The organism is Rhizobium sp. 11_C7_N12_5 (assembly GCF_051811145.1).
Taxonomy (GTDB): Bacteria; Pseudomonadota; Alphaproteobacteria; order Rhizobiales; family Rhizobiaceae; genus Rhizobium; species Rhizobium lusitanum.
In genome coordinates this window covers 1-56,853 of sequence record NZ_JBPWPY010000002.1, presented here as the reverse complement: position 1 = coordinate 56,853, position 56,853 = coordinate 1, and the positions used below count along the sequence as shown (strand labels likewise).

The 56,853-nt window shown below is 60.2% G+C and carries 54 protein-coding genes and 2 pseudogenes; 25 read left to right on the top strand and 31 right to left on the bottom strand.

Features of this window, described 5'->3' with window-relative positions; all coding sequences use genetic code 11:
- Window positions 1-9 precede the first annotated feature (9 nt).
- Window positions 10-1,344: an aspartate aminotransferase family protein gene (locus tag AB8B29_RS19450; protein WP_092573634.1), complete on the bottom strand. Its 1,335-nt coding sequence runs from the start codon at window positions 1,342-1,344 to the stop codon at window positions 10-12.
- A gap of 141 nt (window positions 1,345-1,485) precedes the next feature.
- On the opposite strand from AB8B29_RS19450, the gene AB8B29_RS19445 reads away from it, so the two are divergent.
- The gene (locus AB8B29_RS19445) at window positions 1,486-2,034 is read left to right on the top strand and encodes a cupin domain-containing protein (RefSeq protein WP_092573596.1); all 549 of its coding nucleotides are present in this window, start codon (window positions 1,486-1,488) and stop codon (window positions 2,032-2,034) included.
- Window positions 2,035-2,114: 80 nt separating this feature from the next.
- On the top strand, window positions 2,115-2,744 hold the full coding sequence (locus tag AB8B29_RS19440; RefSeq protein ID WP_092573597.1) for a ParB-like protein: 630 nt from the start codon (window positions 2,115-2,117) through the stop codon (window positions 2,742-2,744).
- A gap of 73 nt (window positions 2,745-2,817) precedes the next feature.
- Here the strand turns inward: AB8B29_RS19440 and AB8B29_RS19435 are convergent, their stop codons facing one another.
- The 3 genes from AB8B29_RS19435 to AB8B29_RS19425 form a co-directional block, all read right to left on the bottom strand.
- Complete coding sequence (locus tag AB8B29_RS19435; RefSeq protein WP_092573598.1) at window positions 2,818-3,858, bottom strand: fatty acid desaturase; 1,041 nt, start codon at window positions 3,856-3,858, stop codon at window positions 2,818-2,820.
- Window positions 3,859-4,415: 557 nt separating this feature from the next.
- A complete protein-coding gene (groL, locus tag AB8B29_RS19430; RefSeq protein ID WP_113102379.1) occupies window positions 4,416-6,050 on the bottom strand; it encodes a chaperonin GroEL in 1,635 nt (544 codons plus the stop codon).
- Between the two features lie 48 nt (window positions 6,051-6,098).
- Window positions 6,099-6,407: a co-chaperone GroES gene (locus tag AB8B29_RS19425; protein WP_047558842.1), complete on the bottom strand. Its 309-nt coding sequence runs from the start codon at window positions 6,405-6,407 to the stop codon at window positions 6,099-6,101.
- A 528-nt stretch (window positions 6,408-6,935) separates the two neighbouring features.
- Between AB8B29_RS19425 and AB8B29_RS19420 the strand changes: the two genes are divergently transcribed.
- Entirely contained in the window at window positions 6,936-7,640 is a 705-nt protein-coding gene (locus AB8B29_RS19420; RefSeq protein ID WP_047558678.1) for an SDR family oxidoreductase, read from the top strand.
- Window positions 7,641-7,697: 57 nt separating this feature from the next.
- On the opposite strand, the gene AB8B29_RS19415 is transcribed toward AB8B29_RS19420, so the two are convergent.
- From AB8B29_RS19415 to hppD, 8 genes are all read right to left on the bottom strand, one after another.
- A complete protein-coding gene (locus AB8B29_RS19415) occupies window positions 7,698-8,972 on the bottom strand; it encodes a CynX/NimT family MFS transporter (RefSeq protein ID WP_092573600.1) in 1,275 nt (424 codons plus the stop codon).
- The gene (locus AB8B29_RS19410; protein ID WP_092573601.1) at window positions 8,969-9,646 is read right to left on the bottom strand and encodes a FadR/GntR family transcriptional regulator; all 678 of its coding nucleotides are present in this window, start codon (window positions 9,644-9,646) and stop codon (window positions 8,969-8,971) included. Before AB8B29_RS19410 ends, AB8B29_RS19415 begins: the two co-directional genes overlap by 4 nt.
- 113 nt (window positions 9,647-9,759) lie before the next feature.
- Window positions 9,760-10,962 (bottom strand): MFS transporter, encoded by a 1,203-nt coding sequence (locus AB8B29_RS19405; protein ID WP_037193019.1) that lies wholly within the window; start codon window positions 10,960-10,962, stop codon window positions 9,760-9,762.
- 217 nt (window positions 10,963-11,179) lie between these two features.
- The gene (locus AB8B29_RS19400) at window positions 11,180-11,695 is read right to left on the bottom strand and encodes a DUF3455 domain-containing protein (RefSeq protein ID WP_037193367.1); all 516 of its coding nucleotides are present in this window, start codon (window positions 11,693-11,695) and stop codon (window positions 11,180-11,182) included.
- Window positions 11,696-12,173: 478 nt separating this feature from the next.
- A complete protein-coding gene (gene maiA / locus AB8B29_RS19395; RefSeq protein ID WP_092573602.1) occupies window positions 12,174-12,806 on the bottom strand; it encodes a maleylacetoacetate isomerase in 633 nt (210 codons plus the stop codon).
- Complete coding sequence (locus tag AB8B29_RS19390; RefSeq protein ID WP_047640370.1) at window positions 12,803-13,828, bottom strand: fumarylacetoacetate hydrolase family protein; 1,026 nt, start codon at window positions 13,826-13,828, stop codon at window positions 12,803-12,805. The genes maiA and AB8B29_RS19390 overlap by 4 nt, the downstream gene beginning before the upstream one ends.
- A 37-nt stretch (window positions 13,829-13,865) precedes the next feature.
- Window positions 13,866-15,227, bottom strand: coding sequence for a homogentisate 1,2-dioxygenase (gene hmgA, locus AB8B29_RS19385; RefSeq protein ID WP_047640369.1), 1,362 nt, complete (start codon window positions 15,225-15,227; stop codon window positions 13,866-13,868).
- 59 nt (window positions 15,228-15,286) lie between these two features.
- Window positions 15,287-16,396: a 4-hydroxyphenylpyruvate dioxygenase gene (hppD, locus tag AB8B29_RS19380; protein WP_047558659.1), complete on the bottom strand. Its 1,110-nt coding sequence runs from the start codon at window positions 16,394-16,396 to the stop codon at window positions 15,287-15,289.
- Window positions 16,397-16,526: 130 nt separating this feature from the next.
- On the opposite strand from hppD, the gene AB8B29_RS19375 reads away from it, so the two are divergent.
- Window positions 16,527-17,006 carry an Lrp/AsnC family transcriptional regulator gene (locus tag AB8B29_RS19375; protein ID WP_037193029.1) on the top strand — a complete coding sequence of 160 codons (480 nt, stop codon included), beginning with the start codon at window positions 16,527-16,529 and terminating at the stop codon, window positions 17,004-17,006.
- Between the two features lie 30 nt (window positions 17,007-17,036).
- On the opposite strand, the gene AB8B29_RS19370 is transcribed toward AB8B29_RS19375, so the two are convergent.
- The gene (locus AB8B29_RS19370) at window positions 17,037-17,498 is read right to left on the bottom strand and encodes an Lrp/AsnC family transcriptional regulator (protein ID WP_092573603.1); all 462 of its coding nucleotides are present in this window, start codon (window positions 17,496-17,498) and stop codon (window positions 17,037-17,039) included.
- Window positions 17,499-17,621: 123 nt separating this feature from the next.
- Between AB8B29_RS19370 and AB8B29_RS19365 the strand changes: the two genes are divergently transcribed.
- Window positions 17,622-18,413 (top strand): phenylalanine 4-monooxygenase, encoded by a 792-nt coding sequence (locus AB8B29_RS19365; protein ID WP_047558656.1) that lies wholly within the window; start codon window positions 17,622-17,624, stop codon window positions 18,411-18,413.
- Window positions 18,414-18,493: 80 nt separating this feature from the next.
- On the opposite strand, the gene AB8B29_RS19360 is transcribed toward AB8B29_RS19365, so the two are convergent.
- The 9 genes from AB8B29_RS19360 to AB8B29_RS19320 all read right to left on the bottom strand — a co-directional run bounded on the left by AB8B29_RS19360 (window position 18,494) and on the right by AB8B29_RS19320 (window position 27,889).
- Window positions 18,494-19,381, bottom strand: coding sequence for an intradiol ring-cleavage dioxygenase (locus tag AB8B29_RS19360; RefSeq protein WP_092573604.1), 888 nt, complete (start codon window positions 19,379-19,381; stop codon window positions 18,494-18,496).
- A 6-nt stretch (window positions 19,382-19,387) separates the two neighbouring features.
- Window positions 19,388-21,142: an FAD-dependent oxidoreductase gene (locus AB8B29_RS19355; RefSeq protein WP_092573605.1), complete on the bottom strand. Its 1,755-nt coding sequence runs from the start codon at window positions 21,140-21,142 to the stop codon at window positions 19,388-19,390.
- Window positions 21,135-22,250, bottom strand: a complete 1,116-nt coding sequence (locus AB8B29_RS19350; RefSeq protein WP_092573606.1) for a branched-chain amino acid ABC transporter permease — start codon at window positions 22,248-22,250, stop codon at window positions 21,135-21,137. Before AB8B29_RS19350 ends, AB8B29_RS19355 begins: the two co-directional genes overlap by 8 nt.
- Before the next feature lie 7 nt (window positions 22,251-22,257).
- Window positions 22,258-23,121 (bottom strand): branched-chain amino acid ABC transporter permease, encoded by an 864-nt coding sequence (locus tag AB8B29_RS19345; RefSeq protein ID WP_092573607.1) that lies wholly within the window; start codon window positions 23,119-23,121, stop codon window positions 22,258-22,260.
- Entirely contained in the window at window positions 23,108-23,830 is a 723-nt protein-coding gene (locus AB8B29_RS19340; protein WP_037193039.1) for an ABC transporter ATP-binding protein, read from the bottom strand. The genes AB8B29_RS19345 and AB8B29_RS19340 overlap by 14 nt, the downstream gene beginning before the upstream one ends.
- A complete protein-coding gene (locus AB8B29_RS19335) occupies window positions 23,830-24,549 on the bottom strand; it encodes an ABC transporter ATP-binding protein (RefSeq protein ID WP_092573608.1) in 720 nt (239 codons plus the stop codon). The genes AB8B29_RS19340 and AB8B29_RS19335 overlap by 1 nt, the downstream gene beginning before the upstream one ends.
- Before the next feature lie 70 nt (window positions 24,550-24,619).
- A complete protein-coding gene (locus AB8B29_RS19330) occupies window positions 24,620-25,900 on the bottom strand; it encodes an ABC transporter substrate-binding protein (RefSeq protein WP_047558638.1) in 1,281 nt (426 codons plus the stop codon).
- Window positions 25,901-25,958: 58 nt separating this feature from the next.
- Window positions 25,959-27,017, bottom strand: a complete 1,059-nt coding sequence (locus AB8B29_RS19325) for a maleylacetate reductase (RefSeq protein ID WP_037193047.1) — start codon at window positions 27,015-27,017, stop codon at window positions 25,959-25,961.
- Window positions 27,014-27,889 (bottom strand): dioxygenase family protein, encoded by an 876-nt coding sequence (locus AB8B29_RS19320; protein ID WP_092573609.1) that lies wholly within the window; start codon window positions 27,887-27,889, stop codon window positions 27,014-27,016. The genes AB8B29_RS19325 and AB8B29_RS19320 overlap by 4 nt, the downstream gene beginning before the upstream one ends.
- 98 nt (window positions 27,890-27,987) lie before the next feature.
- Between AB8B29_RS19320 and AB8B29_RS19315 the strand changes: the two genes are divergently transcribed.
- The 11 genes from AB8B29_RS19315 to AB8B29_RS19265 are packed head-to-tail and all read left to right on the top strand — an operon-like array spanning window position 27,988 to window position 36,999.
- Window positions 27,988-28,938, top strand: coding sequence for a LysR family transcriptional regulator (locus tag AB8B29_RS19315; RefSeq protein ID WP_037193051.1), 951 nt, complete (start codon window positions 27,988-27,990; stop codon window positions 28,936-28,938).
- 56 nt (window positions 28,939-28,994) lie between these two features.
- A complete protein-coding gene (locus AB8B29_RS19310; protein WP_141694061.1) occupies window positions 28,995-29,309 on the top strand; it encodes a hypothetical protein in 315 nt (104 codons plus the stop codon).
- Window positions 29,278-29,760 carry an MSMEG_0572/Sll0783 family nitrogen starvation response protein gene (locus tag AB8B29_RS19305; RefSeq protein WP_037193052.1) on the top strand — a complete coding sequence of 161 codons (483 nt, stop codon included), beginning with the start codon at window positions 29,278-29,280 and terminating at the stop codon, window positions 29,758-29,760. The genes AB8B29_RS19310 and AB8B29_RS19305 overlap by 32 nt, the downstream gene beginning before the upstream one ends.
- A gap of 56 nt (window positions 29,761-29,816) precedes the next feature.
- Window positions 29,817-30,860 carry a Nit6803 family nitrilase gene (locus AB8B29_RS19300; RefSeq protein WP_092573635.1) on the top strand — a complete coding sequence of 348 codons (1,044 nt, stop codon included), beginning with the start codon at window positions 29,817-29,819 and terminating at the stop codon, window positions 30,858-30,860.
- Entirely contained in the window at window positions 30,787-31,905 is a 1,119-nt protein-coding gene (locus AB8B29_RS19295) for an MSMEG_0568 family radical SAM protein (RefSeq protein ID WP_092573610.1), read from the top strand. The genes AB8B29_RS19300 and AB8B29_RS19295 overlap by 74 nt, the downstream gene beginning before the upstream one ends.
- The gene (locus AB8B29_RS19290) at window positions 31,902-32,444 is read left to right on the top strand and encodes an MSMEG_0567/Sll0786 family nitrogen starvation N-acetyltransferase (protein WP_113102377.1); all 543 of its coding nucleotides are present in this window, start codon (window positions 31,902-31,904) and stop codon (window positions 32,442-32,444) included. Before AB8B29_RS19295 ends, AB8B29_RS19290 begins: the two co-directional genes overlap by 4 nt.
- A 2-nt stretch (window positions 32,445-32,446) precedes the next feature.
- Window positions 32,447-33,421, top strand: coding sequence for a sll0787 family AIR synthase-like protein (locus AB8B29_RS19285; protein WP_047640392.1), 975 nt, complete (start codon window positions 32,447-32,449; stop codon window positions 33,419-33,421).
- Complete coding sequence (locus AB8B29_RS19280) at window positions 33,418-34,572, top strand: MSMEG_0565 family glycosyltransferase (protein WP_092573612.1); 1,155 nt, start codon at window positions 33,418-33,420, stop codon at window positions 34,570-34,572. The genes AB8B29_RS19285 and AB8B29_RS19280 overlap by 4 nt, the downstream gene beginning before the upstream one ends.
- Window positions 34,565-34,852, top strand: a complete 288-nt coding sequence (locus tag AB8B29_RS19275) for an MSMEG_0570 family nitrogen starvation response protein (protein ID WP_037193061.1) — start codon at window positions 34,565-34,567, stop codon at window positions 34,850-34,852. The genes AB8B29_RS19280 and AB8B29_RS19275 overlap by 8 nt, the downstream gene beginning before the upstream one ends.
- A 12-nt stretch (window positions 34,853-34,864) precedes the next feature.
- Complete coding sequence (locus AB8B29_RS19270) at window positions 34,865-36,136, top strand: MSMEG_0569 family flavin-dependent oxidoreductase (protein WP_092573613.1); 1,272 nt, start codon at window positions 34,865-34,867, stop codon at window positions 36,134-36,136.
- 2 nt (window positions 36,137-36,138) lie between these two features.
- Window positions 36,139-36,999 (top strand): Pnap_2097 family protein, encoded by an 861-nt coding sequence (locus AB8B29_RS19265; RefSeq protein ID WP_092573614.1) that lies wholly within the window; start codon window positions 36,139-36,141, stop codon window positions 36,997-36,999.
- A gap of 6 nt (window positions 37,000-37,005) precedes the next feature.
- Here the strand turns inward: AB8B29_RS19265 and AB8B29_RS19260 are convergent, their stop codons facing one another.
- The 5 genes from AB8B29_RS19260 to AB8B29_RS19240 form a co-directional block, all read right to left on the bottom strand.
- Entirely contained in the window at window positions 37,006-37,785 is a 780-nt protein-coding gene (locus AB8B29_RS19260; RefSeq protein WP_037193072.1) for a class I SAM-dependent methyltransferase, read from the bottom strand.
- Window positions 37,786-38,151: 366 nt separating this feature from the next.
- Window positions 38,152-39,144, bottom strand: coding sequence for an alpha/beta hydrolase family protein (locus tag AB8B29_RS19255; RefSeq protein ID WP_092573615.1), 993 nt, complete (start codon window positions 39,142-39,144; stop codon window positions 38,152-38,154).
- 41 nt (window positions 39,145-39,185) lie between these two features.
- Window positions 39,186-39,893, bottom strand: a complete 708-nt coding sequence (locus tag AB8B29_RS19250; RefSeq protein WP_092573616.1) for a GIN domain-containing protein — start codon at window positions 39,891-39,893, stop codon at window positions 39,186-39,188.
- A gap of 32 nt (window positions 39,894-39,925) precedes the next feature.
- Window positions 39,926-40,498 carry a DUF1700 domain-containing protein gene (locus AB8B29_RS19245; RefSeq protein ID WP_092573617.1) on the bottom strand — a complete coding sequence of 191 codons (573 nt, stop codon included), beginning with the start codon at window positions 40,496-40,498 and terminating at the stop codon, window positions 39,926-39,928.
- Window positions 40,495-40,821: a PadR family transcriptional regulator gene (locus AB8B29_RS19240; protein ID WP_034479266.1), complete on the bottom strand. Its 327-nt coding sequence runs from the start codon at window positions 40,819-40,821 to the stop codon at window positions 40,495-40,497. Before AB8B29_RS19240 ends, AB8B29_RS19245 begins: the two co-directional genes overlap by 4 nt.
- Before the next feature lie 175 nt (window positions 40,822-40,996).
- Between AB8B29_RS19240 and AB8B29_RS19235 the strand changes: the two genes are divergently transcribed.
- From AB8B29_RS19235 to AB8B29_RS19205, 7 genes are all read left to right on the top strand, one after another.
- Entirely contained in the window at window positions 40,997-41,362 is a 366-nt protein-coding gene (locus tag AB8B29_RS19235) for a hypothetical protein (RefSeq protein WP_092573618.1), read from the top strand.
- A gap of 648 nt (window positions 41,363-42,010) precedes the next feature.
- Entirely contained in the window at window positions 42,011-43,492 is a 1,482-nt protein-coding gene (locus AB8B29_RS19230) for a M81 family metallopeptidase (protein WP_092573619.1), read from the top strand.
- An 80-nt stretch (window positions 43,493-43,572) separates the two neighbouring features.
- Complete coding sequence (locus AB8B29_RS19225; RefSeq protein ID WP_092573620.1) at window positions 43,573-45,093, top strand: ABC transporter substrate-binding protein; 1,521 nt, start codon at window positions 43,573-43,575, stop codon at window positions 45,091-45,093.
- 21 nt (window positions 45,094-45,114) lie between these two features.
- Window positions 45,115-46,056, top strand: coding sequence for an ABC transporter permease (locus AB8B29_RS19220; protein WP_092573636.1), 942 nt, complete (start codon window positions 45,115-45,117; stop codon window positions 46,054-46,056).
- Window positions 46,053-46,913, top strand: a complete 861-nt coding sequence (locus AB8B29_RS19215; protein ID WP_092573621.1) for an ABC transporter permease — start codon at window positions 46,053-46,055, stop codon at window positions 46,911-46,913. Before AB8B29_RS19220 ends, AB8B29_RS19215 begins: the two co-directional genes overlap by 4 nt.
- A gap of 2 nt (window positions 46,914-46,915) precedes the next feature.
- The gene (locus tag AB8B29_RS19210) at window positions 46,916-48,727 is read left to right on the top strand and encodes an ABC transporter ATP-binding protein (protein ID WP_092573622.1); all 1,812 of its coding nucleotides are present in this window, start codon (window positions 46,916-46,918) and stop codon (window positions 48,725-48,727) included.
- Between the two features lie 205 nt (window positions 48,728-48,932).
- The gene (locus AB8B29_RS19205; RefSeq protein WP_092573637.1) at window positions 48,933-50,210 is read left to right on the top strand and encodes a glycoside hydrolase family 5 protein; all 1,278 of its coding nucleotides are present in this window, start codon (window positions 48,933-48,935) and stop codon (window positions 50,208-50,210) included.
- A 59-nt stretch (window positions 50,211-50,269) separates the two neighbouring features.
- Here AB8B29_RS19205 and AB8B29_RS19200 read toward each other — a convergent pair.
- A pseudogene (locus tag AB8B29_RS19200) lies at window positions 50,270-50,427 on the bottom strand (FCD domain-containing protein); the annotation flags it as partial.
- Window positions 50,428-50,582: 155 nt separating this feature from the next.
- Here AB8B29_RS19200 and AB8B29_RS19195 point away from each other — a divergent pair.
- Window positions 50,583-51,333: pseudogene (locus tag AB8B29_RS19195) on the top strand (IS5 family transposase).
- A gap of 358 nt (window positions 51,334-51,691) precedes the next feature.
- A complete protein-coding gene (locus tag AB8B29_RS19190; RefSeq protein ID WP_092575427.1) occupies window positions 51,692-52,687 on the top strand; it encodes a hypothetical protein in 996 nt (331 codons plus the stop codon).
- 509 nt (window positions 52,688-53,196) lie between these two features.
- On the opposite strand, the gene repC is transcribed toward AB8B29_RS19190, so the two are convergent.
- The 3 genes from repC to repA all read right to left on the bottom strand — a co-directional run.
- The gene (repC, locus tag AB8B29_RS19185; protein WP_092575430.1) at window positions 53,197-54,498 is read right to left on the bottom strand and encodes a plasmid replication protein RepC; all 1,302 of its coding nucleotides are present in this window, start codon (window positions 54,496-54,498) and stop codon (window positions 53,197-53,199) included.
- 155 nt (window positions 54,499-54,653) lie between these two features.
- Window positions 54,654-55,655 (bottom strand): plasmid partitioning protein RepB, encoded by a 1,002-nt coding sequence (repB, locus tag AB8B29_RS19180; protein WP_092575432.1) that lies wholly within the window; start codon window positions 55,653-55,655, stop codon window positions 54,654-54,656.
- A 4-nt stretch (window positions 55,656-55,659) separates the two neighbouring features.
- On the bottom strand, window positions 55,660-56,853 hold a 1,194-nt coding region (gene repA / locus AB8B29_RS19175), incomplete at its 5' end, for a plasmid partitioning protein RepA (protein ID WP_037193099.1).

The following is a 56,853-nucleotide window of genomic DNA, read 5'->3' as shown; positions in this document are numbered from 1 at the left end:
CATTGAACGTCAGGCGGCTCGCTTCAGCGCGTCGCCGAGCATCGAGACAATGGTGCCGATCTCACCGCGTTCGATGATCAGCGGCGGAGACAATGCGATGATGTCGCCGGTCACTCGAATCAAAAGCCCCTTCTGGAAGCAGTCGACAAAGACATCATAGGCACGGGCGCCCGGCGCACCTTCACGCGATGCGAGTTCCACTGCGCCGACGAGGCCGAGATTGCGGATATCCACGACATGCGGCAGGCCCTTCAGCGAATGCAGCGCATTCTGCCAGTCGTCCGCCAATTCGCTGGCGCGGGTGAGCAGCCCCTCTTCCTCATAGATTTCCATGGTTGCGAGACCGGCCGCGCAGGCGACTGGATGCCCCGAATAGGTGTAGCCGTGGAAGAGTTCGATCTGATCGTCCGGACCGATCATCAGACCATCATGGACCTTGCGGCTCGCAAAGACCGCGCCCATCGGTATCGTGCCGTTGGTGATGCCCTTGGCTGTCGTGATGAGATCGGGAACGACGCCGAAATAGTCGGTCGCAAAGGGCGTGCCCAGGCGACCGAAGCCGGTGATCACCTCGTCGAAGATCAGCAGGATGCCATGCTTGTCGGCGATCGCCCGGAGTCGCTCCAGATAGCCCTTCGGCGGCAGAATGACACCCGCCGAGCCGGACATCGGCTCGACGATGACGGCGGCGATAGTCTCAGCGCCATGCAGCGCGACCAGCCGCTCCAGATCCTCGGCCAGTTCGATGCCATGGGCCGGCAGACCCTTGCTGAAGGCGTTGCGCTCGGTATCGAGCGTGTGGCGCATGTGATCGGCGGGGATCTGAGGAAAGACGCGGCGGTTGTTGACCAGGCCGCCGACCGAGATGCCGCCGAAGCCGACGCCGTGATAGCCTTTTTCGCGACCGATAATGCGCGTACGCGTCCCCTGACCGATGGCGCGTTGATAGGCGATGGCGATCTTGAGCGCGGTATCGACGGATTCTGAACCGGAACCGGTAAAGAAGATGCGGTCAAGTTTCGCGGCCGGGCCGCCCGGCGCATGCTGGGCCAGTTTGGCGGCAAAGTCGAAGGCGATCGGGTGCCCCATCTGGAAGGTCGGTGCGAAGTCCATGGTGGCAAGCTGGCGTTCCACCGCATGGGCAATCTTCTTGCGGCCGTGACCCGCATTCACGCACCAGAGGCCGGCGGTGCCGTCAAGCACCTTGTTGCCGTCGACATCGGTGTAATACATGCCGTCTGCCGCGGCCAACAGCCGAGGTGCCGCCTTGAACTGGCGGTTCGCCGTGAACGGCATCCAGAAATTGTCAAGAACCGGAGTATTGGGGTGAGTGATCTTATCCATCGTCGCCTCCATTGCGCTGACATTGACATCAGCGATTTCCCTGTTTCGAACAAGCCCTTTTCTTTATGACTACAACGCATTGATTTTATTGGAGCGGATAGTAAAGTTTGCGATATTTCGAACATCTGAAAAGGTGAAACTATGTCCGTCGACATCGGCAACCGCCTTCGCCATCTGCGTCTCGCACGCAATCTTTCCCAGCGCGAGCTCGCCAAGCGCGCCGGCGTGACCAATTCGACCATTTCGCTTATCGAGTCCAACTCGGCCAACCCTTCGGTCGGCGCCCTCAAGCGCATCCTGGATGGCATCCCGATCGGCCTTGCCGAGTTCTTTGCCTTCGAGCCGGATAGGCCGAAGCAGGCTTTCTATGCCGCCGAGGAACTGGTCGAGATCGGCAAAGGCCCGATCTCCTATCGCCAGATCGGCGAAAACCTGTTCGGACGTAGTCTCCAAATCCTGAAAGAATGCTACCAGCCGGGAGCTGACACCGGCAAAGTGCCGCTGATCCATGACGGAGAAGAAGGCGGCATCGTGCTATCAGGCCGCCTGGAGGTGACCGTCGATGACGAGCGGCGCGTTCTTGGACCGGGCGACGCCTATTATTTCGAAAGCCGCCGGCCGCATCGCTTCCGCTGCGTCGGCCCGGTTCCCTGCGACGTCATCAGCGCGTGCACGCCCCCAAGCTTCTGATCGCTATTATCAGGACCAATTTGTCCAACTCGCAGCTCATGCTACGCTCCGCTGATGCCACCTTCGCGGAGAACTTCCAAATGGTTATGCTGCGTGAACCGATCCTGCATCCAGTTCCGATCGAGGAGCTGCGGCCTACCCAGATCACCGTCGGCATGCGCGAGGTGAAAGCCAAGCGAAAGGCTTGGCGCGCGAAAGCAGAGGCTGAAGATGAAAAGGCCGGAGAGTTCCTGGGAAACCACATGGTGCCGGCAATCCGTGGGCCACGCGGGCGATATTATGTCATTGACCATCATCACCTGTCGCTTGCGCTTCATGAGGAGGGCGTGAGGGACATTCTGGTCACGACGGTGGCCGATCTCTCACGGCTTGATCAGGATTCCTTCTGGTTCGTGATGGATTGCCATGACTGGATGCATCCGTTCGACGAAGACGGCAAACGACGCGGCTACGAAGCCATCCCGAAAAGCATCAAGGATCTGGTCGATGACCCTTATCGTTCGCTGGCGGGCGAACTGCGCCGGCATGGCGGCTACGCCAAGGACACGACCCCTTTCAGCGAATTTCTCTGGGCGGATTTCCTGCGCCGCCGCCTGAAGCGGAAGGACGTCGACCGAGATTTCGACGCCGCACTGGAAAGGTCGCTCGCGCTCGCCAAAGGCAGGGAGGCGGATTACCTGCCGGGCTGGTGTGGATCGATTGCCGAATGACTGAAGCTGAAATCAAGGCGTAACGCTGGCCAGTTTGAGACTGCGTCAAGCTTCGTGTGGACCTGCCCCGCGCCTATCTGGAGCGTCGCAGCTTTGTCGCATCGCGAAACGAAATGAGGCGCTGGTTCTGTTCATCCCAGAGAACCAGTTTTACGCAGCGCAGGCTCTCCATCATGGTGATCCGGCCTATATCACCCAGTTCCGGATGGTCTTTGAGCACTTCGGGAAGCCTGTAGTAGGGTATCCTGCTCGACAGATGATGAATGTGATGAATGCCGATGTTGCCGGTGATCCAGCGCAGGATCAGCGGCAGATCATAGTACGACGCGCCATGAAGCGCCGCGTGTTGAAACCGCCATTCAGGCTCTTTCGACCAATGGGTTTCTTCGAACTGATGCTGCACATAGAAGAGCCATATGCCGGCGGCTCCCGCCAGCAGGACGATCGGCAGATGCACCAAGAGGAAGGGCAGGATGCCGATTGCCCAGATGAGCAAAGCGGAGGCGATTGCAATGGCCAGGTTTGTCGCCATGGTGGATACCCAGGGCAAAAGGCCGGATCGCATCATGCCGAAAGGCAACCGTTGCTTGAACAGGAACAGCCATGCCGGGCCTATGCCGAACATGATCGCCGGGTGCCTGTAAAGTCGGTAGGCAAGCCGCCCGCGCCATGACCGGCTACTGTATTCCTCAACGGTCAGCGTGGTTATGTCGCCGACGCCGCGTTCGTCGAGGTTCCCCGCCGAGGCATGATGCTCCGCATGCGCCCTGCGCCAATAGTCATAGGGTGTAAACGTCAGGACGCCGATAGCGCGGCCGGTCCAGTCATCGATGCGCCGGCGCGCAAAGAAAGAACCGTGGCCACAATCATGCTGGATCATGAACAGACGCAGAAGAAACGCAGACGCGGGAATGATGAGGATAAGGCCCAACCAGAAGCCAAAGTAAACGGCTGCCCATGTCCCGGCCCACAACAGCGCAAATGGGATGGCCGTCACCGCGAGTTCGATAAGGCTGCGTCTGGCACGTGGCTGGCGATACCGGGCGAGGATTTTGAGCCATGCCTTTTCGTCGAAAAGAGGCGCAGATGGGTCGTGGTCGATGGCCTCACTCAAAAGACAACTCCCTGAGCCGCAATGAATGCCAACAAGGCAAGAGCTATCACAGCAGCTGAACCGATTGGGAGCAGCAAATAATCGAAGCGATAGATCGCCTGAAGAACATTCATCGTTGTCGTGTCTCCTGAGTTTCTCGACCACGTCCTCGCATGGCCATTCACGTGGTGCCTGGCTGCCGGCACCTGACAATAATTCCCGATCGAGCTCAGCTCTTGCCTTTACCGCTCGGCGGATTGTTCTTTGTCGCGACCTTGATCTGACTTGCGAACGTACTCTCTACCTTTGCGGCAGGCTTTTCCTGTTTCGGTTTGCGAACCTCGCGGTTGCCTCTCACTTGTCCCTTGGCCATCGATGCGATCCTTCTTGAGGTTGATATCAGCTAGTGGAACGGCAGCCGCTCGAATGTGATGTCCTCGAACGACTACCCCAGAGTATTTGGAGGCCCGCATTGCGAGCAACCACATAATGCCTGTTCGCTCAACGGAGTGATATTACCACTCAAAATGGCGAAAATACCGCCCGGCCAAACTGGCCGAGCGCTTCAGGCACTGCTCTCAATATCCCATATTGCCCATGGCGCCATTTCCGGTGTTTTGGGCAAGTTCTTTGGCGGGAATATCGGCGATCATGGCTTCGGCGGTGATCAGAAGCGCCGCAATCGAGCCGGCGTCCTGCAACGCGGTCCGCACGACCTTGGCCGGATCGATGATGCCGGCTTCGATCATATCGACATAGGTTTCCGTCTGCGCGTCGAAGCCCTCATTAGGATCCTCGCTGTCGTCAAGTTTTCCGATGACGATCGAACCTTCGACACCGGCATTGTCGGCGATCTGCCGGATCGGCGCTTCCAGTGCTCTGCGCACGATCGCGATGCCCGCCGTCACGTCGGCGTTTTCGCCGGTGAGCCCAATGAGGACCGCTTTCGCACGCAAGAGCGCGACGCCGCCGCCGGCCACGATGCCTTCCTCGACCGCCGCACGGGTGGCATTCAGGGCATCGTCGATGCGGTCCTTCTTTTCCTTGACTTCGATCTCGGTCGAGCCACCGACGCGGATCACCGCAACGCCGCCGGTGAGCTTTGCCAGCCGCTCCTGCAGCTTTTCCTTGTCGTAGTCTGAGGTCGTCTCCGCGATCTGCGCCTTGATCTGCTTGATACGTGCCTCGATGGCGGCTTTATCGCCAGAGCCATCGATGATCGTCGTGGTATCCTTCTCGATCAGCACGCGCCTGGCACGGCCGAGCATATCGAGTGTGACGTTCTCCAGTTTGATGCCGAGATCCTCGGAGATCATCTGTCCGGCCGTCAGGACGGCGATGTCTTCCAGCATGGCCTTGCGGCGGTCGCCGAAACCCGGCGCCTTGACGGCAGCGACCTTGAGGCCGCCCCGCAACTTGTTGACGACCAATGTCGCCAGCGCTTCGCCTTCAACATCTTCCGAGATGATCAGCAACGGTGTGCCGCTCTGCACCACACCCTCGAGGATCGGAAGCATCGCCTGCAGATTGCCGAGCTTCTTTTCGTGAATGAGAATATAGGGGTTCTCCAGTTCCACGCGCATCTTTTCGGCATTGGTGACGAAATAGGGCGAGAGATAGCCGCGGTCGAACTGCATGCCCTCGACGACATCGAGTTCGTTCTCAGCCGTCTTGGCCTCCTCGACGGTGATGACACCTTCGTTGCCGACCTTTTCCATGGCCTTGGCGATCATCTCGCCAACGCTGGCATCGCCATTGGCGGCGATCGTGCCGACCTGCGCGATCTCGCTTGAGGACTTGACCTTGGTGGCGCGCGCCTTGATTTCCGCAAGCACGGCGGTGACACCGAGATCGATGCCGCGCTTGAGGTCCATGGGGTTCATCCCGGCGGCAACCAGCTTGGCACCCTCGCGAAAGATGGACGCGGCGAGCACGGTCGCCGTCGTGGTACCGTCGCCGGCAAGGTCGTTGGTTTTTGAAGCCACCTCGCGCACCAGCTGCGCGCCCATGTTCTCGAACTTGTCTTCAAGCTCGATTTCCTTGGCGACCGATACGCCATCCTTGGTGATGCGCGGAGCGCCATAGGGTCTGTCGATGACGACGTTGCGGCCCTTGGGACCGAGCGTCACCTTGACGGCATTGTTCAGCAATTCCACGCCACGAAGCAATCGGTCGCGGACGTCGGTAGAAAAAATGATTTGCTTGGCAGACATTGTCTTTGCCCTGTTCAGTCTTGAGATAAAGGAGCTAAATTCGGTGGATCAGGCAGCCTTGTCGACGGCGTTCTCGATGATGCCCATAATGTCGGCCTCCTTCATGATCAGAAGGTCTTCACCATTGATCTTGACCTCGGTTCCCGACCATTTGCCGAACAGGATCGTATCGCCAGTCTTGACGTCGAGCGGGATCAGCCTTCCATTTTCGTCGCGGGAACCGGGACCGACGGCGATCACTTCACCTTCCTGCGGCTTTTCCTTGGCGGTATCGGGAATGATGATCCCGCCCTTGGATTTGATATCACCTTCGGCGCGTCGGATGACGACGCGGTCGTGCAGCGGGCGAAATAGCATAAAGATCTTTCTGCGGCCGGCGCATAGGGCGGCTGCAACCATAAAATAACATTCTTGGCACTCGATTGATAGGAGTGCCAACGAATATTATTTGGAGAATAAAATCATACGAGAATGGCGTCTATGATTCCATAGAATTGTATGGGCAATTCTGATGAAAATTACCGGCTCCATTGTAATGACGAATGAGTTTTTATTTCAACTAACCGGATTTTTTCTGAGATAAATATCGATCGGTGCTTCGCATATCAGTTTGCTGCGGACGCGGCCGGGTATGGGAAGATGCTTCGGCAGCGCTTTCGACAGCCGCCCGTTCGTCCATGAGCAATTGTAACGGACGATCGTCACGGCCGCCCTTTTGGTGGTTGGGCGGAACCTTGACCGCGGTCAGGATGAGCACCCGCAAAACGGATCTTCATCTCAAATAAAAACGCAACTGGTTGGTGCCAGCGCGCCTGAAATGCTATTTGACTCATAAAAGTCAGGCAATCTTCCTTGCCCGCAAACGAACAGAGAGAGGCTCACGGCATGTCGATAGAAAAAGTAGCAATCATCACGGCGGGCGGCAGCGGCATGGGTGCGGAAGCCGCCAAGCGCCTTGCCGCCGATGGATTCAGGGTTGCGATCCTTTCATCCTCCGGCAAGGGAGAGGCCCTTGCGGCGTCGCTCGGCGGCATCGGCATCACCGGTTCGAATCAGTCGAACGACGATCTCAAACGCCTGACCGACGCGACGATGGAGAAGTGGGGTCGTATCGACGTGCTGGTCAATAGTGCCGGCCACGGACCCAGGGCACAGATCATCGAGATCACCGACGAACAATGGCACACAGGCCTTGACGTCTATCTGATGAACGTGATCCGCGCCGTTCGTCTGGTCACCCCGATCATGCAGGCGCAAAAGTCGGGCGCGATCATCAACATCTCCACGGCCTGGGCCTTCGAACCATCGGCGATGTTTCCGACATCAGCCGTTTTCCGTGCCGGCCTTGCCGCCTATACCAAGATTTTCGCGGATACCTATGCGGCGGATAATGTCCGCATGAACAATGTACTGCCGGGCTGGATCGACAGCTTGCCGGCAACCGAAGAGCGCCGCGACGGCGTGCCGATGAAGCGCTACGGCACGAGTTCGGAGATTGCCGCCACGATCGCGTTCCTCGCATCCGATGGCGCAGGCTACATCACCGGCCAGAACCTCAAGGTCGATGGCGGACTAACCCGCTCCATATGAGGCCTGCCGGCCGTCGAAACCGCCCCTCGTTCCAGTCGGGTCAGCACGTAGTCCGAACTACGTGCCGGTTTCTATCATCGTGGCATTGACGTTGATGGCGCGGCCGGCAAACCAGCCATTGATGGCGGCGCCGAGACCAAGCAGGACGAACAGAACCGAACACCAGGCGAAACTTCCCGTCCAACCGTGGATCATGCCGACGACGAGCGGCCCGATTGCGGCAAGCAGGTAGCCTATGAACTGCGCCATGCCGGACAGATGCGCGGCGACGTGCGGGTCGGGCGAGCGCAGCACGATCACGGTCAGCGCCACCGCGATCAGCCCTCCCTGCCCGACACCCTGGAGCACGGCCCAGAACCATACCGTCCAGAGCGGCGCGAAGAGCAGGCCCAGCAGCGCCGTGACCGCGACCGCGCAAAGAATGGCGTTGATGGCCCGCTGGTCCTTGCCCCTGACGGCGATGTGAGGTGCCACAAGACACGAAGCCGCCTGCACCATGACTGAAACCGACACGATTGCGCCGGCCGTCACGCCATCGAGGCCACGCTCGCGCAGAATTGGGACCAGCCAGCCGAAGACGCAATAGGCAAGCGCCGATTGTAGCCCCATGAAGAGCGTTACCTGCCAGGCGACGGCATCAGTCCATAGGCCCATGACGCGGAAGCCGGTGCGCCGCGCTTGGGTGCCCGATCCAATCACCTGCGGCAGCCACAGAAGCCCGACCACGAGGGCCGGCAAGGCCCAGGCCGCAAGCGCGCCGCCGAGCGACCCGCCAAGAATATGCTCGATCGGAAGCGTGAGTCCGGCTGCACTCGCCGCGCCCGCGCACAGAGCCATTGTGTAGCAGCCCGTCATCAGGGCCGCCTTGTCCGGAAAATCACGCTTGACCACGCCCGGCAAGAGAACATTGCCGATCGCTATGCAGGCGCCGGTCAAGGCCGTCCCGAAGAACAGCAGGGAGATAGAGGAAATGCCGCGTAACGCCGTGCCGAGCGCAAGGAGGAGAATCACGCCGAGCAGCACGCGCTCTGTCCCCAATCGCTGCGCCAGTCTTGGCGCGAGCGGTGAAAACAGGCCCATGCAAACGACAGGCAATGTGGTGAGGATGCTCGTGCCGAATGCGGTAAGGCCAAGCCCGCTTCGGATTTCGGGCAATAGCGCCGAGGCGCTCGAGAAGACCGGCCGGAGATTGAACGCAATCAGCACAAGGCTTGTGCCGAGAAGAAATCTGCCGATTGGCGATTTGCCCCGATGCGCCTGCGGTGGCGGGATTTCATCGGCCTCGGCATCGATCAGTTCAAGAGAAGCGGCATTCTGCGAAGGCGCGGTCATGACATCAGCAACCGATCGAGGGTGGCGACAACCGGAGCCATGAAGCGGCGCACGGCAGAACCTGCCGCTTCCGGATCACCTGCTTCAATGGCATCGATGATTGCGACATGCGCTTGCATATCCGGCTCAGGAAGATCCTCGCCGAGCGTCGCCTCGATGGTCTCGGCGATCGACACGGAAAAGAATTCGTAGATCTCGATCATCGCCCTGTTCTGCGACGCCGCGATCACCGCCTTGTGGAAGGCGAGGTCTCGCTCGATAAATGCGGTCTTGTCTCCGCCATCATAGTTTCCTCGCGCCTTCAGCAGCGCACGCAATTGCAAAATCACCTCCGGCGTCTGTCGCAGAGCGGCCAGGCGTGCAGCCTCGACGTCGAGCGCCAAACGCGCTTCGAACTGGTCCCGGAGCCCGGCCCGGCGCGCCATGTCGAAAGGGCGGCCGAGGTTGATCGTCGAGCGCACGTAGGTGCCGGATCCCTGTCGTGTCTCGATATAGCCTTGAGACGCCAGCACCCGGACTGCCTCGCGGATGGTGCCGCGGCTGACGGAAAGCATGGATGAGAGAGAAGCCTCATTGGGCAATTTCTCGCCGACACGCCATCGCCTTGCAATGATTTCGCCGCGGATTGCTTCGACCGCTGTTTCCGCGAGCGTGGTTTTGGTCAGGGCGCGCATGATCACATCTCATCAAGTCATCAGATGACTTAATGACTAATCGAATGACGAGGTGTCGTCAACAAATGTCCTGGCTGCTGCCAGGTCGTCGAACAAGGGAAGCGCGCCTGCGCCTATCCGCGCCGCCTGGCGCCATCAAAGAAGAGCAGCATGGCAAGTCCGACCACGCCGGCAACCGCTCCGATGACTGCCGTTCCCGAATAGCTGCTCGTAGCGGTTCCGAGCGCAAACAGGAGGGCGCTCAGGCCGGCGCTGAGGAAAATATTGACCGATATGAGGGCGCTGCCGAGCCCCGGACGCTCGGCGATCAGATCCTGCAGATAGGTGATGGGAATGCTGATGAGGGCAGCCGCTCCGATGCCGCTGATAAGGGTCAGCGCATAGACGTGCCAGGGCGCCGATGCCAACCCGAGCAACAGCAGGTAAACGACATAGATGACCGTGCCGAGGGCCAGCGCTGTCACATGGCTCATGATCCGTTGGGCGCGTCCCCACACGACGATGAATATGACTTCCAGAAGCGCAACGATCCCGACGAGCACGCCGATATCGGCGACGGAGCCGTGGGCGGCACCGGTGACGATGAGAGGCAGAATGGCACCATTGACATGAAGCGTGCTGCTGATCAAAGCCACCGCGATCACCCGCACAAAAACCGGCGGCGAGATGACCTCGCCGAGTGCCGCGAGATAGGAGAGATGGCGCGTTGCCGCCTTGTCGGTGCCGCTCTGGCGGGGAAGGAAAACCGCAATCAATCCGAAACAAACCGCACAGGCCAAACCGGCGAAAAGATAGGCGGGTAACATGCTTGCGGAGTTTGCGAGCAGCGCCCCGGTGATACCAGGCACGAGAACCCAGGATAGCGAAATCATCGCCCTGACGCCCGAATTTACGGTCGCCACGTTGTTGCGCTCCATCCCATTGGTCGCGACCCTGACATTGGCAAACAGCAGTGAATTGAGGGAACCGTAGATCGGAAGGAGAAACAATGCGGCGAGAATGAAGGTCGCCTGCGTGGGAACGACGTAGACCGCGCCATAACCCAGGATGCCGAAGAGCGCGACCGTCAGCATCATCGTGCGATATTCACCGATCCTGTCCGCCAGGTTTCCCAGCAGAATGCTGACGATGACGTTGACCGCAGCCGCACAAAAGATCAGTGCCGAATATAGCCCATTGCTCAGGCCGAGTTCGCGAATACCCACGACGGACTGATAAGGCGATGTCGCGGCTCCGGCAAAGCCGAAGGCAAAGATGGCAAGCATGCTCACCCGGATCGTCGGGTCGCGGAATACTTCGGGAATGAGGCGGGTCATCGGTTGTGTCGAAGGTCTGTCAAATCACCCGTCTTGCGGGTGAGCGGCTTTTAGCAGGTTTGAGCCCGACGGAAACGTGCAAAAATAAATATTGGCTGCACTGGCGATGCTGCATATCGGGAGCTGGATGGAAGGACGCCTCGCCAGAAACCCGATGGCAATTGGCGGCTCTTGTGCACCTGGCTCCCATACCGGGGCCGCAGCCTGACGGACGCGATCAGTTCGCAAGGAAAACGTAGCGGGCTGTATAGGGTTCAAGATGCATCGCGCCCGGTTGGTCGCATGCGCCGGAGAATACGCCGCCCTTCGTGTCCAGACGCTGCACCGCCGTCACCTTCGACAACACTCCATCACCCCGATGTTCGACGACATCGAGCCTCAGAATGGCGATGTCGTTCTTTGTGGCACCTGGAGCCTGGCTCGCGACCTTGCCTTTGATGGAGCTGCCATCGGCAAACTCCCAACCGGGGCCTGCAAAATGGCGCCCGACGGTCGTGCCGTCCTGCAGCAACGTTGCCAGCGGCTCGCGGAACTGCCAGCTCATCTTATTGTCCGAGCCGGTTTTGCACTCGTAGATCTGAACGCCTTCGGCATGCACGGTTGCAACTGACGTTGCGTCCTTGACCTCTATATTCGCGGGGAGGTCGGCAGCGTTGGCTCGCTGAGAGTTGGCCGAAATAGATGCTGCGACTGCCAGACAAGACACGAATAGGCCGACGGAAAGAAGCTTCATCCTTCGAAGTCGCTTGCCAAGCCGGATTGTGGCGACGCCAGATCTGCGAAAATATAGAATCTGCATGATATGCTCATACTCCTCGTTCATCCCAGGCAAGTCCGGTTCGCCTGCGGCGAAGGATTCCTGCGCCCCATTTCAAGTCCTGAATTCGAGCAGGATCAAGCTGGTGGTCCCACACCATAAAGTGACCCCGAAGTGAAACTGCCGGTGCCGGATCCAGCATATAGCGCCTGCACGCATTATGCGGCTGCACCGGCTCGCAGGTTCAGCCGAAACCGAAAATAGTTTCGCTTTGAGCAATGCCCTGGGGGTGGAAAAGAAGATTATTGTCATTGACGGTCGGGAAGCTCATCCTCCCCGGCTCTTTTTCTCGCGCCGGCGGTCGGTGTCTGCCTTGGCTGCGGACACCACCATCGATTTGATTTCGAGACCTACGCAAAAGCCTGGGCGAATTCTCGCCGTTACAGCTCTGACGTTATGGTTTCACGCGGTCCGGATGCGCTGCCTGGAAGGCAGGCAGTGCGGCGCACCGGCCATCGATTTCAACGATGCGCTTGAGGTCGGTCATATCGACTCCCCAGCGGCGGGCATTGTAGACTTGCGGGACAAGGCAAAGGTCCGCCATCGTCGGCCGATCTCCAAAGCTGAAATCCCCGTTGAATTCGCCAAGCATCGCTTCCAGCTTGCGAAGTCCATCCGCAATGAAATGCTTCATCCATTCTCCGCGGGCTTCGGCCTTGTCCGTTATGGTCATGACATAGGCTGCGACATGCGTGTTGCATATCGGATGGATGTCCATGGCGATCGCGTAGGCAAGTGCCCGCACGTGCTGGCGGCCTGCACTATCCGCCGGCATCAAACCGCACTCCGGCTGAAGCTCCGCCAGATATTCGATGATGGACAGCGACTGCGTCAACGTTCTCCCATCGATCACCAGCGCCGGTACGAGCCCCTGCGGGTTGAGCGCCAAATAGTCCGGGCCTCTCTGTTCACCTTCCAGCAAATTGATCGACACGGTCTTATGGTCGATCTCGAGCATATTGAGCGCGATGCGGACGCGATAGCTCGCCGACGATCGCCAATAGTCGTAGAGAACGACCTCATTCATTGCAGCTCCGATCCCCCATGTCTTTCGACGCTCTGCTCGATTGCCCCGAAGATCGAATGCCCTGCCCGGTCGTGCATCTCGATGCGGACCTGGTCACCGAACCGCAGGAAGGGAGTCTTCGGCGCTCCGCTTTCGATGGTCTCGATCATCCGGATCTCGGCGATGCAGGAGTAGCCGGCACCGCCGCTCTCGACCGGCTTGCCCGGACCGCCGTCGAGCTTGTTGGACACCGTTCCCGAGCCGATGATCGTTCCGGCCACAAGGTCACGGGTCTTGGCGGCATGGGCGATCAGCTGGCCAAAATCGAACGTCATGTCGACACCGGCATTCGCCTTGCCGAATGGCTTGCCGTTCAAGGTCACGAGCAAGGGGAGATGCAGTTTGCCGCCATCCCACGCCTCCCCCAGTTCGTCGGGCGTGACCGCGACCGGAGAAAATGCCGATGCAGGCTTGGACTGAAAGAAGCCGAACCCTTTTGCCAGCTCTTGCGGAATGAGGCCGCGCAGCGACACGTCGTTGACGAGCATCACCAGGCGGATGGCGCTCCGGGCAATCTCCGGACCCGAACCCATGGCGACGTCGCCGACGATGACGGCGACCTCGCCCTCCATGTCGATCCCATAGGCCTCGTCAGCCGCCACGATCGGATCGCGCGGTGCGAGGAAACTATCCGAGCCGCCCTGGTACATCAGCGGATCGGTCCAGAAGCTTGTCGGCAACTCGGCACCGCGCGCCTTGCGCACCAGCTCGACATGATTGACATAGGCAGAGCCGTCAGCCCACTGATAGGCCCGTGGCAAAGGCGATGTGGCGTCATGCTCGTGGAACCTCAGCGTCGGCTGGGCACCCGTCTCGATACCCTCGGCAACCTGCGCGAGTCTGGGCGCCACATGCTCCCAATCGTCGAGGGCAGCCTGCAAGGTGCGGGCGATATGACCGACCTCGGAGCAGCGGGTCAGGTCGCGGGAGACGACGACAAGCCGCCCGTCCCTCGTGGAGTCTTTCAAAGTCGCGAGCTTCATGTGCTGGTTCCACCGTAAGAGGATGCGTGGCCGATCTTCACTTGATTCCGGGCGTGCCGTCGAACCTGCGCTCCAGGCCATCCCAGCACTCCAGGTAATTGTCCTGCAACGTTTCCAGTTCCGCCGCATATTTCGTCACCTGCTGCGGGTACCGGGTCTCGAACATGAAGGCCATGGTATTGTCGAGCTTCACGGGCTTGAGTTCCGCATTGGATGCCTTTTCGAAGCCCGACGCATCCGGTCCGTGGGGAAGCATCATGTTGTGCAGGCTTATACCACCAGGCACGAATCCCTCTTCCTTCGCGTCGTATTGACCGTGGATCAGCCCCATGAATTCGCTCATGATGTTGCGGTGGTACCAGGGCGGACGGAAGGTGTGTTCGGCGACCAGCCAGCGCGGCGGAAAGATCACGAAATCGACATTCGCCGTGCCCGCTGCTTCGGTCGGCGCGGTCAGTACCGTGAAAATCGACGGATCGGGGTGATCGAACAGGATCGCGCCGACCGGGGAGAATGTCCGCAGGTCGTATTTGTAAGGCGCATAATTGCCGTGCCAGGCCACCACATCGAGGGGCGAGTGGCCAATGTCCGTGACGTAGAATTTCCCGCACCATTTGACATGCACGCGGCAAGGCGTTTCCTTGTCCTCGAACGCCGCGACCGGTGTCTTGAAGTCTCGCGGATTTGCCAGGCAGTTCGCGCCGATCGGCCCGCGATCCGGCAGCGTGAATTTCGCGCCGTAGTTCTCGCAGATATATCCGCGCCAGACCTTCTGGTCGCCGATGCGCAGCACCTTGAACATCATGCCGCGCGGGATGATGCATATTTCCAAGGGCTCGACATCGATGACGCCCATTTCAGTGAATATTCGAATGGCGCCGATCTGCGGGACGACGAGCAATTCGCCATCGGCATTGAAGACGTAATCGTCCACCATGTCCTCGTTGAAGACATAGGCATGAGCGGCCATCCCTGTCTGGGTCAGGACATCGCCAGCCGTCGTGATCGTCCGCACTCCCTCGAGGAAGCTCAGCTTCTCGTCGGGCACCGGCACGGGACCCCAGCGGAGCTGGCCGAGCGGAAGCGAATGGTCGTCCAGACAGGGCGCGGATTTCCAGAGCGGATAGGAGGTGTTCGAAAAGCGCCGGGTATGGCGCACGCTCGGACGGATGCGATAGAGCCAGGACCGTTCGTTCGTCCCGCGCGGTGCCGTGAAAGGCGAGCCGGAAAGCTGCTCGGCATAAAGACCGTAGTTGCATTTCTGGGGGCTGTTCTGGCCTTGCGGCAAAGCGCCGGGAAGCGACTCGCTTTCGAAATCGTTGCCGAATCCGGGCATGTATTTGAGGTTACTTGCCGCCAGAGCCTCATGGTCGGAAGTCTTAGATATCGTCTGGTCCATCGCTCAATTCCTCCCGAAAACTGAGGGCGACCCCATGCAATCGCCGGGTCGCCTAGAGATCATTCGGCCGCCGTGCCGATGACGCCGCGCTTGATCTGATCTGCTTCGATCGACTCGAAGAGAGCCCGGAAATTGCCTTCGCCGAAGCCCTCGTCGCCTTTGCGCTGAATGAATTCGAAGAAGATCGGGCCGATGACCGTCTTGGAGAAGATCTGCAGCAGGATCTTCGTCAGGCCGCCATTCACCACGCCTTCGCCGTCGATGAGGATACCATGCTTCTTCATGCGGTCGATGGGCTCGTCGTGGCCGTTCACACGCTTATAGGACATATCGTAGTAGGTCTCCGGCGGACCTGGCATGAAGCGCAGTCCATTATCGGCAAGCCTGTCGGTGCCTTCGTAGATGTCTTCCGTTCCGACGGCGATGTGCTGGATGCCCTCGCCCTTGTACTTCTTCAGGAACTCCTCGATCTGGCTTGTGTCGTCCTTCGATTCATTCAGCGGAATGCGGATCTTGCCGCAGGGAGACGTGATCGCGCGGCTCACCAGACCGGTGATGCGCCCGTCGATATCGAAGAAGTGAATCTGCTTGAAATTGAACAATTCGCGATAAAATGCCCACCACTTGTCCATGTTGCCGCGAAAGACGTTGTGCGTCAGATGGTCGAGATAATAGAAGCCGACACCTTCGGGATGCGGGTCGCGCTCGCCCAGCCAATCGAACTCGGCATCGTAAGCCGATCCCTTTTTGCCATAGGTTTCGACGAAATAGAGCAGCGAACCGCCGATGCCGACAATTGCCGGGACATCGAGCGCCTTGTCATTCCCTTCATAGGGAACAGCACCTTTTGACACGGCATGGTCGAAGGCGTGCTTGGCATCAACGACCCGCCAGGCCATCGACGGAGCAGCGGGGCCGTGTTCTGCCGCGAAACGGGCGGCATGGCTGCCCGGCTCGGCATTCAGCACATAATTGATATCGCCTTGACGCCAGACGGTGATGTCCTTCGTCTTGTGCTTGGCAACAGGAGTATAGCCCATGCGCGTGAAGAGCTCACGCAGCTTCTCGGGCTCGGGATGAGCGAATTCAACGAATTCGAAGCCGTCGGTGCCGGCCGGATTGTCGGCGGTAATTTCCGACGGCGGCGCGTCATGCGGAAAAGGACCCATTTTCTCCTCCTCGGAAGATTGGACTCTGTCTATGCAAAGTGTGGCCCAAAACGCATGCAAAGTTCTTGCATTCTTCATGCGAAGCGAAAATATTATACACGATCTGTGAGGATTTTGGAAGTTTTGCGCAATGGATGAACAACTCGACAAATTGGATCTGCGCCTGCTGCAGGAACTCCAGAAAGACGGCCGGCTGACGAACAACGAACTGGGCGAGCGGATCGCGCTTTCACCCTCGCAATGCTCGCGCCGGCGAACGAGGCTGGAAGCCGAAGGATATATTCGCAGCTACCAGGCAAACCTCGATCGGCAGAAGCTCGGTCTGGATATGCTGGTGGTTATCTCGGTGACGCTTGCGACCCATAACAGGGACAATGCTCGCCGATTTTCCCAGCTGATCAACGGGCTGCCGGAAGTTCTCGAAGCCTATGCGCTGACGGGTGAGATGGACTACCACCTGAAGGTCGCGACACGGGGGCTCGCTGACCTCTCGAGATTCGTCAACGACATCCTGTTGCCGCACGAGTCGGTGCAACACGTAAAGACTTCCATTGTGCTCGATACGCTGAAGACATTCGAAGGGTTCCCGGTGCTCATGCCGCACAGCTGACATGGTGGCGCGCATCCGGCCTGACAGGCGCTAGATCGGCAATTCGGTCGAGAATTTCAGCTCGCGCAGCACAAAGCTCGAAACGACAGTGCGAACACGCCGGTTGCGCAGCAGGTAATGGGTCATGAACGCCTCGTAGCTTTCCACGTCCTTCGCCCTGATCTTCAGCATGTAGTCGAAGGCGCCGGACAGGGCATAGCATTCCATGATCTCCGGCCGCTCCGATACCACCGATGCGAAAGACGCCACTGTCTCCTCGTGATGGTCCTCCAGTGTTACATGCGCGATCACACAAAGCTTGAGATCGAGTTTGCCGGGATCGAGCAGCGTCACTCGCTTGCGGATGACACCCTCCGATTCCAGTTCATGGATCTTCCGCCAGGTCGAACTCTGCGACATACCGGCCTTTTCCGACAGGTCTGCCAGCGAAAGACTGCCATCGGCCTGGATCGATTGCAGAAGCTTGCGGTGAGGATTCCCAGATTCTTTCATCTTCTGCACCGTTTTTGAGAAGATTTACCAATACCACGTCCATTTTTACCGGAAAAGGAAAGAATTTCCCGCGAACTCGGTTCATAATTGGAAAGATACCGCAGCATCTGGGAGGATCGAGCTATGGTCAAGGAAAGCAGCTACACCGCCAAATTGCCAGGCCCGGATGGCTTATACGCCTATACCGCCGAAGAAGATGCGATATGGGGCGAACTCTATCGGCGTCAGTTGAAGCTGCTCGCCAATATGGCCTGCCGCGAATATCTGGACGGCGTCAAAACCCTGGGGCTGAAGCCGGACAAGGTGCCCCAGCTGCGCGACGTCAACCGCCGCCTGAACGAAACGACGGGCTTCGGGGTGGAAGGCGTGCCGGCACTCATTCCGCCTTCCCGCTTCTACGAGCTCCTGTCGCAAGGCAAGTTTCCGCTCGCCACCTTCCTTCGCCGTCGCGAGCATATCGACTATATCGAGGAACCGGACCTGTTCCACGAAGTCTTCGGCCATTGCCCGCTGCTGACCAATCAGAGTTATGCCAATTTCGTACGGCATTTCGGCGAAACTGCCGTACGCCTCGGCAAGGGCTATTCCTGGCACCTGTTCCGCATCTTCTGGTTCACTGTCGAGTTCGGCCTGATCAATACGCCGGAGGGCCGCCGCTGCTTCGGCGCGGGCATCGTCTCCTCGCCAAGCGAAGCGAAGGCGGCGATGGAAGGCAAGGCGTGCGAGTTTCGGCCGTTCGATCTGCTGAGCGTGCTCAGGACGCCCTACCGGATCGATATCGTCCAGCCGATCTACTATGTTATCGACAGCTTCAGCGACCTTGAAGCGATCGTCGATGAGGATATCGAAGGCCTGATCCTCAAGGCAAAGTCGCTGGGCGATTTCCCGCCCGCCTTCGAAGCCAAGGCCTCGTGAGCCGCGGACGATCCGGCGACGACAAAGATCGGCAGCGTCCTCCCGCTGCCGATTATCCAATACGCATCGTCAACCATGTCCTAGACTTGTCGCTTATAGGCGAGAACGAAGTCGTGGTTAACCTCCCAGAACTTGCCTGAAAACTCGAGCTGCCTTGCCCTCGCCTGATCTTCAGTCAGCCTGAACTTGGCAAGCAGGCTCTCCTTCACGCCGAAGACAGCATCCGAATGGATGTAGGGATCGTCCGGATCGAAGATGTGGGTCGTCAGCGTTTCAAAACCATCGGCCGAGATGATGTAGTGCAGGTGCGCGGGCCGGTACGGGTGGCGGCCGAGCTGGGCCAGCAACTGGCCGACAGGTCCATCATCCGGGATCGGATAGTATTTCGGCTTGACCGCCCGGAACCAGTAGCTTCCGTCTCCCCCGGTGCGGAATATCCCGCGCAGATTAAAATCAGGCTGAAGACCTTTTTGCTGGACGTCGTAGAAGCCCTCGTCATTGGCCTGCCAGACATCGATGACCGCATTCTTGATAGGGTTGCCCTCGATATCCAGGATGCGGCCGGAGATCACCATATCCTCGCCCTTGCTGTCGAGGCAGATGTTGGCGCCCATCGGCAATTCCGGCGCGTCGGCGACATGGAACGGACCCAACACCGTGCTCTCGGATGCGCCTGAAGGCTTGCGGTTGTTGATGGCGTCGACCAGCATCGATACGCCAAGCACATCCGAAAGCAGGATGAATTCCTGACGCCATTCGTTGCACATCCCGCCTGTCCGGGTGAGGAAGAGGATCGCCTCCATCCACTCCTCCTGGGTCGGCTCGATCTGCTTCACCGCCTCATGTAGTTTGAGCGTAATGACCGACATGACCTCCTTCAGCCGTTCGCTCTTGGCGTTGGCGTTGCGGCCGGTCACGACCTCGACCGAGTTTTCCTCTGTGAAATATCCTTTTTCATGCGCTTCCATGATCAGTCACCGATCCAAAATGGTGTTCAATACGCGGCGCAGTTCGCCGACGGGATCGGCGATAGTACCGTCACAGCGCCAGGCGACATGATGGTCCGGACGAACGAGGATCGCGCCGGAATCCCGGATTTCACGCGCCCGCGCCCAATCGCCGGTGTAGTCCTGCCATTGCTGCCGCGGACCGATCTTGTGCGCAATGAGCTCGATGCAGAATTCCTTAGCAAGCGCCCTTGCCGCCGCAAGCCAGGCATCGCCGCCGATGCCGGTCAGCACGGTAAACCGTCCATGGCCGGTAATGTCGAGCGTCGACACCTTTTCCCCGTCGGGGCCGAAGAGCCAGGTATGCGGCAGGCGTGCGCCGGGCCATGTCGTCGGCTGATAATGCAACTCCGCATCCGTCTCGAAACCGGGCTCCGGTTGCCCGTCGGTGACGATGGCATCCGACCGGTAACGCTGATTCATTTCAACGCCATGCGCATCGAACTCATAGACCTTGGCCGCAATCGCCTCGCGGATCTCCTTGCGCTGCCGTTCGGCGTCGGGCGTGTCATCACAGCGGGCATCCATGTTCTGCTGCATCTTCACCGGATCGACGGAGTCCAGAAGGCCGCACGCACTGAAGATCGGCCCGAACTCCTCGATCGACTTGTTGGCGCGGGTAACGATCTGCTTGGCGACCGGCGCCCGCTCCGCCTGATAGCTGTCGAGAAGACCGCGGCCCGCCTGCCCCCTGATCACCATCGCCAGCTTCCAGGCGAGATTGAAACCGTCCTGAATGGACGTGTTGGAGCCAAGGCCGTTCGAGGGGGGATGGCGATGGGCGGCATCGCCCATGCAGAACACCCGGCCGTTGGACATGGTGGTGGCATACATGTTGTTGACGGTCCAGGTCGACACCGATTTTATCTTCGGCTGCAGGTCGGCAACGCCGGTGAGGTCCCGCACCACCCTGATCGCAAATGCTTCGTCGACGGCCGGAGGCGGCTCGTTGATGTCATAGCCCCAGACGATCAGCCACTCATGCCAGGGCCGCACCATGCGCACGAGGCCCATGCCGATGCCGCCGACATCGGCTCCCGGCTGCAGCACCCAGTAAAGCACAGAGGGACGGCGCGAAACATAGGGCGAGAGATCCGCCTCGAAAAGGATGTTCATCGAGCCCGCGACCCCCATCTTTCCCTCGAAGCTGAGACCGGCATGCTCGGCAACTTTGGAATTGCCGCCATCGGCGCCGATCAGAAATTTCGAGCGCACGGTGACTTCCTTGCCCGTCAGCCGATCGAGGCATGTCGTGGTCACGCCGTCCTCGTCCTGCACGTGGCTCAGATATTCCGTCGACATGCGCGCCTGCGCGCCACGCGAACAGGCGGTTTTGAAGAGCAGCGGCTCCATGAAGGTCTGGGGCAGATCGTTCATATGGCTCGGCGATGACAGCTGGTGTTCCGCCTGCGAGAGCGGATGCGTGCCCCAGCTCTTCATGCGGCCGATCTCTTCGCCGTTGATCGCCGTGCAGAAGACGTTTTCGCCCATGAGCTCCTGCTCGGTCGCGAACATATAGGCTTCGTCCTCCACATCGCGGCCGAGATCGCGCAGAACCTCCATCGTACGCTGGTTGGTGATGTGCGCCCGCGGTGTGGTGGCCAGCCAGCGATAGCGGTTGATCACCAGAGGCTCCAACCCGTAGCTGGCCAGCAATGCGGCCGTCGCCGAGCCGGCAGGCCCTGTGCCAATGATGAGAACGTCGGTCGTGATGTCAGCCATTTGGCCCTCCCTTTGCTGTTTGTGCGAGCGGTCTGCCCTTCAAGACACGGCGGACCGGAAAGAGTTCGATGCCGGTGCGCTCGCTGACCAAACCCCAAAGGCCGCGCGGCGCGAAAAGCATGGTAGCGATCGCCAGCGCACCGAGCAGCAGCAGGTACCAGGACCCATAGCTTGCGAGCGCATTCTGCAGGAAAAAGAACAGGATCACACCGACGATCGGCCCCTCGATCGTTCCGATGCCGCCGATGACAACGATGAAAAGCACATAGGCTGTCCAGTCCGTGAGCGAGAAGGCGGCATCCGGGGAGATCCGGCCCTTCTGCAGATAGATCAGGGCACCGACGATGCCTGTCAGAAAGGCCGTGGCGAGATAGACCGTCACCTTCATGCGCCTGGCATCCACACCCAGCGCGCGGGCGGCGGTTTCATTGTCGCGCACAGCCGCCAGGCCGAGGCCCTGCTTGCTTTTGAGCAGGCGATAGACAAAGCCGATGGTAATCGCGACCATGATCAGCGCCAGCCAGAAGGTGAGAGCATCGGCGGCAAGCGCTGCCTTCATGCCAAACCAATCCTTGAGCAGCGCGATGCCGGCCATGTCCCTGGCCGCCTCACGCGGCAGGGAGGTTCCCGTGCCGCCGCCGAGCATCTTCCACTGGGCAAGCACCAGCCGGCCGACTTCCGCGATCACCCAGGTGCCGATGGCGAAATAGGGTCCGTGCAAGCGAAACACGAAGAAGGCGGTGGGGACCGCGAGAAGTGCCGCAACCACGCCGGCCAGCAGCACCGCGAGGGTCGGGTCCATGCCGAGAAGGGTGACCAGTCCGAAGAGAGCATAGGCGCCGCAGCCGACGAAAAGCTGCTGCCCGACGGAGATCAGCCCGGCATAGCCGGCAAGAAGGTTCCAGCTTTGTGCGAGCGCCAGCATGGTCAGAATGAAGAACAGGTCCTGCAGCACACCGCGCGAGACCACGAAAGGCGCGAAAGCCAAGCCCGCCAGCACGAGGAGAGCCACGCCTGCAAAGCCTGTCGAAAGCCGCGTTCCTATTTCGGTGCGCCAAGGGGTTTGCGACCCGTCTTCTGCCATCATTGTTTCGAAACCTGACGTCATGGGACCCTCAATCGATCGCTCGCGGGAAAAGACCACGCGGCTTGCAGACGAGTACGAGGAGGAAGGCGATGTGACCCGCCAGGATCTGCCACTCCGGATTGATGGCGGCGCCGAAGGTCTGCGCAACGCCAAGGATAATACCGCCCGCCAGCGTGCCCCAAAGCGAGCCGAGACCGCCGATGATCACGGCCTCGAAAGCATAGATCAATCGCGACGGTCCGGCGCTCGGATCGAAATTCGCGCGGGTTCCAAGATAAAGGGCGGCGATCGTGACGACGACCATGGCGATCCCGGTCGCCATGGCAAAAATTCGCTCGGGGCGGACGCCCATCAACCCTGCCGTCACGGGATCATCGGAAGTGGCTCGGAACGCGCGGCCGATCGAGGTGCTGTAGATCAGCCTGTTCAGCACGAGGATGACAAGAATTGCCGAGGCGAACGTCAACAGAGGCATGAGGCCGATATTGAGGCCGGCAAGCGGGATGGAGGCCGTCTCCAGTGCGCCGGCCGACACACGGCGGCTGTCGGCACTGAAGCCTTCCATGAGCCCGTTTTGAATGACGATCGAGAGGCCGAAGGTGACGAGCAGCGGCGGCAGGATATCCTTGCCGAGAGTGCGATTGAGAAGAATGAATTGCACCAGCCAGCCGATCGCGAACATCAGCGGTGCGGCAATCGCGGCGGCAAGGAACGGATTGACGCCAAGCGTCGACACCAACACCAGGATGAGAAAGGCCGCAAAGACGATAAGGTCGCCATGCGCCAGATTGACCAGCCGCATGATGCCGAACACGAGGCTGAGGCCGGCGGCGAACAGGGCATAGAGCCCGCCGAGCAGAACGCCTTGGAGGATCGTATCAACCCAGTTCATGTTGATCAGCTCCGAAATAGGCGGCGTGGATCTGCGCGCGGTCGAGCTCTCCGGGGCGGCCGGTCAAGGTGATCCGGCCTTCCATCATGCAATAGACACGGTCGGACACGGCAAGCGCCTGGCCGATATCCTGCTCGACGATGATTATGGCGGCGCCCGTGGCGCGGATGCGGGGGAAGGCCGCATAAATATCCTTGATGACGACGGGCGCCAGACCGAGGCTCAGCTCATCGCACAGCAGAACCTGCGGATTGGACATCAGCGCCCGACCGATCGCCACCATCTGCTGCTGGCCGCCGGAAAGTGCCGTGGAAGGATTGTGCCGGCGCTCCTGGAGAATGGGAAAAAGCTCGTAGACGCCGCGCAGCGTCCACGGTCCGTCGACCTTGCGGCCGTATGTTCCGATCAGCAGGTTCTCCTCCACGGTCATGGAGGCAAACAGCTTGCGCCCTTCCGGAACGAGAGCGATGCCGCGAGCCATGACGTCAGGCGCCGAAAGCGCCCCAATCGGCTCGCCTTTGTAGACCACCATCTCAGGCTGGTTGCTGAGAACACCGGCGACCGATCGCATCAACGTCGATTTGCCGGCGCCGTTGGCGCCGATGACCGCGACCGTTTCACCGGCATCGAGGTACAGATCGACGCCGAAGAGAGCCTGGAAATCGCGGTAAAAAGCCTTGAGGCCGGCTATCTGCAGAAGGTTTGCCATCAGACCTCCATGCCGAGATAGATTTCGCGGACGTCGCGCGAGTTCATGATGGCGTCGGGCTTGCCGATGCCGATCACCCGCCCGAAGTTGAGCACGAGCAGGCGCTCGGCCACCGCCGTCAGCGCATGCAGCACATGCTCGATCCAGATGATCGTCACACCCCGCCGATGAACGCGTTTGATCGTGGCGATCAGTTGCCGGCATTCGCCGTCGGTCAGGCCGCCGGCGATTTCATCGAGCAGGAGAAGCTTGGGCTTGGTCGCCAGGGCACGCGCCAGCTCCAGTCTCTTTCGTTCCAGCAGCGACAGAGAGCCGGCAAGATTATTGGCCCTGCCGATGAGGCCCGTTTCGACGAGGACATCGGCGCAATAGGCTTCCACCTCCCGCTCGGACGTTCGCGAGCCGAAGGCGCCGGCGACCAGCAGGTTTTCATAGACCGTCAGCCGCTCGAAGGGCTGCGGGATCTGAAACGTGCGCCCCATGCCGGCAAAGCATCGCTGCATGGGAGGATCGCGCGTCACATCGCGACCATTAAATTCGATCGATCCGCGATCGACCGCAAGATTGCCGGTGATCAGATTGAAGAGTGTCGACTTGCCCGCGCCGTTCGGTCCGATGACGCCCAATGCCTCGCCTGCCTCGACCGAAAAGCCGATATTCTCGGCGACCACGAGCGCACCGAAAGACTTGGATACCTCGTTCAGTTCAAGCAGGGGCATGGCGCTCCTCCCGATTGCTGTTGCTCCACCACGTCGAGCGCGGGGCAACGGATTTGATGGCGGCGCGAGATCACGTCAGGGCTTCCAGCTTGCCGCCAAGCGGCACGTTGGGCGCCAGGCGGTTTTCGACCACGACGAGGTCATAGCCGCCATCGGTCTTCAGCCGCCATTGACCGCCGACCAGGGGTGTCTTGGCGACATTCTTCTGAGCGAACGGCGGCAGCTTGTCGCTCCCCCAGGCGATCGGCCCGACGAGCGTGTCCAGCTTAGTCTGGCCGATGGCTTTGGCAACGGCGTCGCCCTCACCCACATCCTCGGCGCGCTTCATCACATCGACAGCAAGTTCGAAGAGCGCATGGGCAAAGCCGATCGGCTGCGTCCAGGGACGGCCGGTCGCCTGCGTGAAGGCTGCAGCCACGTCGGCGGCCGTTTGCCCCGTCAGCGACGATTTGAACGGGTGGCTCGGCGTCCACCAGACCTCGGTCGACAGGTTATGGCCGGCATTGCCCAGCGCCGCCACCGTTTGCGGGAACAGGAGCGCCTTGCCGATCGACGCGATCTTTGGCTTGAGACCCTGCTGCTTGGCCTGGTTCCAGAAGGTGGTCAGGTCGGGCGGAATGAGCACGCCGGTCAGAATATCGGTCTGGCCCTGCTTGAAGGCATTGATCTGCGCGGAAAAATCATCCGTCAGGTTCTGGAAGCGGCCGGTATCGGTGAGACTGTAGCCGAGCTTCTCCAGCACGGGCGGGAAGCCCACGACCTTGTCGCCCCAGGCGTTGCCGTCGCCATCATTGGGGAAGAGGCCGCCGACCTTCTTGTTGGTCTCGATCTGGCTCCACATGCCGGTAAAGACGGCAATGATGTCCTCAAGCCCCCAGAAGAAGTGATAGGCATAGTTGAACGGCTTCCAGCTCGACGGGTCGCCGGGATTGCCCTGCTGGCCGATGAACCAGGGCTGCCAGGGCGCCACCGTGGAAATGCAGGGCATCTCCTCCGCCTCGCAAGTGGTGGACACCGGATTGGTGGTCTCCGGAGTCGACGAGACCAGCACCAGGTTGACCTCGTCGGTGACGATCAGTTCCTTCGCAACGGCAGCCGCCCGGTTGGGATTGGACTGGCTGTCCTTGACCACGACCTCGTAGCTGAGGCCGAGCTTCTTGGTCGTCGCGATAAAGTTGTCGATGACGAACTTGTCGGCCTCGCCGAAGCCGGCAAGCGGCCCGGTTTGCGGGCTGACATAGCCGAGCTTGATCGGTTTCTTCTGGGCAATCGCCGGTGCTGCGAAAGCGGATACCGCAATCGCGGTGCCGCCGGCGGCCGTGGTTTTCAGAAAATCGCGTCTGGTAAACATGTTTCCTCCCATAATCCCCTCTCCTCCCAAAGAGCGCGCCTGCGGCGCGGGTCGTTTCCTACCCCGGGCGTTTGCCTTCCCAGGCTTCCTGCAGCATCTGACGGATCGAGGCACGATCGACCGGCCTCGGATTCCAGTAGGGATTTTCCATTGCGACTGCCGTGGCCCTGTCGAGATCTTCCTCGCTGAGACCGACAGTCTGCAGGCTCAAGGGCGCGCCGATCGATTTGGCGAAGTCCCAGAGGCCGCCGCCGATGGAACCGCCGAAGAGCTCCGCCGCCGGAGCAAGCTCGCTGCGTGCGGCATGCGCATTGAAGGCTGCCGTATGCGGCAGCATGACAGCATGCGTCTCGGCATGCGGCGTATCGAACAGGCCGCCCAGCGTGTGGCAGATCTTATGGTGCAGGGCCATGCCGACAGCCCCGAGAACCGAACCGCACAGCCATGCGGCATAGAGCGCTTCGCTACGCGCAGAAGCATTCCTCGGATCATCAACGATAGCAGGCAGGCTGGATTTGAAAGCCCTCAGCCCCTCGATCGCCATCAGGCTCGAAATCGGATTGCGATCCTGCGCATAGAGTCCCTCGACGGCATGCGCCATGGCGTTCAGCCCGCTCGTCACGCTCATGGTGACCGGCAATCCATGGGTCAGCAGCGGATCGTAAATGACGATCTCCGGCAATATCCTCTCATGCCGTACCGTCGTCTTCACCCCTCGCTCGGTCTGGCCGAGGATGGGGGTGACCTCGGAGCCGGCATAGGTCGTCGGCACCACGATCTGGAGCAGATCCGTGCGATAGGCGATGGCCTTTCCGAGACCGGTCGTCGAGCCGCCGCCGAGCGAGACCACGCAATCCGCCTTGGCTTCGGCAACGGCTTCCATCGCCCTCTCCGTCACATCGATCGGTGTATGCATGACTGCGCCGGCAAACACCCCGGCCGAAAGCTGCCCCAAGCTCTTCGCAAGAGCCTCCGCGTCGGCGCGCTGATGCGGCGTGGACAGGACCAGTGCACGCTGACGGCCGGATTTCTCCACCCATTCGGCCACGCTATTGCTCTTTCCTTCGCCGAAAACGATCCTGGCTGCACTTCCGGCATAGGAAAATTCGCTGATCATCGCGGCCTCCCTGGTTTTGCCCTGACCATGACGAAGGTGAAGTCGAGCGTCTTCGTCGACGCGTTATCCGTACCGGTGACCCGGAAGTCCCGCAGCAATTCGGGCTTCACGCCGAACAGGGCATCCTCGCCCAGATGCGGATCGTTGCGATCGTAGACATGCGTTGTGATCGTATCGAACCCCTCGGCGCGAACGACGAAATGCAGGTGCGCGGGCCGGCGCAAGGGATAGCCGGCATTGGCGAGCAATCTGCCCACCGGCCCGTCATCCGGCACGCCATATCCCTTCGGCACGATGGTTCGATAGCGGATGCGGCCATCAGGATCGGTGCGAAACAGGCCACGCAGATTATACTCAGGCTGCAGGTCGGGCTGCTGGTTCTCGTAGAACCCTTGAGCATTCGCCTGCCAGGTGATGACTTCGGCGCCGGCGACAGGCTGGCCGTCAAGATCCTGCACACGTGCGGACACGGAAAGAGGCTCACCCACACCATCGAGCGAGATCGATGCGCCAAGCGCGCGCTCCGGTGCATCATCGCGGAAGAACGGCCCCCGCACCGTATTCGGGGTCGCGCCCTTCGGCCGCTTCGAGTTGATTTCCTCAACCAGCGCCGAAGCACCCAGGAGATCTGACAGCAGCACCCATTCCTGTCGGCGCTCGTCGCTTGCGTGGCCGACCTCGGTCAGGAAGGCGATCACCTTGCGCCACTCGTCCTGTGTCGGCCGGAATTCCCTGATGAGATCGTGGACATGCTCCACGACAGCCACCATCAGCTGCGCCAGCTGATTGCCTTTTTGTTGAGGAAGGCGCCCGGCGAAGACCTCCGATGAGGTCGCCTCGCTAAAAATCGGCATATCGACACCTGGCGACATGCATCTCCTCCCACATACGCAAGCCTGATCGACAACAAGGTAGCAGCAAGAGGTGGGAGCGTTGATGATTTCTTTCCGCCATAATATAACGGATTGTTATGAAGATCGACGAACGCCATCTTATTCAGCTTGCGGCTGTGGTTAAAACCGGCGGTGTCACCGAAGGTGCGGCCCTTCTGGGCCTTGCCCAACCGGCGGTGTCGCGCACGCTTTCGATGCTGGAGCAACGATTGGGCGAGCCGCTCTTCATCAAGGGCAGGCGGCCGCTGCAGCCGACGGCGCTTGGATCGTCGCTCGCCGAATATGGCCTGGTGATGCTGGCGGCCTCCCGCAAGGCAACGGATCTGGTGGAGAGCTTCCGCGTCGGCAAGAGCGGCGTCGTCCGTGTCGGAGGAACCCCTTTCTTCATGGATGGGCTGATCGCCGGGCTATGCGCCGAATTCCAGGCGACGCATCCGGATGTGCGCATCGAGCAGTCCTACGGCTATTTTTCCGATCTCAGAGCCGCCCTCAAGGCCGACCAGATAGACCTCGCCATCTGCCCCATCGATATTCTTGACGAGGGCTCGGGGCTGGAATTCCAACAGATCTTGCCCGGCCGCAACGTCATCGCCTGCAGGGTGACCCACCCTCTGCTGCTGAAAAGAAAGCTGCAGCCGGCCCAGCTTCTGGACTATCCCTGGGTCGCGCCGCCGCCGGGCAGCCCGCTGCTGGCCGACCTGCGCGCGCTGCTCCTGTCGTTCGGCGCGACCGAGATCAAGATCCGCTATTCCGGTGGGTCGCTGATGGGCGTGATCAACTATCTGAAAGCTGCGGACGCTCTGACCGTCATGCCGCACAGCGTGGTATTCGCCCAACGCAAGGATAAGAGCATCACTGCGCTGCCGATCAACATTCCCCATCCCGAGCGCGCGCTTTCCATCCTGAAACGCATCGATGCGCCACGCTCTCCCGCAGTCGACCAGTTCGCGGACTTTGTCCGCTCTGGTTTCGAGACACTGAGGCATCTTATCAAGCGCCATGAGGAATCCGTCGTCTGGGGGGTGTAGCGCGCAGGCCTTGGCCTGCCTCATGCCGGCCGATCGCTACCCGGGGAGCCAGCATCGTGTCGAAGTTTCTCCCGAACGGGGATGCGTTTGGCGCATCCAATGAATGTATATTGAATGCATTAATTGGATGCATGATGGCTTTCATTTTTGGCATGATTTTGCCCCATATTTTGTCAAATTCCGTCCAACAGCAGATATATCAAATTATTGATAGCATAATTGACTGCATAATTCATTCCTTTGATTGTAATTTAGGCAAAATCGATATTGGCACGGTGCTTGCAGTTGAATGGCTGTACTCCCCGCGACGGGGCCTGACTTCAAACACAGGAGCCATTCATGCCCACAATTACCGCACCCGCCCATGCTGACGGAGACTTTCTCGTCGACTACGAAGAGAAGGTCTTCGAGGACGTTCAGGCCAAAGAGGGTGAGAAAGCCCTTATCACCTTCCACACCGTTGCCTTCGAAGGTTCGATCGGCCTTGTGAACCTGCTCCAGGCAAAGCGCCTGAAGCGAAAGGGCTTCGAAACATCCGTTCTTCTCTACGGCCCGGGCGTTACGCTTGGCGTGCAGCGCGGCTTTCCCAGGCTCGGAGCCGAGGCCTTCCCGGGTCATCTCAACTTCAACAACCAGATCAAGGGCTTCATGGAGGAAGGCGGCAAGGTCTATGCATGCCGGTTCGCTCTCCAGGCGCTCTACGGCCACGGCGAATCCTCGCTTATTCCAGGAATCAGGCCGATCAGCCCGCTCGATGTTCTCGACCTCATCCTGATCCATCGTCGCGACGGCGCCTTCATCCTCGACACCTGGACGCTCTGACCCGCCGGAGGCGGAGCGCCGCTTCGCCTCCCTCGTCCCAACCGATGGAGCCCGCCATGGAGAAGAAACCGATCGTCCGCGCCGCCGCTGCGCAAATCGCCCCGGACCTGACCTCGTGTGAGAAAACGCTCGCGCGGGTCCTGGAAGCGATCCGGGAGGCTGCATCGAAGGGTGCGGATCTCATCGTCTTTCCGGAGACGTTCGTCCCCTGGTACCCCTATTTCTCATTCGTGCTGCCGCCGGTTCTCTCCGGCAAGGAGCACCTGCGCCTCTATGAAGAGGCGGTCACCGTGCCCAGTGCCGCCACGGATGCGGTCGCCGCTGCGGCCCGCGAGCACGGTATCGTCGTCGCGCTCGGCATCAACGAGCGGGATCATGGCTCGCTCTATAACGGCCAGCTCCTCTTCGATGCCGACGGCACGCTCATCCTGAAGCGCCGCAAGATCACGCCGACCTTCCACGAGCGGATGATCTGGGGCCAGGGCGACGGCTCGGGCCTTGCGGTCGTCGACAGCCGCATCGGGCGGCTCGGCGCGCTTGCCTGCTGGGAGCATTACAATCCGCTCGCCCGCTACGCGCTGATGGCCCAGCACGAGGAAATCCACATCGCCCAGTTTCCGGGCTCGATGGTCGGGCCGATCTTTGCCGAGCAGATGGAAGTGACGATCCGCCATCATGCGCTGGAAAGCGGATGCTTCGTGGTCAATGCGACGGGTTGGCTGACCGACGAGCAGATCGTTTCGATCACACCCGACCAGACCCTGCAAAAGGCGCTGCGCGGCGGCTGCATGACGGCGATCATCTCGCCCGAAGGCAGGCACCTCGCCCCGCCGCTCACCGAGGGCGAAGGCATATTGATCGCCGATCTCGACATGAGCCTGATCGTCAAGCGCAAGCGGATGATGGATTCCGTCGGTCATTACGCACGCCCCGAACTTCTGCATCTCGCCATCGACGGCCGCGCCACGGCGCCGATGATCGCCTCCCCCAATTCTTTCGAAATCGCACCCGCAAGGAACAACACCGATGGACACGACGACGCGTCTTCCGACCGAAATCCTGATCAACGAATTGCAGTCGTTCGGAGCCAGGCTGGTTGATCCGAAAGCGGGCCATGAGAGCCGCCGTGGCGGCGCCGGCCCGTCCGACCACAAGCCGATAACGATCGACGGCATGACGGTCATGGTGCCGGTGCATACGGCGCCGGCCTTCGAAAGCCCCTATCTCGTCGAGAGGCCGGACGAGAGCGGCAGGAGCCGCATCAGCCGGGACGGCCGCGTGCTGGGTGAGGTCTCCTTTCCGCTGCGCCCGCGCTTCTACGAGCGAACGACGGCCGACGGCGTTCCCTATTCGCAGATAGCCGTCCTGCATGGCCGCGACGTGCTGGCGACCACGGTGTTGCAGACCTGCATCCGCTACCAAAGCCGCACGAAGACCTGTCAGTTCTGCGCCATCGGCCAGTCGCTGGCCGCCGGCCGCACGATTGCCCACAAGACCCCGGAACAGCTCGCGGAAGTGGCCAAGGCGGCCGTCGAGCTGGACGGCGTCAAGCACATGGTCATGACGACGGGCACGCCAAAAGGGCCGGATCGCGGCGCGGCAATCCTTGCCGACAGCGCCCGCGCCATCAAGGCCGCCGTCGACCTGCCGATCCAGGCGCAATGCGAACCACCCGAAGACGACGCCTGGTTTGCCCGTATGAAGGAGGCCGGCGTCGATGCGCTCGGCATGCATCTGGAAGTAGTGACGCCCGAAATCCGCGCCCGCATCATGCCGGGCAAGGCGCAGGTGCCGATCAGCAAATACATGACCTCCTTCAAGGCGGCGGTAGAGGTCTTCGGGCGTGGGCAGGTCTCGACCTACATCCTCGCCGGCCTCGGGGATACAAGCCAGGCCATTCTCGATATCTGCGAAAGACTGGTCGCAATCGGCGTCTATCCCTTCGTGGTTCCGTTCGTGCCGATTTCGGGAACGCCGCTCGAAAGCCATCCGGCCCCGAAGCCGGATTTCATGCATTCGATCCTCGGTCCTCTCTCGAAAATGCTGGTCGAAAGCGGGTTGAAGGCGACCGACATCAAGGCCGGCTGCGGCAAATGCGGCGCCTGCTCGGCCCTTTCCACCTATGAAAGGATGCTGACCAGATGATCTTCGAGCCCTTCGCACCCTATCAGGCCGGCGAATTCCAGGTGAAGTTCGCAACATCCGCATGGGAGCGGCGGGAAGCGCATGCGCTGCGCCGCTCCGTCTTCTGCGAGGAGCAGAAAATTTTCGAAGGCGACGATCGCGACGCGATCGACGACCATGCGATTCCGATCGTAGCACTCTCCATGATGGGGCCGGTCGCCGACAGGCTGGTCGGCACGGTGCGCATTCATCAGGCCGAGCCCGGCCTGTGGTGGGGCTCGCGGCTCGCGGTTCATGAGGATTTCCGCAAGATCGGCGCGCTCGGCGCAACGCTCATCCGGCTCGCCGTCTCCTCCGCCAATGCGATGGGCTGCCACACCTTCCTCGCCAATGTGCAGGAGCAGAACGGCCTGCTGTTCCGCCGCCTGCATTGGGACGTGATCGAGGAGTTCGAGATCTACGGCAAGCCGCATCTCAGAATGAAAGCTGACCTTGCCTGGTACCCCCCATGCCCGACGCCGGAAACGGGATTCGTCGCGCTGCCGAAGAAGGCGGCCTGATCATGGTGGCGATCGACATCAAGTCACTCACTGTTCGGCTTGCCGAATCGAACGGCATTGCCGCCAAGGCGGATATCGGCGCGGTCGCCGCCAGTCTCGGGCTTGCCGGCCAGCCTGTCGCCGTCGGTGATGACTGTGCCGCGCTGCAGGATGGCGACGGATATCTGCTGTTCGCCATCGAAGGCTTCATGAACGAATTCGTTGCTGCCGACCCCTGGTTTGCCGGCTGGTGCAGCGTGATGGTCAATATCTCCGATGTCGCCTCGATGGGCGGACGTCCGATCGCGGTCGTCGACGCTGTTTGGGCCGATGGCGAGCGAAGTGTCGCGCCGGTGCTGGAGGGCATGCGCGCCGCGGCCAGAGCCTTCGGCGTGCCGATCGTTGGCGGTCATACGAATATCCGCACCGACCGCAGCCAGCTGTCCGCAGCCATTCTCGGGCGGGCTAAAAAGCTGCTGACAAGCTTCGACGCGAAGGCAGGCGACGTGCTCATCGCCGCAGTCGACCATCGCGGCCGTTACCGCGAACCGTTCAACAACTGGGAAGCGGCGACAGATGCGCCGCCTCAGCGCCTTCGCGGCGACCTGGAAATCCTGCCGCAAATTGCCGAGGCGGGATTGGCGCTCGCCGCCAAGGACATCAGCCAGGGCGGTATCATCGGCACGGCGATCATGCTGGCGGAATGTTCCGGCGTCGGGATCGAGATCGACGTGTCAACCATTCCGCTGCCGGCCGAGGTGACGCTGGAGCGATGGCTCGCGACCTTTCCGAGCTTCGGCTATCTGCTTTCGGTCGCACCCGGAAAGGCTGAGGGCGCGATCCGCCGCTTTACCGAGCGCGGCATCAGCGCCGCCGCCATTGGCAAGGTTCTCGCCGGCAGCGAAGTGGCGATCACCGACGGCACGGAGCGCGCCGTCATTCGCGACCACGCCGAAACGCCGTTGCTGAAGCTTGGACGACGGGAGGACGCCGCATGATAAGCCCGCTGCGGATCGCCATGCTGTCACACTCCACCAATCCGCGCGGCGGCGTGGTGCATGCGATGCAGCTTTCCGAAGCGCTGACCGCGCTTGGTCACGAGGTCGTCCTGCATGCGCCGGATGCCAAAGGCACCGGTTTCTTTCGCAAGCCGGCCTGCGGCGCGGCATGCATCCCCGTCGCCCCGGCGCCGGGCGACATGACAAGCATGGTGGAGCAACGGATCGCCGACTATGTCAGCTATTTCGAAAAGCCGGCGGCCCGCGATTTCGATATATTCCACGCCCATGACGGCATTTCCGGCAATGCGCTGGCGACGTTGAACGAGCGTGGATTGATCCCCGCCTTTGCCCGGACCGTTCACCACATCGACCAGTTCGCCGATCCGCGTTTGATGGCGCTGCAGGATCGCTCCATCGATAGGGCCTGCCTCTTCTTCACCGTCAGCGCCACATGGCAGCGCATTCTCAAGGGTCGCGGGATCGAAGCGACTGTTGTCGGCAACGGCGTCGATAGCGAACGCTTCACCCCCGGCTGGAGCGGCGAACAGGCGGCCCTGCGCGATCGCCTGAGCCTGCCGCCCGGTCCGACCTTCCTCAGCATCGGCGGCATCGAGGCGCGCAAGAATGCGATCGGCATCCTCGACGCCTTCCGGCAGCTTCGCGCCGTGCAGCCCGATGCGCGGCTGGTCATCGCAGGAGGCGTCTCGCTGCTCGACCACAGCGGCTATCAGGAGGAGTTCCGCTCCGAGCTCGCCCTGCTGCGCGATCACGCCGCCGCTGTCCATGTGATCGGCCCGGTCACCGACGAGGACATGCCCAATCTTTACAGGCTGGCCGACGCGCTTGTCTTTCCCTCGCTGAAGGAGGGGTTCGGACTGGTCGTGCTGGAGGCGATGGCAAGCGGCGTACCGGTCGTCGTCTCCTCGATCCCCCCATTTACGGAATATCTCTCGGGCGATGACGCGATCTGGTGTGATCCCAAGCATTCGGCGTCGATCGCCGAAGCCATGGCGCTCGCTCTGATCCCCGAGATCCGCAACCGCATCATCGCGCGCGGCCTGGAAGTCGCCAGTCGCTTCAGCTGGCGGCGCGTCGGAGAAGCGCATCTTGCCGCCTATGCGGCATTGAAGGAGAGCGCCCATGCCTGAGATGCGTTTCGTTATTGCCTGGCCGGACGGCCGCGAAGAGACCTGCTATTCGCCCTCGCTGATCATCCGGGATTTTTTCGCGGAAGGCGAGGCCTATCCGATCCGTGATTTCCTCGACCGCAGCCGCAAGGCGCTGACGATCGCCAGCGATCGGGTCGAGGCGAAATACGGCTATCCATGTTCGCTTGCACGCAACCAGCTTGCCCGCCTCGAGGCGGCCGGAGCGCTTTTTCTCGACGACGCCGATGCGCGCGTCCGCTGCCAAAACTTCATTCTCTGAAAGGAACCAGCCATGACCTTATCGCTCAAGCCGCATTATAGCGCCGTCGTCATCGGTGGCGGCCAAGCCGGACTTTCGGCCAGCCATTATCTGAAAAAGCACGGCATCGATCACGTCGTTTTCGAGAAGAAGACCGTCGCCCACAAATGGAAGGATGAGCGCTGGGACGCTTTCTGCCTGGTGACGCCGAACTGGCAATGCCAGCTTCCCGACCATCCCTATGACGGCGACGACCCGCACGGCTTCATGATCAAGGACGAGATCATCGCCTATGTCGACCGCTTCATCAAAAAGGTGGATGCGCCGGTGCTTGAAGGCACGACGGTCAGCCTGCTCGAAAAGGTTGATGGCGTCTTCAAGGTGGAAAGCTCTGCCGGCACGGTCACCGCGGATTGCGTCGTGCTCGCGACCAGCCTTTACAGCGGGCCGTCGATTCCCCGGGCCGCCGAACGCCTCCCGGACGATATCCTGCAGATCCATACCGTCGACTACCGTAATCCCCGGCAATTGCCGGCGGGCTCCGTCGTAGTCGTCGGCTCCGGCCAATCCGGTTGCCAGATCGCCGAAGACCTGCATCTGGCCGGCCGCAAGGTGCATATGGTGACGGGCAACGCCCCGCGCTGCGCCCGCTTCTATCGCGGCCGTGACGTGGTGGACTGGCTCGCGGATGTCGGCCAATACGACATCACAGTCGAACATGACGGAATGACCAAGAAGAAGCACGATACCAACCACTACCTGACCGGCCGAGACGGCGGACGGGATATCGATCTGCGGAAATTCGCGCTGGAGGGCATGTCGCTCTACGGCCGGATGGACGGTATTTCCGGCGGGAAAATGCTCTTTGCGCCGAACCTGAAGGCCAATCTGGATAATGCCGACCGGGTCTATAACGGCATCAACGGGCTGATCGATCGGTACATCACCGAAAAAGGCATCGATGCGCCGCCGGCCAGTGTCTACACGCCGCTCTGGGAGCCGCCGATCGAACCGAGCGAACTGGATCTTGCGGCCGAGGGGGTGACGTCGGTCATCTGGGCGACGGGCTTCGACCCCGATTGGTCCTATGTCGGTCTGCCGATCTTCGACGGCACGGGTTATCCCGTGCAGCGGCGCGGCGTCACCGGCATCGGCGGCGTCTATGTGCTCGGCCTGCCCTGGCTCTGGACCTGGGGCTCCGGGCGCCTTCTTGCCGTCGGCAAGGATGCGGAGCATGTCGTCGATCATCTCGCCGGATACCTCGAGGGCAGCCAGCCGATCCTCAGACAGGCGGTTGGGCGCTGATCATGACCATTGCCGTCCTCGATGCCCAGCCACAGACGCCCTCAGCACGCGCGCTGATGGAGCGTGCGCTTGATCCATATATCCTTCTCGGCATGCCGCATCTGAGCCCTGCCGGACTGTCCGAGACCTGGCTCATGAAGGAACTCGGCCACCGGCACTGGCTGATGCTGGCGCGGCATCTCGGCATGGACAATGCGGATTTCCGTACCGCTGACGGCCGCGAGGTCTATGCCTCGATCTGCGCGACATCTATGACCGGCACGAAGCTTCAGCTTGCCCGCGCCAACGATGTGCTGGCCATTCGCTCTTCCCTGCATCGGATCTCGCGGACGCAATATTCGAGCCGGCATCATCTGAGCATCGGTGGCACCAGCATCGCGGACGTCGAACTGATCTCCGCCTTCGTCCGGCGCGACATAGAAGGCGACAATCGCTCGCTGGTGCGCGTCGAACATGCTCGCAGCAAGGGCGAAATACTTGCGACAAGCGAGCTTGCCGCCACGGCCGCCGCCCTTCGTCGCGGCACGGCACAGACACATCTCGGCATGACGCCTGCGACCGGGCGGCACCTGAAGAGTTTCAGGTTCAAGCCATCCATGGCAGAGGAATTCAACGGCGCGGGGCTCTTCTATTTCGCGGAATTCCAGGCGCTCATGACGCGCGCGCTGGAAGCGTGGTTTCCAGAGCGACGCCTTGACGTCGTGCGGCGGGACGTTTTCCTCAAAGGGAATATTGGAGCCCAGGACGCAGTTACCATCGAGTTGAGCGTCGTAAAGCCTGGCGATACCGGCATCGCCTGCCGTCTGCTTCGCCCAGATGGCACCGAGATCGCAATCTTGTTCGCGCTGCTGCGGGACGGCTAGCAGCATTCAGCCGTGGCGATAGGCCCATTCGGATAGCGCGCTCATGCCCAGCCGCTGCAGGAGCTCGTAGGCAACCCGGCGGTTGAGGGGATTGTGCAGCCGGATCACCTTCGAGCCGAGAAAATCCATCTCGGCGTGCTCGAAGGGCCTGAGATGCAGCGCCTCGCTGATTGCGGCCCGGTAGAAATCATGAAAGTCCCGCCGACAGACATAGGTCTTGTACTTCGTCATGCAAAAGGCTGAAAATGTGTCGCTGTTTCTTCGCAGGAAATCCGAGACGCCGATCGTCACCTCCGGCCAGGCGGGGTTGAACGTGTCGTCGAAGGCGATGATGCCGTGATCGGCCAGCACGCTTTCGGCCAGATGGCTGTCGGCAAGCACATGGCGGAGCAGATGACCGCCGTCGATGCTGAAGAAGCGGACATGGCCAATCTTGTCGATGATGGCTTGCGGATCGAGCCTGGTGCTGTCGCCGGAGATGACGAGTTCCTCGTCGACAGGGATGCCCAGCGACCTGCCATTATCGAGAAAGCGCTGATATTGCGCATCATTCTCTTCGATGTCGAAGAGGTCGATGGCAAGTACGTTGCTGTCAGGCGCACTGATCTTGCGCAGCAGAAAATAGGAGCGCCCATAATAGACGCCGATTTCCGCGAGACCGCCGAGCAGATTCTCTTGCCTTTGCCTTCCGATCAACGACAGGAAGACAAGGGCGTCGGGCGGATCGATATAACCATCGATTCTCTGAAGATCGCGAAACACAAATTTTCGAACACTCGACTCCAAAATCCAAAACCCCGCTGGTTTCTGTCACGCTGCCACTCGCTTGCCGTGCACCCTTTGGCGCCGATCAATCGAGTGAAAAACGCGCATATGTATCCCCAGGTCTCGCTTGAAAGCCGCATGATCACGGCGCCTCGCGGTAGCTGCGGCCCTCGGAAGCTGGGATGAGATTGCGCCAAAGCGAGCGCCATTACCTAATATTCCGGCTTTTCTGTCGCTTGGCGGATAGCAATGCGCTGATTGGATAGTCCCGTCGGATGCCTTCAACCCGGCGATCGCGGCTCGGCGCCAATGATGCGTAGACGCAGATTGCTGGGTGGGAAGCCCGGAGAAGCCTGGCATAAGAATGCGGAGGGAACGCCAGGCGTTTCATTCAGCCAATTCGGAGCGGAAAAACCGTACCAACTCTTGATTTAAACTCTCCTGAAAAGAGGCTCGATCAAACCCGGGCTGATCCATGCAGCTCTCCAGATTGAGAGCCCCAGCAGCTTTGCTACAAGGCTTTAGAAACGAGTAGTGCCTGGCGTCCCTGACATCATGAACAGCGATTACACGAGGGAGGTATCGTTGCAGATATCCGACGTTGCTTTCGAAGGGAACGACATGATCCTCACTGCCGCCCCAAAGCTCGACGGGAATTTTGATCTTGCTGAGCGAGCTCGGATCGAAGGAGAACGCCCAGCCGGGCGATACCAGTACCGCCGCCTTGATGCGAGCGTCATGCCGCCATTCCGACGCCATCCGCGCCGCTACCTGCGGTCGCGACAGGACCGCCGCGCTGCCCTGTTGGCACACGGCTTCCACCGGGTCGGCGGCGCAATGAAGCGTGAAAAGCTTCCAATCGGGAATGCCGCCGATTGCCACCAAGCCGGTGAAGCCGCCAGCTGAAAAACCATAAAAACCGATCTCGGATTTCTCCAGATGCTCGCGTCCTGGCCATGTTTGCATCATGTAGTCCAGAACCCGGCTTGTTTGGCGGGGACGATTCAGCAGAATTTGCACGACCTTGTCGCCACTGTCTTTATAGTTGTCTCCTGGATATGTCAGGGAGACAGCGACAAACCCTGCCTTTGCAAGGACAAGGGCCGATTCCGACCGATCGCTAAAGTGCCCCGCGCTGCCGTGGGAAAAGATGACCGTGGGTAGGTGATCACCCGTGATTTCACCGTTGACGGCAACGGTTTGCGCGACATCCCCTAGAGTTGTCGGCGCCGCGACGGAGTTGCTTGGGTACCAGATACCCAATTCGATCGGTCTGCCTATATCGTCCGGAATGGACAGGTATTGAAAGCCAACGGCGCCTGCGGATCCGGCGACGAAAAACGGGAACATGATCGCCAGAAATTTCAACAGCCATTTCATGAAGAACCTCGTAAACTTCCGATGATCACGAACAGCCGAGGCTACGGCACCTGGACGATGCGGCCACTGCCCCTGATTTCCGAGCGCCGCAGGATCGGGCGACCGAACAGCTCGACATTGCCGCTTCCGGAAATCGAGATGTCCGCATCCGCCTGCGCGGACAGTTGTGCGTCGCCGCTGCCGCGAATGTCTATCTGCACGGATTTGGCAGCCAGGTCCTTGAGCCGCGCCGCGCCCGAGCCGGAAATGTTCAGCCCCACGGTATCGGCGGCTCCGGTGGCGGCTACGCTGCCGCTTCCCCGAATGCTCAGCCGCAGCTGCGGCTGATTGATCTGCGACAAGGTGAGATCGCCGCTGCCGAGCAGTTTCCAGTTTGATATCGCCGGCCCCGAGAGACTGACATCGAGCCGGGAGTCGAGCCAGCCCGGATCGCAATCCAAGCTCAACTTGCCGCCTTCCATCCGCACGTGGTCGATAAGTGCTGGATCGCCGCTGACCACAGCTTCCGCCTTATCCCCCGGCTGATAGCGGACCGAAGCCGGCAGATCGATCGTCAGATTGTCGGTGGCAGTGAAGGGCAGGGTAACCTGCTGGCTGGTGGATGTGGCTGATCCGCAGCTGGATTGCCTCGCACCCCACAAATGTCTTGCGTCGGCCCAATCCCGCCCGGAAAGCCCGATACCCAGCGCCAGAAGGACGATTGCACTGATCGATCCCGCTGTCGCGACGAATGCCAACTTGCCAGTCATTGTCGTTCCTTCAACGCAGTGTGATGAAATGTTCAAAAGCCGTTTTGGTCCGGTTGAGCCAGACGGAAATGCAGCCGGGCATAATGGCCGAGCATTCGTATGCTCGCGCCCAGTCCCATCAACAGCAAAGCGCCGCCGCCGAGCAGGCAACTCACAAGTCCGGCCCCGATGAGCAAGCGCGCTATTGTTCCAATCACCGGCCCGCCAAGATGGAACAGCAATGTGGTGAAGATGATCTTCACACCGACCGCGCCGATGGCCGCCAAGGCGATCGCCAGGCCGAACGCAACGAAGATCGCCACGATCAGCAGCGGCAGCAGGAAAAGCACGTCGACGATCGCAAGGCCGGCCAGCGCCATCGCGGCCGCCAGCAGATTCGACACGCTCCAATGGGCCTCGAAACGACGCAGCCCGGATTCGGCGCGCAGCTCCCTGGCGATCCTGGCCGGATCGCCCAACGCAGCCGCAACGTCCTGCTCGCTGCGGCCCGAAGCATCGGATTCGGCGAAATGGGCGGCATAGTCTGCGATGATGTCCTCGATCTCCTGAGGCGGCATACCGGCAAGCCCCAGTCTCAGCGTGCGCAAGAAGGCGTCCCTGGTCATGGCAAATCCTCAAGAAGTTTGTCGACTGCATCCGCAAAGGAGCGCCAGTCGCGGCGGTGAGCTTCGAAAACCGTCTGGCCCAGCGGCGTGAGCCGGTAATATTTTCGGGGCGGCCCGTTGCTCGACTCGACGATTCGGGTGGCCACCAGGCCGTCGTTCTGCATCCGGCGCATCAGCGGATAGATCGTGCCTTCCCCCATGCCGACGGCGGCGACCAGGGTGCTCGCGATTTCATAGCCATAGCTTTCGCCCCGCGACAGCACGGCGAGGACGCATAGATCAAGGGCGCCTTTTCGCAATTGAACTTGGATCGAGTCGGTCATGAATGCCTCGGATTTACCGCATGCATATAACAAGCTATCTGTTTATGCAAGGTAGTAGGTGATTTCGCGATATGGCCGCGCGGAATTCGGTGGTGGTCGCTCATGTCAGCCCCCGATTGCCGCGGATGCGATACCGAGGCTCACGACGAGTACTGCTCGCTAACGGAGTAATCATATGATCCGCCTGAGCTTCATCCTTGCCGTCTTCCTATGTTTTACGACCTCGCTGGCGCATGCCGTCGGCTTCCAATTCATCGAGGTTCCGGCCGATGGGCCGCTCACGGCGCTGAAGGGAGGGATCTGGTCTCCGTGCACTCGACCGGCAAGTGAGGTAAAACTCGGGCCCGTCGTCATGTCTGTCGCCAAGGATTGTCCGATCTCGGGCGACAAGCTGCCGCTTGTCGCTATCTCGCATGGCAGAGGCGGAACGATTTATCCTGGCCGCCTATTCCAAGGCCATGCCCGGCTGAAGATCCCACCACTGAGATCAGCGGCTCTGTCAGACGTTGAACCTGCAAGAGATTACTCGGCCATTCCGTAGGTCCTGCTTCGCTTTGGAGCTATGGGCACGTCGCCGATGCCGCGGCGCCCATGCAGCCTGCGTTCATCGGTTTACACGAATTTTCAGCCATCGCATCGATGTAAATAGAAGCTGATCCCGGGCATTTATGAACGGATTCCGCGGCCGGATACGATGAGGCGGCGGCTGAAAAAGCGTGCCCGATAAAGGCAACAACAACCGCGCCACACTTGGACCGAAGCGAGCACTCCGATCCCCGCTTCACATTGAAGACGCTCACCAATTCCGGGTGATGATGGCAGGTCCACCATTCAAGGTCATGTCGCTGATGAACGTCGCCAAGCTTCCCGAGGAAAGATTTACATGCTGAAAAGCGTTTTCATAAACATCGGATTGCGAAAATAATTTACATGAATAGGCGTGATTTTACACGCGCCTCGTTGACATCGGTGGCAAAAACCGCATCATTAAGAAAATAAATTACACTTTGAATAGCGGGCCGGGTGAACAGCACAGCTACAAGCTCCTTACAAAACACAGGCGGACGTCGCGGAGCATGTCAGCCATGACCACACAATCAATCTTGGGGCGTCGCGATATGCCGCATGCGAGATCGGGCCGTTGCCTGCCCTCGCGCCCCAAAACGCAAACGAGTTCGGATCGTCAATAATGCGCATTTTCACGGCCTCGCTTGCCACCGAGACAAACACCTTTTCGCCTGTCCCGACGGACATGCACGCCTTCAAGGCGGCCTTTTATGCCGGGCCGGGCGAGCATCCCGAAACCCCAACCCTGTGTTCCTCCGTCGTTCCGATCCTGCGCCGCCGTGGCCGCGCGGAAGGCTTCACCGTCATCGAAGGCACCTCCTGCTGGGCCGAACCGGCGGGCCTCATCCAGCGACAGACCTATGAGACGCTGCGTGATCAGATTCTTGGCGAACTGAAGGCGTCGCTGCCCGTCGACGCCGTTGTCCTCGGACTACACGGCGCCATGGTCGCGCAAGGCTATGACGACCCGGAAGGTGATTTCCTGTCGCGGTTGCGTGCCATCGTCGGACCGGATGTGCTTGTCGCTGCCGAATTCGATCCGCATAGCCACCTGACCGCGCAGCGCGTCGCCAATCTCGACATCATGGCCACCTTTCTGGAATTCCCGCACACGGATTTCGAGCAACGCGGCGAGCACGTCGTCGAACTGGCCCTGCGGACGCTACGCGGCGAGATCAAGCCGGCAATCTCGACCTTCGACTGCCGCATGATCACCATTTATCCGACCAGCCAGGAGCCGATGCGCTCCTTCGTCGATCGCCTGAAGGCGATGGAAGGCAAGGATGGCATCCTATCCATCTCCGTCATTCACGGCTTCATGGCCGGCGACGTGCCCGATATGGGCACGCGCATTGTCGTCGTCACCGACGATGACAAGGCCAAAGGTAATGCGCTTGCGCAATCGCTCGGTCATGAGCTTTACGGTCTGCGCAAGCACGTCGCGATGCCGATGTTCGACACCGAGACCGGGCTCGACCGCAGCGTCGAGCTGCGCGCGGCCCACCCGGAAACGCCCGTCGTTGTCGCCGATGTCTGGGACAATCCCGGCGGCGGTGTTGCCGGCGACGCCACCCACATTCTGCGCCGGATGATCGAGCGCGGCTTCGACAATATCGGTGTCGCGACGATCTGGGATCCGATCGCCGTATCGTTCTGCCATGCGGCCGGCGAAGGGGCGCAGCTCGATCTTCGCGTCGGCGGTAAATCCGGCCCGCAGGGCGGTGAGCCGCTCGACCTCGATGTCACGGTCTTGCGCCTGTTCGACGCCGGCTGGCAGAGCTTTCGCAACAGCCGCGTCACGCTCGGCAGCGCGGCTGTCGTGCGCCCCGTCGGCACCTCGATCGACATCATACTGATTTCCAGCCGGACGCAGACTTACGAGCCGGACATTTTTTCCAATCAGGGCATCGATTTCTCCGGCAAATCTTTCCTGCTTGTGAAATCTACCAATCATTTTCACGCGGGATTCCAGCCGATCGCTTCAGAGATCGTCTACATCGCCGCACCGACCTCTTACCCGACGGATCCAGCAACGACGCCCTACCGCAAGGCGAGCCTCGAGCTTTGGCCACGCGTCGCCGATCCGTTGGGCCTCGAAAGTTGAAAACGAGCCGGACGAGACCGGCCGCAGACATGCCGACTAACGAACATAGGGAACACGCCCGAAGGGCGGCCAAAAAGAGGATGATGATGAAAAGCGCATTTGTTCTGATCACGCTGGCCATGCTTGCCGGCACCAGCAATCTGGCGATCGCCCAGGCCTCGGACGGGGTCTTGACCGTCGCCACCATCGGCGAGTTGCCGACCCTCGATGCCATGCAGACGCCGACCGACATCGTGCTGACGGTCGACCAGCATATTTTCGAGACGCTCTATACCTATGACGCCCAGTGGAAGTCCGTTCCGCTGCTGGCGGCCGCCATGCCCAAGATTTCCGACGATGGTCTCACCTACCGCATTCCGCTGCGCGAAGGCGTCAAGTTCCACGATGGCAGCGACTTCGACTCCAAGGATGTCGTTGCCTCGCTGAAGCGCTGGATGAACGTCAATTCCAAGGGCAAGCAGGTTGCTACGATCGTCGACAGTCTGACGGCCGACGGCGATCACGCCGTGATCATCAAGCTCAAGTCGCGCTATGCGCCGCTGCTGGCAACCCTGTCCCAGTCGTCGATCATTCTCCCTTCCGAAAAGGTCGCCGATACCCTTACCGATTTCATCGGTACCGGCCCCTATATGCTCAAGGAGCGCAAGCCCGACCAGTATACGCAGCTCGTGCGCTTCGATGGCTACAGATCGCCCGAAGGCGAGCCGAATAACTACGCCGGCAAGCGCGAGGCCGTCGCCAAGGAAATCCGCTTCGTGCCCGTGCCCGACGCCAATACCCGCGTCGAAGGCCTGATTTCCGGACAGTTCGATTTCGCCGACTCCCTGCCCGTCAGCGCCTATGAGCGCATCGAAAAGAGCGGCAACGCCAAGCCCGTCATCTTCAAGGATGCCGGCTGGGTATCGCTCAACATGAACATGAAGCAAGGTCTGCTGGTGAAGAAGCCGCTGCGCCAGGCGGTGCAGGCAGCGCTGAACTCCTCTGACATGATGCTTGCCGCCTTCAACGACCAGCGCTTCTTCAGCGTCGACGGCGCCTTCTTCCCGAAGGGATCGTTCTGGCACACCGACGCCGGTGTTGTCCGTTATGGTGAAGGCGATCCCGACACGGCGGCAAAGCTGCTGAAGGATGCTGGCTATGACGGCACGCCGCTGCGGCTTTTGACCAGCCGCCAGTATGAATTCCACTATAAGATCGGCGAAGTCGCCAAGGCCTATCTGGAAGCCGCCGGCTTCAAGGTCGACATGCAGGTCGTCGACTGGGCAACGCTGACGACCCGCCGCGCCGACCCGAAGGAATGGGATATCTTCATCACCCATTCCAACTTCCCCGGCGATCCGACGACGATCAACACGATTACCGACAGCTATCCGGGCTGGTATGTCTCCGACCAGAAGACCAAGGCCGTTTCAGCCTATATGGACGCGACGAGCGACGACGCGAAACAAAAGGCATGGGAAGGCATCCAGACCGTGATCTACGACGATGCGCCTCTCTACAAAGTCGGCAACTTCAACGCACTTTCCGGTATTTCCGCGTCGATATCAGGCTATACGCCGACCTATTGGCCGCATTTCTGGAACGTCAGCCCGAAGAAGTAAGGCTTAAAGCACATGGCAAAGATCGCCCAGGCGCTTTTGCGACGTCTTGGAGGCATGGTGATCGTGCTCGCGCTTGTCGTGACTGTTGTCTTCGTCATCGTCCGGGTCACCCCGGGCGATCCGGCGGCCGTCATGCTCGGGGCCGACGCCACGCCGCAGGACATTGCGCAATTGCGGGCAAAGATGGGGCTCGATGCGCCGCTGCTTGTCCAATATGTCCAGTTCATATTGGGCCTGCTGAAGGGCGACCTCGGGCAATCGATCTTTCTCAACCAGCCGGTCACGCAGGCGCTGGCGGCTCGCGCCGAGCCAACCTTTTTCCTGACGCTGTTCTCCATTCTGATCGCCATTGCGATCGCGCTTCCCGTTGGCATCATCTCGGCGGTCAAGCGGGGAACGATTTTCGATCAGGTCGTCGTTGTTCTCACCATGGTCGCTGCAAGCGTTCCTAGCTTCTGGCTTGGCCTGATGCTGATCCAGATCCTGGCCGTCGGACAAGGCTGGTTTCCGGCCTCCGGCTATGGCGGTCCTGACACGGACTTCCTCGAACGGCTGCACCATCTCATCCTGCCGGCGATCACCTTGGGCGTCGTCAATTCGGCGATGATCACGCGCTTCACCCGGGCCGCCATGCTCGACGTGCTCGGCGACGACTACGTGCGCACCGCCCGCGCCAAAGGGGCGAGCGAAAGCCGCGTCATCCTGAAGCATGCGCTCAAAAATGCGATGATCCCGATCATCACCGTCATCGGCCTCTCCGTCGCCATGCTCGTTGCCGGCGCTGTCGTGACCGAAACCGTATTCGGCCTGCCCGGCGTCGGCAATCTCGTCGTCTCCGCCGTTCTGCGGCGCGACTATCCGGTGATCCAGGGCGCGCTTCTGGTCGTGGCCGCCATCTACGTGCTCATCAATTTCATCGTTGATATGCTCTATATTCTCGTCGATCCGAGGGTCCGCCTATGACGCTCGGCTCTTTCACCCTTCCCTTTGCATCGAGCCTGCGCCGCCTCTTCGGCAATCGCGCCATGCTGTTCGGCGCCATCATTCTGCTTGTCGTCATCCTCGCCGCCATCCTGGCGCCCTGGATCGCGCCTTACGCCCCAAACAAGCTTTCCATCGTCAACAAGCTGAAGGGACCGTCCATGGCCCATATCTTCGGCACCGACGAATTCGGTCGTGACATCTTCTCACGCGCAATCTTCGCAGGCCGTGTCTCGCTGCTCGTCAGCCTCGGCGTGGTCTGCATCTCCACCGTTATCGGCGTATTTCTCGGCGTTATCGCCGGATATTTTCGCAGGCTCGATGCGCCGATCTCACGCCTGCTCGATGCCATGATGTCCTTTCCCGACATTCTTCTTGCCATCGCGCTCGTCGCGGCGCTGGGGCCATCGCTGGTCACGGTCATCCTGGCGCTCGGCATCACCTATGCGCCGCGTCTCGCCCGCATCGTTCGCGGTTCGACGCTCGTTCTGCGCGAACTGCCCTATATCGAAGCGGCGATCTCAATGGGCCTGCCGACCTGGCAGATCCTTGGCCGCCACATCCTGCTCAATCTGGCATCGCCCATTCTGGTGCAGGCGACCTTCGTCTTCGCCTCCGCCATGCTTGCCGAAGCAAGCCTCTCCTTCCTCGGCGTCGGCGTCTCCTCCGATATGCCGACCTGGGGAACCATGCTCGCTTCCGGCCGGGAATTCATGAACAACGCACCCTGGCTCATGGTCTTTCCGGGCCTTGCCATCGTCTTCTCGGTCCTGTCGCTGCAATTGCTGGGTGACGGCCTGCGCGATCTGGTCGATCCGCGCCTTGCAAAGGAGAGCTGATCATGGCGGACACGATCCAACCGGTTCTCTCGATCGAAAACCTGACGACCTCGTTCAAGACGGCCGAAGGCTGGCGCGCCGTCATCCGCAACATCAATCTGCAGGTTTCTGCCGGAGAAACGGTTGCCATCGTCGGCGAATCAGGATCGGGCAAGAGTGTCACGGCGCTGTCGACCATGCGCCTGCTGCCTCCGGGCAAAGCGCGCTGCGAAGGCAAGATCCAGCTTTTGGGCAAGGATCTCCTCGCCGTTTCGGAAGCGGAGATGCGCTCCGTTCGCGGCGGCTCTATCGGCATGATCTTCCAGGAGCCGATGACCTCGCTCAACCCGGTCTTCACCATAGGCAACCAGATCGCCGAGGCGCTGGTGCTGCACCAGAAGCTTTCCTGGAAGGCGGCCGAGGCCGAAGCCTTGCGGCTGATGGAGCGCGTGCGCATTCCGGCGGCAAAGTCGCGGCTTAACGAATATCCGCATAAATTTTCCGGCGGCATGCGCCAGCGCGTGATGATCGCCATCGCGCTCGCCTGCCGACCCAAGCTCCTGATCGCCGACGAACCGACGACGGCACTCGACGTCACCATCCAGGCCGAAATCCTCCACCTCATCCGCGAACTGCAGCGTGAGGAGAACATGGCCGTCCTCTTCATCACGCACGACATGGGCGTGGTGGCGGAAGTGGCCGATCGCACGGTCGTCATGTTCCGCGGCGACATGATCGAGACCGGCGTCACGACGGATATTTTCGCGGCACCGAAGGAAATCTACACGAAGTCGCTGCTGGCCTCGATCCCGCGCCTCGGCACCATGGGCGAGACCGAGTCTCCGCGGCGCTTCCCGGAAGTCGACGCCAAGACCGGCGAGGTCACGGAAGGCCGGGAGATGAAGCCGGTGGCGCAGAGCATTGCGCCGATCCTCAAGGTGGACAATCTCGCCGTCCGTTTCGATCTGCCGAATGGCCGCGTTCATGCTGTCGAGGACGTCTCGTTTGATCTTCGGCCGGGCGAAACACTCTCGCTAGTTGGCGAATCCGGCTGCGGCAAGTCCACGACCGGGCGCACGATCATGCGCCTCATCGAAGCGACGGCTGGTTCTGTCGCCATTGACGGCAAGGACGTGACCAAGGCGGGAACGAAAGAGCTGCGCGCGATGCGCCGCATGGCGCAGATCATCTTCCAGGATCCTTTCGCCTCGCTCAACCCACGCATGACGGTCGGCGCAGCGATCATCGAACCCATGCTGTCGCACCGGTTGATGGACCGGCGGGAAGCGAAGGAGCGCGTCGCCGAGCTGCTCGATCAGGTCGGCCTGTCGGCAGCCGTCGCCAGCCGATACCCGCATGAATTTTCCGGCGGCCAGCGGCAGCGCATCTCCATCGCCAGGGCACTCGCACTCAACCCACGATTCATCATTGCCGACGAAGCGGTGTCGGCACTCGACGTTTCGGTCAAGGCGCAAGTCTCCAACCTGCTGCTCGACCTGCAGGAGAAGCACGGCCTTGCCTATCTGTTCATCTCGCATGACATGGCCGTCGTCGAACGGATGAGCCATCGCGTCGCCGTGATGTATCTCGGCGAAATCGTCGAGATCGGCCCTCGCGCCGCTATTTTCGACACTCCGCAGCATCCCTATACCCGCCGCCTGATTTCGGCCGTGCCGATCCCGGACCCCACGCGGCGCGGCTTGCAGCCACCGTCGCAACGCGAGGAGATCAGGAGCGCGATCAGGCCCCACGACTATGTGCCGCCGAAGCGGAGCTACCAGGAAATATCGCCCGGACATTTCGTGCAGGATACGGCCGCCAGCTGGACAGAGTGAGATCCGCAGCGCAGCCGGCTAATGTCATATCCGCAGGATATTCACACGGAATATTGACGCGACCGGCTCGACTATCGATGACAGCGCAATGCTTCATGTGCATCCGTTGCTTCGGTGCCTGCTCAAAAGCCGCGCCCGCGTTATGTTGATCATTCACGCCATATCGCGCCCACATAGCGTCAAACTTTTGAGGGACTGGAAGTTCATGAGACATCTTCCACGTTTGCTGACCATCCTGCTTGTCGTTTGCTTGGCCCCGTCTGCATCACCTGCGCGCGCGCAGGGATTTGTTCATGCCGACCATCAACAGATCGTGGACGCTCAGGGCAATCCGTTGATCCTGCGTGGCCTGAACCTTGGAGGCTGGATGGTCCAGGAGGGCTATATGATGGGGCTGTCCAATCTGAAGGCGCAACATGTCATCCGTGGCCGCATTGCGCAGATCATTGATGAGCGGAAGACCGAGATATTCTATCAGTCCTGGCGCGACAACGCCGTGACGAGAGCAGACATCGACGCGATGGCCAAGTGGGGCTTCAACAGCGTGCGCCTGCCGATGCATTGGAATCTGTTTATCAAAGATACCCCCGGCAAGGCTGCAAAGGGCGGGATCGTCTGGAACGAAGAAGGCTTCCGGCGCGTCGACGCGCTGATCGCCTGGCTGAAGGCCAACGACATGGTGTTGATCCTCGATCTGCATGCGGCTCCCGGCGGGCAGGGCCATGACATCGCGATTTCCGATCGCAACCCGCGCAAGCCCTCTCTCTGGGACAGTCCCGAAGACCAGAGGAAAATGATCGCGCTCTGGAGTGAGATCGCCCGGCGCTATAAGGATGAACCGACTATTGCCGGCTACGACCTGCTCAACGAGCCAAATTGGGGATTTCAGGACAAGACCGATAAAGGCGGCTGCCGCGAAACCGGCAACGAGCCGCTGCGCGACCTCTACGAACGCACTATCCATGCAATCCGGGCGATCGATACCAATCATATGCTGATCATCGAAGGCAATTGCTGGGGCAACAACTACGCCGGCCTGTTGCCTGTTGCCGATCGCAATACGACACTGAGCTTTCACAAATACTGGACCCCGACGACGCAAGAGTCGATCGAACCTTTCCTGAGGCTGCGTGAACAATACGACATGCCGTTGTGGAACGGCGAATCCGGCGAAAATAACAATGGCTGGTATGCACGCGCCGTCGCGCTGCAGGAAAAAAATGGCATCGGCTGGGCCTGGTGGCCGTTGAAAAAGATAGGAGCGGGCAACCCGCTTGAAATCGAGGCTGGGGCGGGCTACCGCCGCTTGTCCGCCTATCTTCGTGGAGAAGGCGAGAAGCCTCCGGCCAAGGCGGCTTTTGCCGCTCTCATGCAACTGGCAGCCGACAGCCGTTTCGACAGAAATGTGCATCATCGAGACGTGGTCGACGCCCTGTTGGGAACCTTGCATCGCGACAAGACGATGCCGCTGCAAGCGCAGTGATAGGAATGCGTCTCTGTGAAGATGCGCCAGCATTTTGCAGACCGTTCTTACGACAGCAATCAGATCGCGCTGCGCATCCGCTCCCAGGCGTTGGCGAGATGACGGCCGAGAACCTCGGAAAGCCGCGCCTCGTCGCGTGCTTCCAACGCGGCTATCATTTCCTCGTGGTCGGCGACGGCCACCGCCCATTTTCCGGACCTTCATGGCCGATGAAGCGGAAAAAAGCATCGGCTGTCCCGATGCCGGCGCCGTCTCTTTGGCAATGATAGCCGGCTGCGTCGCTGCAACGCTCGCTAGGTTCCAAACCCAATCATGCATTTGATTTTGCTTGAACTGTATGATTCAATCTGGATATTTGAAGGAGATTGGCTCATGGCAGGAGAATTCTGGCTTGATGATCAGCAATGGGCAGCGATTGAACCGCTGCTTCCAACCAATCAGCCTGGAGCACATCGTACCGACGACCGCCGCGTGATCAGCGGTATCATTCATGTGTTGAAATCCGGCTGCCGCTGGCAGGACTGCCCGCCCTGCTACGGCCCGGCGACGACGATCTACAACCGGTTTCATCGATGGTCAGCGCGGGGCGTCTGGCGTCACCTGTTCGAGGCTTTGGTCAAAGCGGACGATACAGAGATCCAGATGATCGACAGCACGACTGCCAAGGCCCATCGTTCGGCCGCTGGCGGAAAAGGGGGGCGCTTGCCGAGGGCATTGGTCGCTCGCGCGGCGGCAGAACGACAAAAATCCATGCTGTTGTCGATGGTTGCGGCCGTCCCATCGCAGTCGAAATAACCCCCGGACAACGTGGCGACGCTCCCATCGCCGCCAACCTGCTTGCACCCCTGCCGCCCAGCCGTTTATGCGCAGCCGATACTGCTATGACAGCGATGCCTTTCGCCGCTTCCTCATTCAGCGAGGAACCTGCCCCGTCATCCCAAACAATCCAACCCGCAAACGCATCCAGCCTTTCGATCCGCAGGCCTATAAGCGAAGAAATATCATCGAACGCATGTTCTGCCGTCTCAAGGACTGGCGCCGCGTCGCAACACGATATGACAAGCTCGCCATCAACTTCGCAGCTACATGCTATATCGCTGCCACCATCATATGGTGGGTTTGATTGAGTCTCCACCCTAAGGCAAGATGCCCTTCAGCCGTAAGTGGTCTGCCGGATTCAGCTGGTCTTATTTGCGCCTTTTTGGGCAACGAATTGTGGCACGGAAATGCACGGAGCAGATTTGATGACGGGCCTGTGATGACCGCTGATATTTTCGATTCTTGTTAGGTCTCTCTTCAACAAAGCGATGCACAATTATGAATGCCGAATCTTAAGTCATAGCGGCCGGACTTGCGGGAAAGCAGCTGGCGATGGCGCCCTGGGCTCTGCGAGATGGCTGCAATGGTTCGATCGTCGCTGCTGCCTCTGGCCGGCGGCGAGACAAGCAAGTTCAAAAGGTTTTAACAGGAGATCTGATCCAGTGCGGTTGAGAACTGCCCTTCGAAGCGTTGCCAAATCACTCGGCTTCTGCTTGCTCGCCTTCTCGGCATCGACGCCATCAATCGCAGCGCAGCGACAGTCGGACATTCCGGAATGGTTGAGCGCCTATGTGGGCGAAGGTGACGGCCAAATCGCGCAACCGATCCTGCAGAGGGCGCGCGCGCTTTACATGCGAAAGGTGAGCGAAGGCAAGGTCAGGAATCCCTGCTACTTTGTTATGGATGCCACGCGCCCGAACGATCCCGGCGATGGCAAATCGGGAGGCCGCTTCTATATCGTCTGTGAAGCCACCCAGACGTTCCGTGTGGTTTCGTCCGGACACGGCAGCGGCCGTGATTTGAAGGGCGTCGTGGATTTCGGCAACGGGCGGATGTGCGCCAGGAACTTCGGCAATGCGATGGATTCGAACCTAACTGCCGGCGGCTCCTACATGACCGAGGAGACGAAAACGACCTTCAAGGGCTACTATCCAATTTCCCAGACGAAGGATGCTGCATATCTTCGCACCTTCCTCCAGTTCGATGGCGAGGGCGAGACCGCCAATGCGCGGCAACGCGCGATCGGAGGACATGCAGCTGCAAAGGTGGCCGGCATATGCATGAAGAAAGATCCGCAAAGCCCCTATGCCAACCGTGACGGATACGTCCCCCTTGGAAAGCTGGTCGAGTATGCCGGCGGCCGCAGCGATGGCTGCACGAGCTGGGCAGCGTCGGACGCGAGCCAGATCATCTCCATGGTGAAGGACAATCCGACGACGCTCTACATCTATCCTGAGTCAGCCGATATAAACGCCGTTGCCAAAGCCGTGGCTGCCGGTCGTTCACCATCGAAGGCTGGATTGTACTGGAACGATTCCTGCCTGAAAGCAATCGGCGCTCCGAAATTTTGGCCAAAGGAAACCCTCGAGCCGATCATCGCCCAGTATAAACAGGATCACCCGGCGCCGCCGTCCCGACCAATACCGATCTGCCAATAGCGCTGACGTTTGTCCCGTGGCGAACCTGGCAATTAGATGCGTCTGCTTCGATGCGCAAGCAGACCTCCCTCTCCTGCTCCTGAACTGCCCGGAACCGACCGCGCGGTGCTTGAGGCATGGATTTTCTCTGCATCCTGACATCCTGGTTGGTTTTGGGGGCGAGTCATAGTTGGCAATGTGCTCGCAGTTGAAAATGTGTGGACATTTGCCGGCAAAAACGGCATAAAAGTGCAGGAATTGGTCAGTGCATGTAGCCTTTCTCGCCCGTAATTGGTCTCTGCTACTGTATTTGGCCCACTTGGTAGTCAATTGATTTTATTGAAACAAATCCTCCAAGTAGAAGCTATAACTTCCTTTCTTACCGCCACGTCCGCATAGTCCATACAGGCTTGTCTGTCGAGCTGACCAACTTCGCGGATCAGGTAGACATTTCGCGTGCCCTCTTTGTGTGAAAACGGATCCCCAGATCCGCCGGGGGAGAGACTTGCGGCATTGAAGACGGGGCATGGCTAAGCCACCTTTTGTGTGGCTGAAGCTGCATTTGCGCGTAGAAGGCTCATTAACATAGGACCGATCGCGAACTCTCCTCTTTGCGTTCGCCGCGTCAAATCTCGTAGATAGGCGCCAGCCGACTTTATATGGGAAGCTCGTTGGAGGATGCAGGCGATCACGGTGGCGGTGTTTTCAAGCCCCATGACGGTACATGCCTCCTGATGGGCGGTAGGGCTGATATCAAGCATCGATTTCACGATCACAGAGGCGGCCAGCAAATCGCGCCAGCCGTTGATCTGTCCGGCCGGACTATAGGCGGCAATTTCGGGGCAGGCTCGTAGAACGAGGTCGAGCGGAAATGATTTCAACTCAGTACAAGCGACGCCTAGGCTTTCAGAACCATGGCGTGGGGGCATTTGGGGTCTTGTTTGGCGAACGGCAGTGGGGGCGGCAGCCCTGGTGGAGGCTGGTTGCGGCTGTGTATCGGGTTCGTTTGTGCGAGCGGCTTGTGGTGCTTCAGATTCAGTTGAGGATTCGGAGTCTGAATTCTGTATGTGGCGCTCATTTTGATAGGGATTGCCGCCTAGTTCTATTGCTTTTACGTGTTTTTCCAATCGGTTGACGATTTCGCCGTGCAGAGGGCCAAGCTTTTGGAGCAGGGCTTCCAATTCTGCTGTGCTGGGCGAGCGCGGAAGGCTCTCGATGAGGTCGCGAAAGCTGGAATGTGCGGCTTCCCAGTCGCCGTCGACCTGCTCGATGAGCGCCGTCTGGATCAGCTTTGTGATGTCGCGTCTGTAGAGGCTGATGCGTTCGCGTAGACCCTGGGTGTGGAGCCGCTCGGCGACGACTGCGGCAGCGAGATGTTCGATCTCCTCGGAACGATGGAGAAGAGGCGCCAGTGAGAAGCCGTAGGCCTCATTGACGTCCCCTGCCCTGCTTCTGCGGGCATAGCGCTTGCCATTGGGGCTGTCCCTGCGCACGAGGAGGCCGGCATCGATGAGCGCAGCGAGGTGACGTCGGATCGTTTGCTCGGCCATGCCATGGGCGCGCAGAGACAATTGCGCATTCGAAGGGAACACGACCAGACCGGCTTCATCCGAAAGCTCATTCTTCGGGTAGAAGCTCAAGAGCGCATTGAGAACGGCAAGCGCTCTATCCGTTATGCCGAGCAGGGGCTTGGCTTCGCAGAGCGCGCGATAGATTTTCCATTTGTCGGCGGACTTGGTGGGCTCGACATTGCAGGCTCTTTTCTGAGCTAACAACATGCCAAGCGTCATCGACCGCCGCCCGAAAGGCGTCGTTACGTATTCAGCTTCCATTTTTCCTTCACCTACGTTGAGGCAAAAGAAATCCGCTCATCAAAACGATGCCAAAGACTCTTGACTGTGATTCGGGGAAATGCGATTCTTGATTTGCTTAAGATCAGAGAAGGGCTTCCACGACGGCGTCGTTTGGGGGCCTTTTTCTTTTGCGGTTACGTTTCCTTTCCTTGCTGAAACTCATTGAAGAGAGCCTGTAGCCTCTCCTGTACGAATTGATCGAAACCGGGTGCGGCCTTGCTGTCGAAGACGAAGGTTGCCCGCGCCGGTGTTCTCTTAAGCGTGACAGGCACGCCGGCTATCTCTGATGGTGCCGCCGGTGGCTTGGCAGACACAGGCTTGCTGATAACCAGCGCCATTGCCTGCTGGAAGCGTTCATCGCTCGATAGCTTTCGGCAGTTGTCCGCGGACAACTCGGCGACGATCGGTTCAGATGCAACGCTTTCGAGACGTTCTCCGAGCTCCAGCCACCGTCGCCGGCCAATCTCGGGAGCTGGTCCGATCGCGCTGATAAGTGCCAAAGGCACCTGCCTGGTAACGATCAGCATCTTGGAAAGCGCGGCCTTGTCCACGCCCAGCGCGGCCATGATGATATCCCTGCCAAAACCGCGCTGCTCGAGCCGCAGCGCAAACAAAGCGCGCTCAACATAGGACAGGTTCGTGCGCGCACTGTTTTCCTGGCCCTGGCTCACGACAAGCTGATCGTCGGTGAGCTGCCGCACGACGGCGCGCACCTTGATGCCGAGCGCCTTTGTTGCGGCCAGCCGGCGATGCCCGTATGCGACCTGATAACGTCCCTTGGCTTCCAGATGCGGGCGCACGAGGATGGGAACCTGCTGGCCGTGTTCGCGGATCTGCTCCACAAGTTGGCCAAGTTCAACAGGATCTACCTCAAGGCGATCGGTGACGAACGATCCGTCGATAAGGTCAGGATCGATATCAATGATCGTTTGACCCTCCGCCAGCTGCCGTTCGAGGTCGCTGGCCCGCTCCATCTTTTCCGTGATGTTTCCGAGCGTCCTGGTGATGCCGCCCACCGGACCGCCGCTTCTCTGCTGCGGCAGGAAGCCGGCGATGGGGCGATTGTCTTTCGCTGCAACGGCATCGGCGCGCCCCGTATTCGGAGCTGAAATCTCAATCAGATTCTTGCGCGCCATCTATCTATTTCCTTCCCCATGTTGAACGGATGTGCGTCTCGATCTCGCCGTTCACGAGATTGAGGGAATCCAGAGCGCGGTCGTAGGTGCCCCTTGTGAACTGGGCTCGTTCGACTTCGTAAAGGGTTTGTTTCGTGACGCCGGCATCGGCGACAGCCGTCGATTTGACCATGGCGTTGTGGAGCATGCGATTGCCGAAGATCGCCTTCATGAAGCCGGTCATCTGGCTTTGCGGCCCGTCATTGGGCTCAAAGCGGGTGACGAGATAGCGCATCCAGTCGTAGCTGGTACGCCCGCCTGCCCTTTCGACGACGGTCATGAGTTCGCTTGTCATGGTCAGGAACTGAGACATGGACATCACGTCGAGCATCTGCGGATGAACGGTAATCAATATCGACGTCGCGGCGCAGAGCGCCGACATTGTCAGAAAACCGAGCTGCGGCGGGCAATCAATGACCACGACATCGTAGAAGCTTTCGATTTCGGTTAGAGCCTCGCCGATGCGCGCGAAGAACATCGTCTCGGCTCTGCCAGCCGCCATTGCTCGCGGTGTTTCGTGCTCGAACTCCATGAGTTCGAGATTGCCGGGGATCAGGTGCAGGTTCGGCGTATAGGTCGACCGAACGATGTCGGCAATCGGCCGGGGCTCCTCGTAGCGAATGGCGCCATAAAGCGTCTCGCCTTCGCCGACATCGAGCTCAGGCTGATGTCCGAACAACGCTGAGAGCGAAGCCTGCGGGTCGAGATCGATGGCCAGCACTCGATAGCCTCTCAGCGCCAGATATTGCGCGAGATGGGCGGCTGTCGTCGTCTTGCCGGAACCGCCCTTGAAATTCATCACCGAGATGATCTGGAGTTTTTCCGCTCCCCGGCGCCAGGGCACATATTTCGGGGTGCCGTTCCGTTCATCGAGAACTTTACGGATTCGATCCATATCCTCGGCGGTATAAAGCCGGCGTCCATTTGCAAGCGGATCCGGTCCATGGCCATCGGCAGCGATCTGGCGAAGATAGCCTTCTCCAATGCCGATAAAGGCGGCAGCTTCAGCCGGCGAAAATGTCCGCATCGTCTTTTGCGACTGAGGCGGAAAGAGTTTTGCCTGGTGTTGCTGGAGCTGGTAAGACAGCTCCAGCGCGTCTGTTGCCAGAAGCGTCGGAAGATGCTCTTGGTCGTCTTGGAGTACGAGACTCGGCTGCAT

Bases quoted from the DNA above. Each gene is read 5' to 3' on its own strand.
- AB8B29_RS19450 (WP_092573634.1), bottom strand. From the start codon at position 1,344: ATGGATAAGATCACTCACCCCAATACTCCGGTTCTTGACAATTTCTGG.
- AB8B29_RS19445 (WP_092573596.1), top strand. From the start codon at position 1,486: ATGTCCGTCGACATCGGCAACCGCCTTCGCCATCTGCGTCTCGCACGC.
- AB8B29_RS19440 (WP_092573597.1), top strand. From the start codon at position 2,115: ATGGTTATGCTGCGTGAACCGATCCTGCATCCAGTTCCGATCGAGGAG.
- groL (WP_113102379.1), bottom strand. From the start codon at position 6,050: ATGTCTGCCAAGCAAATCATTTTTTCTACCGACGTCCGCGACCGATTG.
- AB8B29_RS19425 (WP_047558842.1), bottom strand. From the start codon at position 6,407: ATGCTATTTCGCCCGCTGCACGACCGCGTCGTCATCCGACGCGCCGAA.
- AB8B29_RS19420 (WP_047558678.1), top strand. From the start codon at position 6,936: ATGTCGATAGAAAAAGTAGCAATCATCACGGCGGGCGGCAGCGGCATG.
- AB8B29_RS19415 (WP_092573600.1), bottom strand. From the start codon at position 8,972: ATGACCGCGCCTTCGCAGAATGCCGCTTCTCTTGAACTGATCGATGCC.
- AB8B29_RS19410 (WP_092573601.1), bottom strand. From the start codon at position 9,646: ATGCGCGCCCTGACCAAAACCACGCTCGCGGAAACAGCGGTCGAAGCA.
- AB8B29_RS19405 (WP_037193019.1), bottom strand. From the start codon at position 10,962: ATGACCCGCCTCATTCCCGAAGTATTCCGCGACCCGACGATCCGGGTG.
- AB8B29_RS19400 (WP_037193367.1), bottom strand. From the start codon at position 11,695: ATGAAGCTTCTTTCCGTCGGCCTATTCGTGTCTTGTCTGGCAGTCGCA.
- maiA (WP_092573602.1), bottom strand. From the start codon at position 12,806: ATGAATGAGGTCGTTCTCTACGACTATTGGCGATCGTCGGCGAGCTAT.
- AB8B29_RS19390 (WP_047640370.1), bottom strand. From the start codon at position 13,828: ATGAAGCTCGCGACTTTGAAAGACTCCACGAGGGACGGGCGGCTTGTC.
- hmgA (WP_047640369.1), bottom strand. From the start codon at position 15,227: ATGGACCAGACGATATCTAAGACTTCCGACCATGAGGCTCTGGCGGCA.
- hppD (WP_047558659.1), bottom strand. From the start codon at position 16,396: ATGGGTCCTTTTCCGCATGACGCGCCGCCGTCGGAAATTACCGCCGAC.
- AB8B29_RS19375 (WP_037193029.1), top strand. From the start codon at position 16,527: ATGGATGAACAACTCGACAAATTGGATCTGCGCCTGCTGCAGGAACTC.
- AB8B29_RS19370 (WP_092573603.1), bottom strand. From the start codon at position 17,498: ATGAAAGAATCTGGGAATCCTCACCGCAAGCTTCTGCAATCGATCCAG.
- AB8B29_RS19365 (WP_047558656.1), top strand. From the start codon at position 17,622: ATGGTCAAGGAAAGCAGCTACACCGCCAAATTGCCAGGCCCGGATGGC.
- AB8B29_RS19360 (WP_092573604.1), bottom strand. From the start codon at position 19,381: ATGGAAGCGCATGAAAAAGGATATTTCACAGAGGAAAACTCGGTCGAG.
- AB8B29_RS19355 (WP_092573605.1), bottom strand. From the start codon at position 21,142: ATGGCTGACATCACGACCGACGTTCTCATCATTGGCACAGGGCCTGCC.
- AB8B29_RS19350 (WP_092573606.1), bottom strand. From the start codon at position 22,250: ATGACGTCAGGTTTCGAAACAATGATGGCAGAAGACGGGTCGCAAACC.
- AB8B29_RS19345 (WP_092573607.1), bottom strand. From the start codon at position 23,121: ATGAACTGGGTTGATACGATCCTCCAAGGCGTTCTGCTCGGCGGGCTC.
- AB8B29_RS19340 (WP_037193039.1), bottom strand. From the start codon at position 23,830: ATGGCAAACCTTCTGCAGATAGCCGGCCTCAAGGCTTTTTACCGCGAT.
- AB8B29_RS19335 (WP_092573608.1), bottom strand. From the start codon at position 24,549: ATGCCCCTGCTTGAACTGAACGAGGTATCCAAGTCTTTCGGTGCGCTC.
- AB8B29_RS19330 (WP_047558638.1), bottom strand. From the start codon at position 25,900: ATGTTTACCAGACGCGATTTTCTGAAAACCACGGCCGCCGGCGGCACC.
- AB8B29_RS19325 (WP_037193047.1), bottom strand. From the start codon at position 27,017: ATGATCAGCGAATTTTCCTATGCCGGAAGTGCAGCCAGGATCGTTTTC.
- AB8B29_RS19320 (WP_092573609.1), bottom strand. From the start codon at position 27,889: ATGTCGCCAGGTGTCGATATGCCGATTTTTAGCGAGGCGACCTCATCG.
- AB8B29_RS19315 (WP_037193051.1), top strand. From the start codon at position 27,988: ATGAAGATCGACGAACGCCATCTTATTCAGCTTGCGGCTGTGGTTAAA.
- AB8B29_RS19305 (WP_037193052.1), top strand. From the start codon at position 29,278: ATGCCCACAATTACCGCACCCGCCCATGCTGACGGAGACTTTCTCGTC.
- AB8B29_RS19300 (WP_092573635.1), top strand. From the start codon at position 29,817: ATGGAGAAGAAACCGATCGTCCGCGCCGCCGCTGCGCAAATCGCCCCG.
- AB8B29_RS19295 (WP_092573610.1), top strand. From the start codon at position 30,787: ATGGACACGACGACGCGTCTTCCGACCGAAATCCTGATCAACGAATTG.
- AB8B29_RS19290 (WP_113102377.1), top strand. From the start codon at position 31,902: ATGATCTTCGAGCCCTTCGCACCCTATCAGGCCGGCGAATTCCAGGTG.
- AB8B29_RS19285 (WP_047640392.1), top strand. From the start codon at position 32,447: ATGGTGGCGATCGACATCAAGTCACTCACTGTTCGGCTTGCCGAATCG.
- AB8B29_RS19280 (WP_092573612.1), top strand. From the start codon at position 33,418: ATGATAAGCCCGCTGCGGATCGCCATGCTGTCACACTCCACCAATCCG.
- AB8B29_RS19275 (WP_037193061.1), top strand. From the start codon at position 34,565: ATGCCTGAGATGCGTTTCGTTATTGCCTGGCCGGACGGCCGCGAAGAG.
- AB8B29_RS19270 (WP_092573613.1), top strand. From the start codon at position 34,865: ATGACCTTATCGCTCAAGCCGCATTATAGCGCCGTCGTCATCGGTGGC.
- AB8B29_RS19265 (WP_092573614.1), top strand. From the start codon at position 36,139: ATGACCATTGCCGTCCTCGATGCCCAGCCACAGACGCCCTCAGCACGC.
- AB8B29_RS19255 (WP_092573615.1), bottom strand. From the start codon at position 39,144: ATGAAATGGCTGTTGAAATTTCTGGCGATCATGTTCCCGTTTTTCGTC.
- AB8B29_RS19250 (WP_092573616.1), bottom strand. From the start codon at position 39,893: ATGACTGGCAAGTTGGCATTCGTCGCGACAGCGGGATCGATCAGTGCA.
- AB8B29_RS19245 (WP_092573617.1), bottom strand. From the start codon at position 40,498: ATGACCAGGGACGCCTTCTTGCGCACGCTGAGACTGGGGCTTGCCGGT.
- AB8B29_RS19240 (WP_034479266.1), bottom strand. From the start codon at position 40,821: ATGACCGACTCGATCCAAGTTCAATTGCGAAAAGGCGCCCTTGATCTA.
- AB8B29_RS19235 (WP_092573618.1), top strand. From the start codon at position 40,997: ATGATCCGCCTGAGCTTCATCCTTGCCGTCTTCCTATGTTTTACGACC.
- AB8B29_RS19230 (WP_092573619.1), top strand. From the start codon at position 42,011: ATGCGCATTTTCACGGCCTCGCTTGCCACCGAGACAAACACCTTTTCG.
- AB8B29_RS19225 (WP_092573620.1), top strand. From the start codon at position 43,573: ATGATGATGAAAAGCGCATTTGTTCTGATCACGCTGGCCATGCTTGCC.
- AB8B29_RS19215 (WP_092573621.1), top strand. From the start codon at position 46,053: ATGACGCTCGGCTCTTTCACCCTTCCCTTTGCATCGAGCCTGCGCCGC.
- AB8B29_RS19210 (WP_092573622.1), top strand. From the start codon at position 46,916: ATGGCGGACACGATCCAACCGGTTCTCTCGATCGAAAACCTGACGACC.
- AB8B29_RS19205 (WP_092573637.1), top strand. From the start codon at position 48,933: ATGAGACATCTTCCACGTTTGCTGACCATCCTGCTTGTCGTTTGCTTG.
- repC (WP_092575430.1), bottom strand. From the start codon at position 54,498: ATGGAAGCTGAATACGTAACGACGCCTTTCGGGCGGCGGTCGATGACG.
- repB (WP_092575432.1), bottom strand. From the start codon at position 55,655: ATGGCGCGCAAGAATCTGATTGAGATTTCAGCTCCGAATACGGGGCGC.